Here is a 54231-nt window from a genome sequence, read left to right on the forward strand (position 1 = left end):
GCCCCCTCCACCGCCTGCGGCGGTCCCCCTCCCCCGTGAACGGGGGAGGATCAGACGAACTACGGTTGCCAGCCGCCCGGCGTCTCGGGGATGGTGTCGGCGCCCTCGACGGTGATCTCGCCGCGGGTCTTTCGCACCTCGGTCCAGGCGGCGCGCAGCAGCTCGGTCACGCCCTCGCCGGACACCCCGGACACGAGGTAGGGCCGCTTGCCGGAAGCGGCTTGGAGCTCGGCGATCTTCTCTTCCCGTTCTTCAGGCGACAGGGCGTCGATCTTGTTCAGGGCCAGCAGTTCGACCTTGTCGGCCAGGCCCTCGCCATAGGCGTCCAGCTCGCCGCGAATGATGCGATAGGCCTCGGCCACGTCTTCCTGCGTGCCGTCGACCAGGTGAATCAGGCTGGCCGAACGCTCGACATGGCCGAGGAAGCGGGTGCCCAGACCTGCCCCCTCATGCGCGCCCTCGATCAGGCCGGGAATGTCGGCGATGACGAAGCGCTCGGACGGGCTCAGGTCCACCATGCCCAGGTTGGGCACCAGGGTGGTGAAGGGATAGTCCGCCACCTTGGGCTTGGCCGCCGAGACGGCCGCCAGGAAGGTCGACTTGCCGGCGTTGGGTAGGCCGGCCAGGCCGATGTCGGCGATCAGTTTCAGCCGCAGCCAGATCCAGCGTTCCTGGAACTCCTGGCCGGGGTTGGCGTGATCGGGCGCCTGGTTGGTCGGGCCCTTGAACCGGGTGTTGCCCCAGCCGCCGTTGCCGCCGGACAGCAGTTTGACCCGCTGGCCCGCCTTGTCCATGTCGACCAGGACGGTTTCCTTTTCCTCGTCCAGGACCTGGGTGCCGACGGGGACGCGCAGGACCACGTCCTCGCCCTTGCCGCCGTGCATCTGGCGGCCCTGGCCGTGGTGGCCGGTCTGGGCCTTGAAATGCTGCTGGTAGCGGAAGTCGATCAGGGTGTTCAGCCCGTCAGCCGCCTCGATCCAGACGTCGCCGCCCTTGCCGCCGTCGCCGCCGTCAGGCCCGCCGTTGGGAATGAATTTTTCGCGTCGGAACGAGACGGCGCCGGCGCCGCCGGCGCCCGAACGAATATAGATCTTGGCCTGGTCGAGGAACTTCATTGCGGCCTTATGACCGAAGAGAGCGGCGAATTACAGGCCACCCCCTCGATCAGCGAATTTCAAAGGCGAAGCTGAAGGTGCGACGGCCGTTTGTGTTCGCTTCTGCTCGGGCCGTTCGCATGGCGCGCAGGGCTTCCATGCCGAAGCCATAGCCGGCGGGGGCTTCCGCTAGGATGACGCAATTCGTCGGGGCGCCGGCGGCGAAGTCGCAGCGCAGGGTGGCGCTGCCGCTCACATTGGCCTGAAGCGCCCTGCCGGGCGTTTCGAGGCCCGGGGATCGGGTCCAACGGATCGGCGCTTCTTCTGCCGGCTGAGGAGCGGGCGTCGCATGAACCCCGACCTCTTGCGCGGCCAGGGCTGCCATGAGGGCGATCAGAAGCATCTGGAATCCTGTCGAGACTAACCCGGCGGACGGTCCGGGATTCGCCCGTTCAGAGCAAGCGGCCTTTTATCCCCGCGCCCAGACGTCGAAGGGATCGCTCCACGGCAGGCCGAGCGCTTCCGCCACGGCTGGATAGGTGATCTCGCCCTTCAGCACGTTCAGGCCGCGCGCCAGATGCGGGTCCTGCTTCAGGGCCGCCAGCCCTTGATCCGCCAGGGCCAGGCCGAAGGGCAGGGTGGCGTTGTTCAGGGCTTCGGAACTGGTTCGGGGCGCGGCGCCGGGCATGTTGGCGACGCAGTAGTGGACCACGCCGTCCACGACATAGGTGGGGTCCTCGTGGGTGGTCGGCTTGGAGGTCTCGAAACAGCCGCCCTGGTCGATGGCCACGTCGATCAGAACGCTGCCGGGCTTCATGGATTTCAGCTGGTCGCGGCGGACCAGGGTGGGGGCCTCGGCGCCGGGGACCAGGACGGCTCCGATGACCACGTCGGCCTTGACCAGTTCCTCCTCGATGGCGCCGATGGAGGAATAGCGGGTGATGACCCGACCGCCGGTCAGTTCGTCGATCTCGCGCATCCGGGGGATGGATCGCTCCAGCACCACCACCTCGGCCCCCAGACCCATTGCCATGCGCGCGGCGTTCAGCCCCACGACCCCGCCGCCCAGCACCAGCACCCGCGCCGGCGCCACGCCTGGCACGCCGCAGAACAGCAGGCCCATGCCGCCATTGTGCTTCAACAGGGTCTCGGCGGCGGAAAAGACAGCGATGCGCCCGGCCACCTCCGACATGGGGGCCAGCAGCGGCAGGCCGCCGTTCCGGTCGGTCACGGTCTCATAGGCGATGGCGGCGCATTTCGAGGCCAGCAGCCCCTTCGTCTGCTCGGGGTCGGGGGCCAGATGCAGATAGGTGAACAGGATGTGGTCGGGCCGCAGCCGCGCCCATTCGACGGCTTGCGGCTCCTTGACCTTCACGATCATGTCGCTGTCGGCGAAGACGGTTTCGGCGTCGGCGACGATGGCCGCGCCCGCCTTCTGGTATTCCGCGTCGGTGAAGCCCGCGCCCAGGCCGGCGCCGGTCTCGATCCGCACCTCATGGCCGTGGGCGACGTATTCGCGGACGGCGGTGGGGGTCAGGCCGACCCGATGTTCGTTGGTCTTGATCTCGCGGGGCACGCCGACACGCATGGATTCCGTCCCTGAGTTCGCGCCCCAGTGAGCGGGGCCTGAGCGGACGCTAAACCTGACCTTGGGGAACGGCTAGGCCGCAACGTTGGAATTCGAACTTGTGCGCGGATGCGGCGGCGCCCACCTCCACAGCCAAGGTTGAGGAGGCATCATGTCGGACGATCATGCGGGAAGGCTGTGGTTCGGGTGGGCGCTGGCGGCGGGACTGGTCGCTGCGCCAGGGGTGCTGGCCGGGGGCTTTCCCCTGATCCCGATCTTCCTCGCCGTCGTCGGGCTGGCGTGCGCGGCGCATCGGCCCAGTCGCCTTTTCGTGACGGCGAAGATCGGTCAAGCTTTCAGTGGCAGCCGGGTCAGATCGCTGATCATCGTCTTCGGCGCAATTCTGATGATCCAGATTCTGCCGATGGAGCTGGCCCTGCTGATGGCCGGCGACGTTATGGCCTATGTCGAGGTGGTCGCGGCGGTCAGCCTGATTTCTGGCCGGGCGCGATGGCCCCTGCTCAAGGCGCGTCTGGAACAGGCGGGGGGCAGGGTCGCGGCGGTCATCCGGCGCCAGCCTGTCGCTCGAACCCCAGGCCCGGCTCGGCGTCGGCGCCCGGCGCGTCCAGCCTCCGGCGACGATGATTCAGCGGGTGCGCCTGGCTGGGCGTTCGCCTGAGAGGACTGGCGGCAGGCATGAAAAATCCCCGCCGCCTGTGAGGGCGACGGGGACTGATCGGTCGTCGAAGTCCTAGTTCCTGGCGTCGCGGGCGGCGCCTTCGACGGCAGAGCCGGCGGCCTGGGTGTCCTTGCCGACGCCGGCCACGGTGTTGCAGGCGGCGGTGGTCAGCAGGGCGGCGGCGGCGGCGAGTACGAACAGTTTGCGCATGGTCGGCTCCAGTGAAAAGGGCAGGGGCCGAAAGACGCCCCTCGCATCATCAACGCGACGGCGTGCGCCGGGTTCCTGTCAAGCTGACGGATAGGCGCCGGTTTTCGGCGCCTCTGGCGTAGCGAAGGTCAGGCGGGCGATGGACCCGCCTCCGGGCGCCTCGACCATTTCGGCCTGGCCGCGCAACTGCTTGGCGAAGGCGTTCATCAGGGTGCGGCCGACGCCGGCCGTGTCGATGTCGGCCGCGCCGGGGCCATCGTCCTGGACCTCGAGCACGCTGGTCTCGCCCAGGACTCGGAAACGCACCTTGAGGTCGCCGCCGCGCCCGGCGAAGGCGTGCTTCTGGGCGTTGGATACGGCCTCGACCAGCCACAGGGCCACGGGCGCCAGTCTGTCCGGGTCGATGATCAGGTAGTCTGCATCGACGGAGCTGGTGACCAGCGGCCCCCGCATGGCTTCGCCGGCAATCAGCTGCCCCACCAGTTCGGTCAGGAAGGTGCGCGAGTCCGCCTCGCGAATATCCTCGCTCTGGTAGAGGGTGCGATAGATCAGGGCCAGGGCCGTGATGCGCTGGCGGGTGTCGCCCAGGGCCGAACGGGCGGCCGGATCGGTCACCGCCCTCTGCTGCATCGATAGCAGCGACGAGATGATCTGCAGGTTGTTCTTCACCCGGTGGTGGATCTCGCGCATCAGCGCGTCCTTCTCGTCCAGCGAGTCGAGCAGGGCCTTGTCGCGGGTCGTGATGCTGTCGCCGAGCGAGCCGAGGGTGCGGGCCAGGGTGCGAATCTCGGCCGGGGCGTGCTCGGCCTGAACCGGGCGCACCGAGAAACGGCCGCGCGCATAGATGGCGGCCACCCGCTCCAGATAGACCAGCCAGCGAATGACGATCCGTTCGGACAGCAACATGACCGCGAGGAAGGCGACCAGCCAAGCGGACAGAGGCAGCAAGAAGGAGCCGATCGGATTCAGCCGCGCCCAGGACAGCAGACCCGAGGCCGGCGCCGACAGCAGGACGAACAGGTCGCGGCCGGCCAGGGACGCGCCGGCATAGACATGCCTGCGCCCATGCGTGTCCCGCGCCTCGAACAGGGCGGCCTCGCCCTTCTGGGCGCGCTGGGCCCAGGCGGCGATCGCGCCTTCGTCCTGAACGGCGAAGGTCGAGGGCTCGGTTGAAACCAGAATCCGGCCCTGCGCATCGATCAGCGAGGATTGGGAGCCGGACGGCAGGGCCGGATCCTGGATGTCGGGTTGCAGGGCGGTCAGCGGGATCACGGCCGCCATGGCGCCCTGGAAGGCTCCCATCGGTCGTTCCGAACGGACAGCGACGATCAGGGCGCCCGGAGCGCCGGGCGCCCTGGCCATGACCACGTCTTCGCCCTGTCTCAGCCTTTGATACCATTCCTGGCCGCGCACGTCGGCGGCGGCGCCGATCAGGGCTGGCCCGGTCGCGGCGTCGGAACGGGAGGCGCAGACCGGCTCCCCGGTCGCGCTGTAGCGCTGCAGCGCGGAAAGGGCGTCCAATCTGGACACCAGAGCCGTCAGGCGCGGCTCGCAATAGAAGCCGGCCCCCTCGGGCGCCAGGGCCTGAAGCAGCACCACCGTGCTGTCGATCCGGGCCTTGGCCTCGGCGGCGCTGCGTTCGGCCGCCAGTTGCAGGTCGATACGACGATCCTCGGCCTGACGCCGGAACTCCGCCTGCGTCTGGGCCGCGCTGAGCAGAAGGATGGGCAGCAGGGCCGCAGCCATGGCCCAGCCCATGCGGAAGCGAATGCCCTGTACGCTCGGACGGCCCAACTTGCGGCCCCATGCGCGGCCGAAACGCACCATCGGGTCAGCCCTGCCTGGCGCCGCTCAACCTGTCGGCGTCGGCCAGGATCGAGCGCATGGCGTCGCCCGCAGCCTTGCCGTCACGTCCGTAGCCGCCCCGTTCCAGCGTGGCCGCCAGCGCCTTGCGTGCGCGCGACACGCGGCTTTTCACCGTGCCCACGGCGCACTGGCAGATTTCGGCGGCCTCTTCGTAGGCGAAGCCGCCGGCGCCGACCAGGATCAGGGCTTCGCGCTGTTCCTCGGGCAGGGTCTTCAGCGCCTGACGCAGTTCGTCCAGGGCGACGGGCGCCTCGGGGTCATCGACGGCCACCAGGGTCCGCTCGGCGGCCTCCTGGTCCAACTGGGTCTGGCGCCATGAGCGGCGCTTTTCCGAATAGAACTGGTTGCGCAGGATCATGAAGGTCCAGGCCTTCATATTGGTGCCCATCTGATAGCTGGCCCGGGCGTCCCAGGCCTTCATCATGGCTTCCTGGGCCAGGTCGTCGGCGGCCGTGGGATCCCCCGTCAGGGTGCGGGCGAAGGCGCGCAGATGCGGAATCAGCGTCACCAGCTCCTTCTTGAAGCCGGCGTCGTCGGCGGAGGGCGGCTTGGGCGGAGCGCTGGAACTGCTCATTGGCCGTCCTTGGTCGACGACCGGTCATCGGCCCGCCGCAGGATGTCCAGGAATTCGTCCGGAACCGGCTCGTTCACCACCTGGTCGAACATGTGGCGCAGTTTGACGCCTATGGCCTGCTGGCGCAGACGCACTTCTTCCAGCCCGTTGTCCCCGGACGCAGCTGCGTCAGGACGCGGGGTGGTTTCCTTAGAATTGATCATGGAGTTTCCGGCCGCCACCCAAGCCTGTAGGGAGAGTTCATGGAAGCGGAAAACGCGGCTTCTCTCCAAGAGTTCCTAAGCCTGGGCGATTTAATGCTCAAGCTTGCGAACGAGGATGGAACCGTTGCGACCCGGACACGTTCTGGCAGACTGGCGCGTCACCAGATCGGGGACGCCGACTGTCGGGGAACTTGTATGAGTCTATTGGCGAGGCTTGCGCCGCATCTGCCCTATGTCCGTCGCTACGCGCGGGCGCTGACCGGCGATCAACTTACAGGCGACAACTACGTGCGGGTCGCGCTTGAGGCGCTGGCCGCCGGCGAGCGGCAGCTGCCGTCCGAGATGACGCCGAGGGTGGCCCTTTACCACGTCTTCCACGCCATCTGGTCGTCGACGGGCGCCCAGCTTGAGGACAGCAGCGGGATCGAGAGCGGCGAGGATGACGCGTCGCGTCGTCTGATGCGGATTTCTCCCCGGTCGCGTCAGGCCTTCCTGCTGACGGCGCTCGAAGGTTTTACGCCTTCGGAAGCAGCCCAGATCCTGGCGGTTGATCCCCGGTCGGTTGAACGCCTGATCGCCGAGGCCCAGTCCGACATCGACGCCGAGCTGGCCACCGACGTCCTGATCATCGAGGACGAAGCCATCATCTCCGCCGACATCGAAAGCCTGGTGAAGGAGCTGGGCCATCGCGTCACCGGCACCGCCACCACCCATGATGAAGCGGTGGACGCCGTGACGCGTCACCGGCCGGGCCTGGTGCTCGCCGACATTCAACTGGCCGACGGCTCGTCCGGCATTGATGCGGTCAAGGACATCCTGAAACGCTTTGACGTGCCGGTGATCTTCATCACGGCCTTCCCGGAGCGTCTTCTCACGGGCGAACGGCCTGAGCCGACCTTCCTGATCACCAAGCCCTTCCAGCCGGAAACGGTGAAGGCGGCGATCAGCCAGGCGCTCTTCTTCCATCCTTCGCGTCAGAAACAGGCCGCCTGACCTTCTGAGGCCTGACGCTGCATCGGCCCCGATGGTTCGCCATCGGGGCCTTTTGCCGGGCGCTACCGGTTCTGGGCCTCGGTCGTAGCAGGGGCCGATGCGGGCGCGGCCGGTGAATCGAAGGGGGCGACGTCCTCGCGCGTCCCGCCCGCATCCGGATTGACGCTCTGGAAACCGCCATTGCTGAGCAGCCACATGCCGAGCAGCAGGATGGCGGTCGCGCCGCCAGAGACGATCAGCAACCACAGAATGCGTACGCCGCCGCGACCCTGGCGGACATATTGCGCCTCGATCGGCACGTGGTGTTCGACCGCGTCGGCGGAATGGGAATGGGGGTCCTGATGGGTCATGGGCGTCTGCTGCGGCCGTGTCGGTCGGCCTCTCCTATGGTCTAGCAACGCGACGCCGCGCGTCCTCGTTCCGGTGGATCGGCGCGCGACCCGAGCGTGGGACAATTATCGCGTCGGGTGGAACTGGCCTCACACGCCGTCGTTATGGAAGTGCGGAGGCGACAGAGTCCCCTCGCCTGGCCGGTTCGCCCGCCAGCCGTCTTCGCTCCTCATTCTCGATGATGCCACCTCAAGCGGACTGGAAACGGTCCGCTTTTTCTTTGGAAGGCCCTCGACAGGACGGGAGCATCCGCCACTATGGGTCTTCAAAGAAAACGCATTGGAGCTGCGCCATGAGCCTTCGCAATCGTCAGTGGGTCCTTCGTCAACGTCCGAAAGGCCTGATCCAGGACGGCGATCTGGAGCTGGTGGAAACACCGGTGCCGGACCTGAAGGAGGCCGAGGTTCTGGTTCGCACCCTTTACCTGTCGCTGGACCCGACCAACCGCACCTGGATGAATGACTCCGAGGGTTATTTGCCGCCGGTGGGTCTGGGCGAGGTCATGCGCGGCCTGACCCTGGGCGTGGTCGAGCAGTCGAAGTCGGACCGGTTCAAGGCGGGCGACATCGTCACGCCGCTGTCGGGCGGCTGGGCGGACTACGCCGTGGTGCATGAGCAGGGCTTGCGTCCGGTTCACCGCGCGCCAGGCCTGCCGTTGACCGCCAACCTGTCGGTCCTCGGCATGACCGGGCTGACCGCCTATTTCGGCGTCACCGACGTGCTGAAGGCCAAGCCGGGAGAAACTCTGGTGATCTCGGCGGCGGCGGGGGCCGTGGGCTCCATCGCCGGCCAGGTGGCCAAGCAGCGCGGCGCCCACGTCATCGGCATCGCCGGCGGGGCCGAGAAGTGCCGCTGGCTGACCGACGAGCTCGGCTTCGACGCCGCCATCGACTACAAGAACGAGGATGTGGGCGAGGCGCTGGATCGTCTCGCGCCCAACGGCGTCGACCTGAACTTCGAGAACGTCGGCGGCGACATCATGATCGCCGTATGGAACCGGCTGAACGTTCATGCCCGCATGGCCGTCTGCGGCCTCATCTCCTCCTACAACGCCACGCGTATGCCGCCGTCGCCCAACTTCAGCCGCATCATCACCCATCGTCTCAACGTCCAGGGCTTCCTGGTGCTCGATTATGCGCCGCGCGCGCGTGAGATGGTCGAGGAGATGGGCCCCTGGCTCGCAGACGGGCGGGTCAAGTGGAAGGTCCATGTCGATGACGGCCTGGAAGGCGCGGTGACGTCGCTCAATCGCTTGTTCACCGGCGATCATGACGGCAAGCTGCTGGTCCGGGTGTCGGAAGAACCCGCCGCCTGAGGAGACCTGACGGGATGACCGAACCGCTGCACGTCCATTTCGAGGATATCGAGATCGGCCAGGTCATCCCCCTGGGGGCCTGTGCGGTGGACGAGGGGGCGATGGAGGTCTTCGTCGAACGGTTCGCTCCGGGCTGGGATGTGGCCTACGGCGCCCCGGACGCCCTGGTCTACGCCCTGTGGAGCCGGCTGTCGGCCGAGAAGGCCGGGAGCTGGGCCGGAACCAAGACCCTGGCGATCGACGGTCTTCGCTTCCTGCGCAACCCGCCTCCCGGCGAGCTGTTGCGCGGCCGCCTGACGGTCATGGGCAAGGATCCGGTCGGTGACGAGAAGGGCATAGTCATCGCCCAGCAGGACCTGCTGGATGAGGCGGGGCGGCTGGTCTTCTCCTGCCTGACCCGGGCCCTGGTCGCGCGGCGGTAGGGCGCGGCCTTCTCCCACAAGGGAAGAAGGGCAGAACGGAAAACGCCCCGCCAGTTTCCTGACGGGGCGTTTCATTTTCAATCTTCTAGCGGCCTCAAGTAGCGCGCAAGCGCGATAGGCCCCTAGAAAAAAGCCTGTCAGGCGTTGGCGGCGACGGGCGTTTCGGCGGCGGCGCGGGCGAAGGCCATGGCGATCAGACGGTCCCAGCCCAGCAGCGACACCAGATGGGCGTAGATCTGGCCCAGGGCGCCGTTGTCGCGCAGCTCGACCAGCTTGTCGGCCGGCAGGGCCTTCAGCTTGTCTTCCGAGACGGCGAAGTATTCAGCCAGCTTCTGCACCTGGCCGGCCGAGCCGTCCGGGTTGCGCGGGGTGAAGGAGGCTTCGCGCGTTTCGAACAGGTCCAGGTCGATCAGCAGTTTGACGAAGGATTCCGTGCGCAGGCGCTCCTGCTCGAAGTTGTTGCAGAACTCCATCGCGTTGTTGACATACTCGCTGGGCTGGCCGTTCTCGAACAGCGGGATCTCGCCCGCTTCGCTGACGAAGCCCGCGGCGCGGTCGATGCACAGGATCATGCGGTTCTGCGTGTCGTCATTGGCGAAGACGAAGGGATAGCGCCGGATATAGGCCGGGATATAGGCGTCCGCGCGGAAATCGCCGTTGTCGATGAACAGGTTGTCGTTCTGGCGCAGGCCCATGGCCACGACCGGCTGTTTCAGGTCGCCGACGAAGACGATCGGATAGGACAGGGCGGCTGGCGCGAACTCGGTCACGGTCAGCGGCACGATGTTCGTCTGGGCGACGAAGGCGTAGGGCTTGTCGGCCGGCGTCACGCCCAGCTTGCCGTGGGCCTCGATCGAAATCGGCTCCGGCTGGGTGTAGAAGAGGACGTTGCCGGACAAGCCGGACGCTTGGGACGTGGTGTCGGTCATGATGTGTCGGATCGGTTCTGAACAGAAAGGTCGGGCCTTCTAGCCCATGGGCGGCCGGGCGGCAAACGCGACCGTTCGACGAACGGCAAGCTTTTCCGCAGCAGCGGCGACGCCGCCACGGTTGCGGTCGGACCGCCGACCCCTTAGCTGTGAGGCATGGGCGTCACCTGCGATCACGATCATGCCGACAGCCGACCCGGCCACGCCGAGGTCGAGCGGGCGCTTGTCGCCGTCGAGACGCGCTGCGCCGCCGAGGGCGAGCGCATGACCGCGCCGCGGCGGCGGGTGCTGGAACTGCTGCTGGCGGCGGGCGAGCCGGTCAAGGCCTATGATCTGATCGCCCGCTATGGCCTCGACGGTCAGGCCGCCAAGCCCCCGACCGTCTATCGCGCCCTGGAATTTCTGGAACGTCGGGGCGTGGTGCACCGGATCGCCTCGATCAGCGCCTATGTGGCCTGCACCGCCGCAGCAACCGACGCCCCGGTGCACGCCGCCGCCTTCCTGATCTGCGATTGTTGCGGCGCGACCGAAGAAGTCGCCGTGGCCGGGGGCGACGCCTTCGCCGAGGCCGCCTCCTCTGCGGGATACGCCATCGAGCGCACCACGATAGAGGGGCACGGCCGTTGCCCCGCCTGCCGCGTGGCGGCCTGATCAGCATGGACGCCCTGGCCCTGTCGGCGCCGCGGCGCCTGACCATTCCCATCGACAACCGCTGGGGCGGCGGCGAGATGGCGGTCCTGGATTTCGGGGATCCCGCCCGGCCTGTCGATCTGATCTTCGCCCACGCCAACGGCTTCAACGCCTACGCCTACCGGTCGCTGCTCCAGCCCCTGTCGGGCGCGCTGCGCATCTGGGCGCCGGACCTGCGCGGCCATGGCCGCACGCGCCTTCCCGCCCGGCCCGAGGGTCGTCGCAGCTGGAAGGACCATCGCGACGACCTGATCGCCCTGCTGGACGCCGTCGATGGTCCGCCGGTGGCTCTGGCCGGCCACTCGATTGGCGGGACCAGCGGCCTGCTGGCGGCGGCGGAACGGCCGGACCGGGTATCGCGTCTGCTGCTGCTGGATCCGGTCATCTGGCGCCGCCCCATGGTGCTGGCCATGAACCTGCCGCTGGTCGGGCGGCTGTCGCACCGTATTCCCATCGTCGCCAGCACCTTGAAGCGGCGCGCCCTGTTCGACAGCCGCGAACAGGCGCTGGCCGCCTATCGCGGACGCGGCGCCTTCAAGGGCTGGTCGGACATGATGCTGGCTGACTACCTGGTCGATGGTCTGGCGGAGACGGATCGCGGCTTCGAGCTGACCTGCACCCCCGCCTGGGAGGCGTCGAACTATGCCGCCCAGGCGCACAATCCGTGGCCCGCCCTGCGACGGTTTCCGGAGGCCGTCCGTGTGCTGAAGGCCGAGAGCGGCAGCCTGTGCGCCGTGCCGACGGGAACTTCGCCGCATCAGGTGGAAACCGTGGCGGGCGGCGGGCATCTGTTTCCAATGACCCATCCCGACATCGTGCGCGACGCCCTGCTGGACGCCGCCGTCTGAGGCGACGGCCGGGGTGGTCGGGCGCAGGCGTTCGATGTTAGGCCTTGGCGTCATGAGTTCGCGCATCGCCAGTGATCTGAACCGTATCCTGCTGGGCTCGGCCATCGGCGCCGCGATCGGCCTGGTCCTGCTGGCGCTGGGCGTGGCCATCCTGTGGAACGCGGCGGACCAGAGGCTGGCGGAGGCGCCGCAGGGTGCCGATACCGCGCTCGCGTCGGCCGTTCCCGCCAGGCCCGATCCGCCGAGCGATGCGGCGGCTTCCCCGAGGCCCTATCCGACCGTGGCGCCTGCGCCTTCGGCGGAGCCTGTTCCCGTTCCGGTCGAGGAGCCCCGGCGCCCGGCGGCGAAGTCGATCTGGCGGTCGATCTTCGACGACGAACCTGAGGTGCAGCCGGAGGCTGTCCCGTCGCCGCCCGCTGTCACGCGCGCGGCGCCGCCCGCGCCGCGTCCTGCGCCGCGACCGGCCACGCCCCGACGCCCGCCCGAGGCGCAGCGGCAGGACGACAGCCTGTTCTTCTGACGACCTAGGTCAGTCGGGCGCAGGCGTGGATCAGCCGCTCCACGTCCTCTTCGGACTGATAGAGGCCGAAGCCGAAGCGGATCACGTCGTCGCGGACGTCGGTGACCACGTTCATGTGCTGCAGGTCCGCCTTCCAGCGCGCGGCTTCGTCGGAGCGCAGGGCCAGGAAGCGGGCGCGCGCGGCGTCGCCTTCGACCGGATTGAGGATTTCGGCCTGGGACAGGGGACCGGCCTCGCCGTTCTGAACCGCCGCCTGGAACCGGGCCTGCAGCTTGCGCGCATGGGCGGCCACGTCGGCGGTGGTCAGGCCTTCTTCATCCAGCATCCGGCGCACGGCGTTGAGGCGATACAGCGCGCTGACGTCGAAGGTGGCGCCCCAGAAGCGGCCGCCGTCGGTGCGGTACTGGACCCCGCCAGGCGGGCCCTCCAGATGGCCGAACTCGGCGAACCAGCCGGTGATGACCGGACGCGGACAGAAGCCGGGCGGGGAATGCAGGAAGCAGGCGCCTTCGCCCGCCATGGCGTATTTGTACCCGCCCGCCAGATAGAAGACCTTGTCCGCCACCGCCGACAGGTCGGTCGGCATGGCCATGAAGCCGTGATAGCCGTCGATCACCACCCACGGCCCGGCCGGATCGGCCAGGGCCGCCAGTTCGGCCACGGCGTCGAACACCTGGCCGGTGCGGAAGAAGACCTGGCTGACCAGGATCAGGTCATGCCCGCCCGCCCTGGCCGCCGCCACGAAGCGCTCGGCGAAGGTGGCGAAGGGGTGCAGGGGCACCCGCGTGACCACGGCCTCGCCCGCCTCTTCCCAGCGTTCCGACTGGCGGCGGAAGGAGTGGAACTCGCCGTCGGTGGACAGGATGCGGACCGGCTTCTTCTCGAAGCCCGAGACGATGCGCAGCAGGATGTCGTGGGTGTTGGGCGCAAAGATCAGGCTGTCGGGCGAGGGCAGGCCGAGCTCCTTCGCCACATGATTCTGCGCCTCGGGAATGACCTCGCCGAAGATCAGGTCCCACTTGCGGTCGGCGAAGCGGTTGGCCTCGGCCCAGGCCTGAACCTGGGCGTCGAAGCTGGCGTCGGGCCACAGGTGATGGCTGTGGGCGGCGAAGTGCAGCCGCTCGGGATCGAGACCGAGGGCGCGCGAGAAGAGGGGCTTGTAGCTCATGGGGGCGAAGCTAGCGGGCGGAGGGGGCGGCGTCACCTGTCGTTCCTCCGTCATCCCGGGGCCGCGTAGCGGAACCCGGGACCCAGGCGTGAGCGACTACACAGGTGGCGGATCGTTCAGGCGTCTGGGTCCCGGATCGACCTTGCAGGTCGTCCGGGATGACGGCGGTGGAGGAGAGAGCAAAGAAAAAGGCGGGCCGCTTTCGCGAACCCGCCTCATTATTTCTAGATCAAACTGCCGTGGCAGTGCTTGAACTTCCTGCCCGAGTGGCAGGGGCAGTCGGCGTTGCGGCTGGTGCGTTCCCAACCGATCGGCAGGGCCTCGACCGGCAGCTTGGAGCGGTCGTCGCCGGTCAGCATGCCTTCCGGGTTCTGGGCCGACGGATTGACCATTTCGTTCTCGCCGGTGCCCGGGTTCAGGTGGATTTCCTGGAACTCGGGCAGTTCCATCGCCGGCGGGGCCTCGAAGCGGAACTCGACCGTCATCAGCCAGCGGGTGACGTTGTGGCGCAGGTCGTGCAGCAGGGTCTCGAACAGGTTGAAGGCTTCGGTCTTGTATTCGTTCAGCGGGTCGCGCTGGCCATAGCCGCGCAGGCCGATGACGCCGCGCAGGTGGTCCAGGTGGACCAGGTGCTCACGCCACTGCATGTCGATCATCTGCAGCATGAACTGCTTTTCCAGACCGCGGGTCTGGTCCTGGCCGATCATTTCGAGACGTTCGGCGGCGCGGGCCTCGGCGGCGGCCATCAGCCGCTCCTCGAACTCCTCGTTGGAGACGCCTTCCTCGGCGGCCCACTCGCGCAGCGGCAGTTCCAGGCCCAAGGTCGAGCGGACCTTCTCGTCCAGACCCTCGATGTCCCACTGTTCGGCGTAGGCCTTGGGCGGCACATAACGTTCGACCAGGTCGTTGATCACGTCGCTGCGGAAGTCCGCGACCAGTTCCGACAGGTCGGTGGAGTCCATGAACTCCTGGCGCTGTTCGAACACGGCCTTGCGCTGGTCGTTCACGACGTCGTCGTATTTCAGCACGTTCTTGCGCATGTCGTAGTTGCGGGCCTCGACGCGCTTCTGGGCGGTTTCGACGGCGCGGTTCAGCCAGGGGTGGCTGATGGCCTCGCCCTCGGCCACGCCGAAGCTGCGCATGATCGAGTCCAGGCGGTCGCCGGCGAAGATGCGCAGCAGGTCGTCTTCGCACGACAGGTAGAATTTCGAGGTGCCGGGGTCGCCCTGACGGCCGGTGCGGCCGCGCAGCTGGTTGTCGATGCGGCGGCTCTCGTGGCGCTCGGTGCCGAGCACGAACAGGCCGCCGGCGGCCAGGGCGGTTTCGCGGTGGACGGCGATCTCGGCCTTGTACTCGGCTTCCTTGGCGGCCAGCGCCTCGGGCGTGACCTCGATCGCCATGTTGCGCTGTTCCTGGGTCCAGCGCTGGATACGCATCTCCAGGTTGCCGCCCAGCTGGATGTCGGTGCCGCGACCGGCCATGTTGGTGGCGATGGTGACGGCGCCGGGCAGACCGGCGTCGGCGACGATATAGGCTTCCTGCTCGTGCTGACGCGCGTTCAGGACGTTGTGCGGAATGCCGCGGCCGGTGGCGTAGGTGATGTCATAGGCGTCGTCGCCGACCTTCTGCGCTTCCTTCTCGCGGCCGGCGTATTCGGCCTTGAGGGTGCGGCCGGTCTCGACCTTGTATTCATAGGTGTCGAGGACGGCGGACAGTTCCTCGGACTTCTCGATCGAGACGGTGCCGACCAGGATCGGCTGACCCTTGACGTGGCATTCGGCGATCTGGGCGGCGATGGCCACGTTCTTCTCGGCGAAGGTGCGATAGACCTCGTCGTCATAGTCCTTGCGCAGGACGGGACGGTTGGTCGGCACTTCCAGGACGTCCATCTTGTAGATGTCGAGGAATTCCTGGGCCTCGGTGGCGGCCGTGCCGGTCATGCCGGACAGCTTTTCGTAGAGGCGGAAATAGTTCTGGATGGTGACCGAGGCCAGGGTCTGGTTCTCGGGCATGATCTTGACGTCTTCCTTGGCCTCGATGGCCTGGTGAAGACCTTCGGACAGGCGACGGCCGGTCATCATGCGACCCGTGTACTCATCGATCAGGACGATCTCGCCGCCCTTGATGATGTAGTCCTTGTCGCGCGTGTACAGGGTATTGGCGCGCAGGGCCTGGTTGACGTGGTGGACCAGGCTGACGTTGGCCGGGTCGTAGAGGTCGGTGGTGTCCTCGGCGAAGTGACCGCCGGCCTCCAGCATTTCCTCGATCCGCTCCGAGCCCAGCTCGGTCAGCAGGGCCTGGCGTTGCTTCTCGTCCAGATCATAGGTGGCCTTGTCCTTGACCAGTTCCTTCACGATCGTATCGACGATCTTGTAGAGGTCCGAACGGTCCTCGGTCGGACCGGAGATGATCAGAGGCGTGCGCGCCTCGTCGATCAGGATGGAGTCGACCTCATCGACGATGGCGAAATGGTGGGTCCGCTGCACCATCTCGCGCCGGTCATAGACCAGGTTGTCGCGCAGATAGTCGAAGCCGAATTCGTTGTTGGTGCCATAGGTGATGTCGGCGTTGTAGGCCGCCTGGCGCTGGCCCTGCGACAGGCCGTTGACGATGACGCCGACCTCGAGGCCGAGGAAGCGATAGACCTTGCCCATGGTCTCGGCGTCACGGCGCGCCAGATAGTCGTTGACGGTGATGACGTGGACGCCCTTGCCCGCCAGCGCGTTCAGGTAGACCGGGGCCACGGCCACCAGGGTCTTGCCCTCGCCGGTCCGCATTTCTGCGATGCCGCCTTCATGCAGGATCATGCCGCCGGCCAGCTGCACGTCGTACTGGCGCTGACCCAGAACCCGCTTGGACGCTTCGCGCACCACGGCGAAGGCCTCGCTCTGGATCTTGTCCAGGCTGTCGCCGGCCTCGATCCGATCCTTGAAGGTCTGCGTCATCATGCGCAGTTCGTCGTCCGAGAAGGCCTCGAACCGGGATTCCAGGGCGTTGATCTTTTGCGCCTGGGCCTGGAAGGCCTTGACCTTGCGGTCGTTGGAGGAGCCGAGGATTTTCTTGGCGAAGCCGAGCATGGGCGATCCGGTAAAGGCGGTCGAGCGGCTGAAGGCTCTGAAACAGGAAGCGTCGCGATCGCGGAGCCCCGGATCGACGCCGGTCCCGGCGACCCTCGAAATACGAGGCGTGCGCAGGGGCGGCGCAGACGATCGAAAACCCCTCGACTTGGGCGCAGCCGGGACTTAAGCACCGCCCTAACCCCTGTCAACGCGAGGGGCTTTCGACGGCTTGCCGCGACGGGCCTCCCGGTTTCTGTTTTTCGCCCTCAATCGTCTTCTGGCCGGAGCGCCCGATGCGTCTTTCGCGCCCCCCCTTCCGAACCTTGCGGCCCCTGCTGGCTTCGGCCTTGCTCGCCGCAGTGCTGATGGCCGCCTGCGGGCGCGGCGATGCGGAAGGTCCGCCGGAAAAGGGCGATTTGGTCGTGGCGCGGGTGCTGGACCGCTCGGTCTGGGCCTCCGACGTGCGCCGGGAAGCCGTGGCGCAGGGCCTGGTCGGGGAGGGCGAGCCCCTGGACGTCAAGTCCGAGCTGTTCCGCCGCGTGCTGGACGAGGTGGTCGACCAGAAGCTGCTGGCGGCCGAGGCGCGCCGTCGCGGACTGGACAAGAACGCCGCCGCCCAGCGCCGGCTGGAGGCGGTGCACGAACGCATCCTTGGCGACATGCTGGTGGAATCCGTCGTCAGCGGGGCCGTATCCGATCAGGCGGTCGAGCGCCTCTATCAGGAACAGCAGCGCCGGGCCCAGACGACCGAGGAGGTCCGGGTCCGCCTGATCCTGTCGCACACGAAGGAACAGGCCGACGCCGTTGTGGGCGTCCTGGGGCAGGGGGCCGCCTTCGAAGCTGTGGCCGCCCAGCGCTCGGTGGACGACGCCACCCGCTATTCCGGCGGCGATCTGGGCTATTCGACGCTCGACGTCCTGCCAGACGCCTACGCCGCCGCCGTGCGCGGCCAGGCCCCCGGAGTTGTGGTCGGTCCGGTTCAGGGGCAGGAAGGCTGGGCCGTGCTGCGCATCGAGGATCGCCGTCTGGAAGCTCCGCCGACCCTGGATCAGGCCCGCCCGCTGATCGTCCGCTACCTGACCTATGAAGGCGTCCGCCAGCTGCTGGAGCAGTTGCGCGGCAAGGCCCAGGTCGAAGTCTTCCTCAATCCCGCCAAACCGGCGACGCAACCGGCCACACGGCCAGCACCCGCCTCTCCCGCCGCCGCCTCTCCCGCCGGAACCGTCGCTTCATGAACCGTCCGCCCGCCTCCAAGTCCGGCTCGACCGGCCAGATGATCGAATCCGCCATCGAAAAGGCGCTGGACCCGCTGGCCTCGGCCCTGAAGCGCGCCACCCAGCCGGCGGCCGCCAAGGCGGCCTCGCCCGGCAAGCCCGGCCTGATGATCTCGCCCCTGGCGGTGCCCTTCCCGATCATTCCGCCCATCGGCGGGGTCGAGATCGCCACCGCCCGCGCCGGCTTCTACAAGCATGAGCGCGACGACCTGGTGGTCTTCCACTTCCCCGAAGGCGCCTCTTGCGCCGGCGTCTTCACCCGCCACAAGGTCGGCTCGGCCCCGGTCGACTGGTGCAAGCGTCAACTGGACGCCGATCGGGGCGGCGGCGAAGGGGTCAAGGCCCTGGTCGTCAACGCCGGCTGCGCCAACGCCTTCACCGGCAAGGCCGGGGCGGACGCCGCCCGCCGCACCGCCTCCGAGGTCGCCAAGCGCTTCGACTGCCGTCAACGCGACGTCATGCTGGCCTCGACCGGCGTGATCGGCGTGGTGCTGGACGAGAAGAAGATCATTGCGCGCCTGCCGGACGTCGAAGCGCGTATGAAGGCCGATGCCCATCCCACTGAACAATGGGCCCAGGCCGGTCTCGGCATCATGACCACGGACACCTTCCCCAAGGGCTCCTACGCCGAGTGCGAGATCGAGGGCGTCAAGGTCAGGATCGCCGGCATCGCCAAGGGCTCGGGCATGATCGCGCCCGACATGGCGACCATGCTGGCCTTCATCGTCACCGACGCCGCCATCGCCCCGCCGGTGCTGAAGGCCCTGCTGAATCTGCACGTCCGCACCACCTTCAACAGCGTGACCGTGGACGGCGACACCTCGACCAACGACACGGCCCTGCTGTTCGCCACCGGCGCCTCGGGCGCGCCGCGCATCGGCCGGGTCGGCGACCGCCGTCTGAAGGACTTCTCGGCGGCCCTGGACAAGGTCATGCTCGATCTGGCCCACCAGCTGGTCCGGGACGGCGAGGGCGCGACCAAGTTCGTCCGCATCACCGTGGACGGCGCAGCCAGCCCCGCCTCGGCCCGCAAGCTGGCCAAGTCGATCGCCGACAGCCCCCTGGTGAAGACCGCCATCGCCGGCGAGGACGCCAACTGGGGCCGCATCGTCATGGCCGTGGGCAAGACGGAAGAAGCCGTGGACCGCGACCGTCTGGCCATCCATTTCGGCCCCCACGTCGCCGCCGTCGACGGCGCCCCTTCGCCGACCTACGACGAGGCGCAGATGAGCGCCTATATGAAGAACGCCGAGATCGACATCACCGTCCACGTCGGCTCGGGGCGGGCGTCAGCCACCGTCTGGACCTGCGATCTGACCAAACGCTACATCGAGATCAACGGGGACTATCGTTCGTGAGCGAGGCTGCGGTTCCCACCGTCCTCGTCGTCGCCGTCGCCCTGATCGATCCGGACGGCCGGGTCCTGATCGCCAAGCGGCCCGAGGGCAAGCAACTGGCCGGCCTGTGGGAGTTTCCCGGCGGCAAGGTCGAACCGGGCGAGCGGCCCGAGCAGGCCCTGATCCGTGAACTGAACGAAGAGCTGGGCATCGACGTGAACGAGGCCTGCCTGGCCCCCTTCGTGTTTACCAGTCACGCTTACGAATCCTTTCATCTCTTGATGCCACTGTATCTGTGCCGGCGCTGGTCCGGCGTGGTCACGGCGCGTGAGCACGCGGGTCTGGCCTGGGTGAAGCCGAACAAGCTGTCGGACTATCCCATGCCCCCGGCCGACGAACCCCTGGTCGCCTGGTTGCGCGACCTGCTCTGATCAGCCGCCGCAGGAGGGGGCCAGGATGCGACGTTTCATCAGCCGCTTCGGCCGCGACGACAGCGGCGCCACCGCCATCGAGTACGGCCTGATCTGCGCCCTGATCTTTCTGGTCATCATCGGTTCGATGCGTCTGGCTGGCGAAAAGGCCGCCGGCGTGTTCAACGCCGCGTTGACGGCCCTGACCCAGGCGGTCAGCTAGGCTCCTCGCCCGTCCGCTCGCGCACGCTCAGGGCGTCCGCCAGACGGGTCCTGGCCGACCCGCGCCGGGCCGGCTTCTGTTGGCTGTCGTGCGGCGCCCAGCCGGCCAGATGCACCATCTCGAACGTCGCTGGAATGCGCCCATCCGCCTCGGCGTGGCGTTCGGCGTAGAGCTGGGCCGCGCGCGCCAGGACAGCGCGGCTCAGCGGCCGGATCGGTCCGGCCAGCACATTGGTCTCGCCCATGGCCCGCAGGTCGCGCATCAGGGCGAAGGGATCGGCATAGCGCACGGTCACCCGGTCGACGTCGCTGACAGGCAGGGCGAAGCCCGCGCGCTGCAGCAGGCCTGCGCCGTCGAAACCGTCGGCGAAGGGCGAGACCCGGGCCTGGGCTCCGCCGTTCACTTCCAGTTCCGCCTCGGTCAGCACGCCGCGAAGCTCCTTCAGCGTCGCCGCTCCGAACAGGCTGGCGATGAACAGACCGTCGGGCTTCAGCGCCCTGCGGATCTGGGCCAGGGCGCCGGGCAGGTCGTTGGCCCAGTGCAGCCCCAGCAGGTTGACGATCAGGTCGGCCGACTGATCCTCCAACTCCAGAGGCCAGGCCCCCGGCGCAGCCCGTTCAGCGGTGGAGCCTGCGGCGCGCACCTCGGCCACTTGCGCGTGAGCCGGGCTGTCGGCCAGGGCGCGGGCGAAGACGCCGGGATGGGGCGACAGGTCGACGGGCGTGTGAAACTCGCGCAGGATCACCTCCAGACTGTTCACCGCATTGTCGGCGGCGCGAACGTGCAGGAAGTCGGCGTCGGGGAAACGTCGGGCGGCGCGGTTCAGGCGCGCGGCGCGGCGGGCGGCGTCGAAGATGATCGGGGGACCGGAGGAGGGGGCGCTCATGGCCGTTCAGGATGGGGGTTGGCGGGCCGGATTGAAAGACGGGTCGGCGCGTATATCGCTGGGCGCGCGTGGAATGGCGCGCGGTCTGCTCGACCTGCTGCTGCCCCCCATGGCCCACGACAGCCGCGAGGCCACCGCCTCGGCCGGCCTGTCGCCCGACGCCTGGAGCCGGGTGGTGTTTCTGGAGGCGCCCGTCTGCGACGGCTGCGGCGCGGCGTTTGAATACGATGGCGGCGATTTCGCCTCGGATCGTTGCCTGGCCTGTCAGGTCCAGCCCTACGCCTTCGCCCGCGCCCGGGCCGCCTGCGTCTATGACGAGGCCTCGCGCGGCCTGATCCTCAAGTTCAAGCACGGCGACCAGCAGCAGTTCGCCCCCCTGTTCGCGCGCTGGATCGCCCGGTCGGGCGCCGACGTGGTGGCCGAGGCTGACGCTGTGGTTCCGGTCCCCCTGCATCGCGGCCGTCTGCTGGCCCGGCGCTTCAATCAGGCGGCCGAGATCGCGCGGCCTCTGGCCCGCAACGCGGGGCTCGACTACCTGCCCGACGCCCTGATCCGGGCGGCGCCCACCGCCAGCCAGGGCGGCAAGTCGGCGCGCGGGCGGCGGCTGAACGTCAAATCCGCCTTCGCCGTCACCGAGGCCGGGCGTCGTCGAATCAAGGGCCGGCGCATCCTTCTGGTCGACGATGTCCTGACCACGGGGGCCACGGCCGAGGCCTGCGCCCGGGTCCTTTTGTCCGCCGGAGCGCGCGCTGTGGACCTGGCCGTCATCGCGAGGGTGCGAACTGCGCGCGAACCGCCTAAGTAGGGCGCTAGTCTGAATTCAGGAGAGTCCTCAGTGGCCGAAGTCGTCATCTACACCAAGCCCGGTTGCCCCTATTGCACCGCCGCCATGGGCCTGCTGAAGCGCAAGGGCGTCGCGTTCACCGAGATCGTCGCCTCGAACAACCCGGAAAAGAAGGCCGAGATGGTCGAGCGGTCGGGCGGCAAGTCCACCTTCCCGCAGATCTTCGTCGGCGAGAAACATGTCGGCGGCTCGGATGACATCCACGCCCTGGATGCGCGCGGCGGCCTCGACCCGCTGCTGGCGGCCTGATGGACGAGCGGCTCAATGTGGCGCTGGTCCAGACGCGGACGCCGGCGACGGCGGACGCAGGGCTGGCCCATGTCGAGCCCTTGATCCGCGAGGCGGCGGCGGGCGGCGCGAAACTGATCCTGACGCCCGAGGGGACCAACTTCCTCGAACAGCGCCGAAGTCTGCGCGACGCCGCACTGTCGAGCGAGGAGGCGGACGCCGCCGTCCTCGGCCTGCGCGCCCTGGCGAATGAGCTGGGCGTCTGGCTGCTGATCGGCTCGGCCATTGTGCGCTCGGGCGTGGATGGCGATGCGCGCGCCGCCAACCGCTCCCTGCTGGTTGATCCGACCGGGGCGATCACGGCCCGATACGACAAGCTGCACGTCTTTGACGTGGACCTGCCGAATGGCGAGACCTACCGCGAAAGCGCCTCGGTGCGCCCCGGCGAAGCCGCCAGCGTGGCCGACGCCCCCTGGGGAGGGCTGGGCCTGACCATCTGTTACGATGTGCGTTTCCCGTATCTGCACCGTCAACTGGCCCAGGCCGGGGCGGCCATGATCGCCGTGCCCGCCGCCTTCACCCGTCCGACCGGCGAGGCGCATTGGGAGACCCTGCTGCGCGCCCGCGCGATCGAAACCGGCGCCTTCGTCCTGGCTCCCGCCCAGGGCGGAACGCATGAGGACGGCCGCCAGACCTGGGGCCGCTCCACCATCGTTGGCCCCTGGGGCGAGATTATCGCCAAGGCCGACCATGACGAGCCTTGCGTCGTGTCTGCGACACTCGACCTCAGCGCCGTTCAGCGCGCGCGACAGGCTGTGCCTTCGCTGAAGCACGACCGCGATTTCGACTGGCCGCAATGATCCGCTACGCCCTGTCCTGCGACCACGACCACGGCTTCGAGGCCTGGTTCGCCTCCTCCTCCGACTACGACGATCAGGCCGAGCGCGGTCTGGTCGAATGCCCCTTCTGCGGCTCGACCGGCGTGCGCAAACAGGTGATGGCCCCGGCTGTCTCTGGCACGAAAACGGCTGGGCCAGCGCCGGACACGATGAAGCAGATGCAGGCCATGATGATGCAGGCGGCGCGCGAGGTGCGCGAGCACGTCGAGCAGAATTTCGACTACGTCGGCGACGCCTTCGCTCGCGAGGCCCGCGATATCCACGAAGGGCGCTCCGAGAAGCGCGAAATCTACGGCGAGGCCACCCCCGCTGACGTCAAGAAGCTGAAGGACGACGGCGTCCCCTGCGCCGCCCTGCCCAGCCTGCCGCCGGACCCGAAGAAGGCCAACTAAACGGATGGGGCAGGGGGAGAGATACGAGGAGTTCGCGCCGCCGCCTGCGTTGCGTCCCTTCATCCGCACCCTGTGGACCTACGCCGCGCCGGAACCCTCGGGCGCGGTGCAGCGCATCGCCCCCGACGGCTGCGCCGAACTGGTGATCGACCTGGCCGCGCCCTATGAGGAGCAGGGCGAGGACGGCGTCTTCCGCCCCCAACCGCCGGTCATCTTCGCCGGCCAGATGACCCGGCCCATGGCCATCCGCCCCGTCGGCCCGATCGAGATCGTCGCCGCCCGGTTCGAGCCGGATGGCGCGCGCGACTTCCTCGGTCTTCCGCTTGTTGAGGCAACCGACCGGCGACTGGATTTGGTCGCGCGGCTCACGGGCTTTTCCGCGCCCGCCGGCGATCCGGCGGGGCAGGCGGCGGCTCTGTCCGACTGGCTGGAGGGTCAGCGTCTTGCCGGCGACTGGCGCATCGACCCCGCCGTCCGCGCCGAGGTCGCCGCCGCTGAACGCGAGGGCGAGGCGCCGTCCCTGTCGCCCGCCGACCGCCGCGCCCTGCAACGTCGCTTTCGCGACCGGGTCGGCGTGGCCCCGCGCACCCTGCGGTCGGTCTTTCGTTTCCGCCGCGTCTTCGACCACGCGACGGGCCAGGACGCCGACGCCGCCTCCTGGCTGGAGGCCGGGCTGGCTGCCGGCTATTTCGATCAGCCGCAGATGGCGCGCGACTTCCGTCGCTTCCTCGGCTGCACCGCCAGCGAATGGGCGCGTGAGCAGATGGAGCTGGCCCGTCAGTTGGCGTCGCAAACCTACAAGCGAGACGGGCTGGACTGATCTAGGCTGCTTTCCGAACCGAGGAGGGAGACCTTGATGTCGCTGCTGAGCACCCTGATGGCCGCCACTCTGCTGCAGGCGCCTGCGCCCGACCTGTCGTGGCTGGCCGGCTACTGGCTGGACTGTTCCGGCGGGCGTGAGGCGTCCGAGACCTGGAGCGACCCGCGCCTGGGGCTGGTCGTCGGTTCCGCCGTGACCGTGCGCAATGGCCGCAGCGGCTTCGAAAGCGCCCATATCGGCCCGGCTCCCGATGGCGGCCTGGCCTATTTCGCCCGGCCCGAAGGCGCACCGGCGACCCCTTTCCGCCTGATCGAGAGCGGGCCGCAACGCGTGGTTTTCGCCAACCCTGACAACGACTTTCCGCATCGTATCCTCTATCAGCGCGAGGGGGATGTGCTGACCGCCCGCATCGAGGGGGCGGATGATGATGAGACCCGGAGTGTGGAATGGACATTCAACAAGGCGCCGCTGAACGCGCGCTGCCCCAGCTAGAGTGGCGGCCCATGACGCCTGCCGACATCGACGGCGTCGTCGCGGTCGCCCGCCTGTCCTTCCCCGACCATTTCGAGGCGCGCGAATGCTTCGCCGAACGTCAGGCCCTGGCCCCCGAGGGCTGCTTCGTCCTGTCTGACGAAGCCGGAAGCGTCAGGGGCTATCTGATGGCCTATCCCTGGCGCCGGAACAGCGCCCCGCCGCTGGACAGCCTGATCGGCGCCATCCCCGAGGAGGCTGACGTCGTCTATCTGCATGATCTGGCCCTACACCCCGAGACGCGCGGCGGCGGCTATACCCGGCTGATTGTCGAGCGTCTGGCCGAACAGGCGAAGGCGGCGGGTTGGCGTGAGATCGCCCTGGTGGCCGTCAATGAGGCGACCGCCTTCTGGGAGCGTAACGGCTTTGGGGTGCAAACCCCGCCCGGCATGGCCGAGAAGCTGGCCAGCTATGGCGCCGACGCCCGCTACATGATCCGGGCGCTCTGACGGAACCGGGTCGCCGGTTCGGCGCTTTCAGACGCCATGACCGTCAAACGCCTTCTCCCCCTCGTGCTCCTCGTCGGGGCCGCCGCTGCTCTCGGCGCCTGCGCCACCCTGCAACGGGGGCCGGTCGGCAACGCCGCCGTGCCGCAGCCCGCCAAGCCGGTGGAGCTGAACCGATACCTCGGCCGCTGGTACGAACTGGCCCGCTACGAGGCCGGCTTCCAGAAGGACTGCGAGGCGGTGACCGCCGACTACAGCCTGCTGGAGAATGGGCCGGTCCGCGTCCTGAACCGCTGCCGACAGGGCGCCATCGACGGGCCGGTCAAGCAATCCGAAGGCAAGGCCAAGGTGGTCGAGGGCAGTGAGAACGCCAAGCTGAAGGTCTCCTTCTTCGGCCCCTTCTATGTCGGCGACTACTGGGTTCTGGACCATGCCGACGACTACAGCTGGTCGATCGTCGGCGAGCCGTCGGGCCGCTACCTCTGGATCCTCAGCCGCGAGGCCCGCCCCGGAACGGAAACGCGTCAGGCCCTGCGCAGCCGGGTTCAGGCCCTAGGCTACGAGCTGTCGCTGCTGCGCGAGACTCAGCAGCCGGGCTAGGCGAGGCGCGACGCGACGAAGGCGACCCGCTCGGCGACGGGCGCCTTCGGCAGCTCGATCAGGTCGTAGCCGAAGCGCGGATAGACCTCGGCCATGGCGTCGAAGGTGCGCTGCGCCTCGTCCAGATCCTGCCGTCGCTCGGCGTCCCGCGCGAAGATCTCGGGCCAGACCGGGGCGATGAAGACGCGACGGTCATAGCGGATTTCCCGCGCCGCCCGCTCGACGTGGGCCGGGACCGGCAGGCCGCACAGGCTCAGGTAGCCGACCACGTCGGGCGTTCCCCGGTCGAAGAAGATCGGTCCCTCAATGTCCGCGAACCGGGCGTGGGCCGCCAGCTCACGATCCAGCATCAGCTCGGCGAACAGGGCGCGATCACGCCAGGGCAGGGCCTGACCGTCGATGGCCTGCTGGCGGCGGATGATTGCCCGCCCGGCCTCCGGCGAGGTCGCGTGACCCGCCGCCGCCAGAGCCTCGATCAGGCTGGTCTTGCCGGAGCCGGGGCCGCCGGTGATGACGATGCGCGGATTGGCGATCACGGCATCCCTGATCCGGGCCGCGTCGCCATCATCATGTAGTTGATGCCCACGTCGTCGCCCTCGCTCCAGCGGTCGTTGAGCGGGTCATACGCAAGCCCGTAAGGGCCGGTGACGGTCAGGGGCTCGCCGTCCAGCATGGCGCGCAGTTCGTCGGGCTTGAGGAACTGGCGCCAGTCGTGGGTGCCGGCCGGGACCCAGCGCAGCAGGTATTCGGCCGCCACCTTGCCGAGCAGCAGGCCCTTCAGCGTACGGTTCAGGGTGGCGACGATCATCATCCCGCCGGGCTTGATCAGCTTGGAGCAGGCGCGGACGAAGCCTTCCGGATCGGCGACGTGCTCGATCACCTCCATGGTCAGGACCACGTCGAAGGGACCGGCGCCCGCTTCCACCATCTGCTCGACGGTGGCGGCGCGATAGGCGATGTCGAGGCCCATCTGTTCGGCGTGGGCGCGGGCCGTGCCGATGTTCTCGGACGAGGCGTCCAGGGCCGCGACCTCGAACCCCATGCGCCGCATCGGCTCGGCGATCAGGCCGCCGCCGCAGCCGATGTCGATCAGGCTGAGACCGTTAAAGGGCGCGCGGGTCCGCACGTCGCGCCCGAAATGCTCGGCGGCGCGGTCGCGGACGAATTTCAGCCGCGCCGGATTGAAGCGGTGCAGGGGCGCGAACGGCCCCTTCGGGTCCCACCACTCGGCCGCCTGGGCCGAGAAACGGGCCACATCGGCAGGATCGATGCTCGGCCCCTCGGCACGATCGGTTGCAAAGGGTGAAAAACCCTCTTCGCTTTGGGGTTTGCGCGGCTCAAGGCTGTCGTTAGAAGCGGACATGGCCGCAGGCATGAACCGCCTTGGCCGCCCATGCAAGCAGGGGACGAAACGCCACGATGACGCGGCCCGAAACGACACGACTGGTGATGAAGTTCGGGGGGACCTCCATGGGGGACCTCGAGCGTATTCGTCGTGCGGCGCGAATAATCGCCGCCGAGGCCGCCAAGGGCAAACAGATCGCCGTGGTGGTGTCCGCCATGGCCGGCAAGACCAATGAGCTGGTGGCCTGGACCGACGGCGCCGGACAGGCGGCGGCAGGCCTGCCCCTGTCGGACGACGAATACGACGTGGTGGTCGCCTCGGGCGAGCAGGTGACGTCGGGGCTTCTGGCCCTGACCCTGCGCAACATGGGCCTGAACGCGCGCAGCTGGATGGGATGGCAGATTCCGATCCTGACCGACGACGCCCACGGCCGCGCCCGCATCGAGGATGTGCCGGGCGACGTTCTGGGCGCCGCCGTCGACGGCGGTCAGATCGCTGTGGTGCCCGGCTTCCAGGGCGTGACCCGCGACGGCCGCATCACCACTTTGGGACGCGGCGGTTCCGACACCTCGGCGGTGGCGGTGGCGGCGGCGCTGGGCGCGCCTTGCGACATCTACACCGACGTGGACGGCGTCTATACGACCGACCCCCGCATCGAGAGCCGCGCGCGGCGCCTGGAAAAGGTCTCCTACGAGGAGATGCTGGAAATGGCTTCCCTGGGGGCCAAGGTGCTGCAAACCCGCTCGGTCGAACTGGCCATGGCGAAACAGGTCCCGGTTCGGGTCCTGTCCAGCTTCATCGAGCCGGATGAAAATGGAAATCTGCCGGAAAACGCCGGCACCCTGATTTGTGACGAGGATGAGATCGTGGAAAAGCGCATCGTTTCCGGCGTGACCATGAGCCGGGACGAAGCCCGGATCACGCTGCTGGGTCTGGCGGACCGCACCGACGCCCCCGCCGACGTCTTCACGCGTCTGGCCGAGGCCAACGTCAACGTGGACATGATCGTGCAGAGCCAGGCCCGCACCGAGGGGGCGGTCAACCTGACCTTCACCACGGGACGCCGCGACGCCCAGCGCGCCGCCGAGATGATGACCGCCGCCAAGGCCGAGATCGGCTTTGAAGAGCTGCGCATCGACGCGGACGTGGCCAAGATCTCGGTCATCGGCGTGGGCATGCGCAGCCACGCCGGCGTGGCCCAGACCATGTTCCGGGCCCTGGCCGACAAGGGCGTCAAGTTCCAGGCCATCTCGACCTCGGAGATCAAGATCAGCGTGCTGATCGAGGACGCCTATTCCGAACTGGCCGTGCGGGCGCTGCATGCGGCCTACGGGCTCGACGCGCTATAGGATGAACAGAAACGCCGCCCTATCTGATCAGCGGGCGGCAAGGCGGGAGCGACCATGGTGAAGGGCGGATTGACGACGAGGGGGCCTCGCAACCTCCTGCGCCAGATCCGCGAAGCCATGGCCGGCGGCGGCCCGGCGCAGGAGCGGCTGGACATGGTGGTGCGCACCATCGCCCAGTCCATGGTGGCCGAGGTCTGCTCCATCTATCTGCGCCGCGCCTCGGGCGAGCTGGAGCTGTTCGCGACGCAAGGGTTGAACCCCGAAGCTGTCCACAATACGCGACTGCGTCCCGGCGAGGGCCTGGTCGGCGAGGTGGCCCGGCTGGCCCAGCCGATCAGCCTGTCGGACGCCCCCTCCCACCCCAGCTTCTCCTATCGCCCGGAAACCGGCGAAGATCCCTTCCACGCCTTCCTCGGCGCGCCGCTTCTGCGCGGCGGCCGGGCCATCGGCGTCCTGGTCGTCCAGAATCGCGTCGCCCGTCGCTACGACGAGGAAGAGGTCGAGGACATCCAGACCATCGCCATGGTCCTGGCCGAGACGGTCGCCTCGGGCGAACTGCTGGCCCAGGACGAACTGCGCGACGTCGAGGTGGCCCCTCATCGCCCCGAACGGTTGAAGGGTCAGAAGTTCGCCGAAGGCCTGGCCTATGGCGTGGTCGTCCAGCACGAGGCGCCTCTGGCCCCCGAGCAACTTCTCTCTGACGATCCGGTCGCCGAGGAAAAACGGCTGGCGGAAGCGCTGTCGGCGCTCAAGGCCGGCATCGACGTCATGCTGGAAGGCGGGCAGGGCAAGCTGGGCGGCACCTCGTTCGAGGTGCTGGAAACCTATCGCATGTTCGCCGACGACCGGGGCTGGAACCGCTCGCTGGAAGAGGCTGTGCGTTCCGGCCTGACCGCCGAGGCCGCCGTTGACCGGGTCCGCAACGAACACCGCGCCCGCTTCGCCAAGGCCCGCGACCCCTATATCCGCGAACGCCTGCACGACTTCGAAGACCTGGCCAACCGTCTGCTGCGGGTGCTGGCGGGCGACAATCCCGGTCACCGCGACCTGCCCGACGACGCCATTCTGGTGGCCAGAAACCTCGGCCCCGCCGACCTGCTGGAATATCCACGCCACAAGCTGCGGGGCCTTCTGCTGGAAGAGGGCTCGGCCGCCAGCCACGCCGCCATCGTGGCGCGGGCGCTTCAGATCCCTTGCGTCGGCCGTCTGCAAGGCCTGCGCGACCGCCTGTCCGAGGGCGATCAGGTCATCGTCGACGGCGAGACGGGCGAGGCCTACCTGCGCCCCCGTCCCGACATGCTGGCGGCGGTCCAGACCCGCATGGCCGTGCGCGCGCAGCGCCGGGCCGAGTTCGACCTGCTGCGGGACATCCCCGCCGTCACCAAGGACGGCACGCGGATCACCGTCCTGACCAACGCCGGTCTGGCCGTGGATCTGGAAAATCTCGACGCCACGGGGGCCGAGGGCATCGGCCTGTTCCGCACCGAGTTCCAGTTCATGGTCTCGGACGAACTGCCGCGTCTGGACGCCCAGACGGCGCTCTACAAGCTGGTGCTGGATGCGGCGGGCGACCGGCCCGTAACCTTCCGCACCCTGGACATCGGCGGCGACAAGGTCCTGCCCTATCTCGACAATGAGCGGGAAGAGAATCCGGCCTTGGGCCGTCGCGCCATTCGTCTGGGGCTGGACCGTCCGGCCCTGCTGCGGATGCAGGTGCGCGCCCTTCTGGCCGCCGCCGCCGGGCGCGAGCTGCGCGTCATGTTCCCCATGATCGCCACGGTGGACGAGTTCCGCGCCGCGCGTGAACTGGTCGATGTCGAGTGCGACTGGGCGCGACGTCGCGGCCGACCCCTGCCGTCCCTGCTGCGTGTCGGGGCCATGGTCGAATGCCCCAGCCTGCTGTGGCATCTGGACGCCCTGCTGCCGCTGACCGACTTCGTCTCGATCGGCACCAACGACCTGTTGCAGTATATGTTCGCCGCCGACCGGACCAATCCCCTGGTCTCGGACCGCTATGATCCCCTGTCGCCCCCTGCCCTGCGCGCCCTGGCCGAAATCCAGCAGAAGTGCGCCGACAGCGCCACGCCGGTCTCGGTCTGCGGCGAACTGGCAGGGCGTCCGCTGGAAGCCTTCGCCCTGATCACCCTCGGCTACACCCGTCTGTCCGCCCCGGCGGGCGGGGTGGGGCCGGTCAAGCGGATGATCCTGTCGGCCGACCTGCCCGCCGCCCGTCGCGGGATGAACGTCCTGCTCGGCTCCTCGGCCGGATCGGTGCGCGGCGAGATCGAGTCCCTGGCGCGCAAGCTGAATATCGCCGTCTGAAGCGGAGCCGCTTTTCCCGCGTTGCCCGCTTGGATCGCGTCGTCTAAGCGAGGGGGAGGGCGTGTTTGCGCCCCCACTGACGGAACCCCGCATGGATCAGGATCGGCACGACGCGCCGTCCCTCGAGGACGCCGAGACGCTGGGCGAGGCCCTGCGTGCGGCTCGCCTCGCCTCGGGCCGTTCCATGGCTCAGCTGTCGACCATGACCCGGGTGCATCCCCGCTATCTGACGGCTCTGGAGCAGAACGAGTTTTCGGTCCTGCCGTCACGCATCTTCTCCATGGGCTATGTCCGCGCCTATGCCGGGGCGCTCGGCCTGGATGAACTGACGGCGGTCGAGCGGTTCAAGCGCGAGTTTCCTGAGGCCGCGGTGCCGCTGCAGGCACCGACCGGCGCCGCCCTGCAGCAGATGCGCCGCACCTCGCCCAGGATTCTGGCGGCGCTCGGCGTGCTGATTCTGGCCGTGGTCGGCTGGAACGTCTTCCAGCGCGTGGTTCGTATCGAGCCGCCGCATCCGTCCGACCTGGTCGCCGTGCCCAAGGACTGGGCGAAGGAGGCCGACGCCGAGGTCGAGCGTGCCCTCTACCTGGGCGCGCCGCGCGCCGCCCCGCCGGACCAGACCACGCCCGCCCTCTACATCACGCCAGGCCTCGAGGCCCAGCTGACGGGCGTCGACCCGGACGATCCCAACGCCGTCGTCCCGCCGGCCCCCCCGGTCCAGGCCGCCTTCAATCCTCGCGGTCCCGTATACGGCTCGTCGGCCATCGCCTCCCAGGTCATCCTGCAAGCCAGCAAGCCCGCCAGTCTGGTCATCCGTCAAGGCGACGGCCGCATCCTTTTCGCGCGCCAACTGGCCGCAGGCGAGGCCTGGCGGGCGCCGCCCAATGTCTCGGCCACGGTCGATGTCTCGGATCCGACGGCCTTCGACGTCTATCTGAATGGCGAGCACAGCGGCGTCCTGCCGGGCCCCCAGTCGCCCCTGGGGCAGTTGAACAGCCGCGCCCAGACCGCCGCCCGCCAGTCCGAGGCCCGCGCCGCCGCCGCTGCGGAAGCCTTGACCCGCGCCCGCGCGGCCCAGGCCGCCGCCGCCCTGGCCGCAGCGCCCGCTCCGGCAGGGGTCCCGCCGGCCGCCCCCGCGCGTCCGGCGGGCTGAATCGCGCGGATCACGGCTGATGTCGTGGTTTTGCCGTCGTTCCTCGCCTATGTTCCGCGCGACATGAGCAGTTCCGAACTCGGCCACATCCGTCCCTGGCGCCATATCGAGCGCCGCAAGAGCCGCCAGATCATGGTCGGCTCGGTCCCGGTCGGCGGCGACGCCCCGATCAGCGTCCAGTCTATGACCAATACGCCGACGACCGATGCAGCGGCGACGCTGGATCAGATCCGTCAGCTGGAGGAGGCTGGCGCCGACATCGTCCGCGTCTCCTGCCCCGACGAGGAGTCGACGGCGGCCTTCAGGACCATCGCCCGCGAGGCCCGCGTGCCGCTCGTGGCCGACATCCACTTCCACTACAAGCGTGGGATCGAGGCGGCCCAGGCGGGCGCCGCCTGCCTGCGCATCAATCCGGGCAACATCGGCTCGATCGACCGGGTCAGGGAGGTCGTCCAGGCCGCCCGCGACCACGGCTGCTCCATGCGCATCGGCGTCAACGCCGGCTCGCTGGAAAAGGAACTGCTGGAGAAGTACGGCGAGCCCTGTCCCGACGCCATGGTCGAGAGCGCGCTGAACCACGCCCGCATCCTTCAGGACCTCGACTTCCACGAGTTCAAGATCTCGGTGAAGGCGTCCGACCCCTTCCTGACGGTCGCCGCCTATCAGCAGCTGGCCGAGGCCATCGACTGCCCCCTGCACCTGGGCGTCACCGAGGCGGGACCCTTGCGCACCGGCACCATCAAGTCGGCCATCGGCATGGGGAACATGTTGTGGGCCGGCATCGGCGACACCATTCGCGTCTCCCTGGCCGCCGACCCGGTGGAAGAGATCAAGGTCGGCTTCGACATCCTGAAATCCTTGGGCCTGCGTCACCGGGGGGTGAACATCATCGCCTGTCCGTCGTGCGCGCGCCAGGGATTCAACGTCATCGAGACGGTGGCCATTCTCGAAGAGAAGCTGGCCCACGTCTCGACGGCCATGTCGCTGTCGATCATCGGCTGCGTCGTCAACGGCCCGGGCGAGGCCCTCTATACCGACGTCGGCTTCACCGGCGGCGGCAAGGGCGCCGGCATGGTCTATCTGAACGGCAAGATCGCCGGCAAACAGGCCAATGACGGCATGATCGACCACATCGTCGAACTGGTCGAGGCCAAGGCCGCCGAACTGGACGCCGCCCGCGCGGCCGCCGAATAAGCCGCCGAGTGAACATGAAGCTCTACATCACCACCCCCTCGCCCTTCGCGCGCAAGGTCCGCATCGTCGCTCGTGAGAAGGGCCTTTCCGGGCGGATCGAGGAGGTCGCGGTCGACCCTTACGCCAATGCGCCGGAACTGCTGGCCACCAATCCGGTGGTGCAGGTGCCGACCCTGATCGCCGATGACGGCCTGCCGCTGACCGACAGCCCGGTGATCGCCGAGTATCTGGACATGATCGGTTCCGGCCCGCGCCTGCTGCCCGCCGACGGCGCCGAGCGTCTGCGCGTCAAGCGTCTGGAGACCCTGGCCAACGCCACGCTGGAGATGGGCGTCAAGCTGGTGCTGGAGAAGCGCCGGCCTGAGCACGAGCGCTCGCCGTCGTGGATTTCCCGCTGGACCTTCAACATGGGCCGGTCGCTGGACGCGCTGGAAGCCGCCGCGCCGTCGGCTGATGATTTCAACATGGGCGTGCTGAGCGCCGGGATCGCCGTCAGCTGGGTCAGCTTCCGCCACCCTGACTATGACTGGCAGACGGGCAGGCTCAACCTCGTGGCCCTGCAGGCCGCATTGGAACAGCGCCCGAGTTTCCAGGCCACCGTTCCGGCCTGACGACGCCGAACCTAGAGGAAATGAAGGGGCGGGATCGGCGCAGGCCGGGCCCGCCCTTTTCCGATCAGCCGAACAGACCGGCCAGTTGCGCGCCCTGGAAGGCGGCGAGGAAGACCAGCAGGAAACCGACCGAATAGGTCAGGATCTTGCGCGGGATCTTCTTGACGATCAGGCCCGCGAACGGGGCGGCGATCAGGCCGCCGACCACCAGCCCGCCGACGGCGGCGGCGTGGTTCTCCAGCGCCCCGGCCTCTTCCCAATGGCCTGTCACCAGGGCCCAGACGAAGGTGGCCGACACCGCGACGGTCAGAAAGAACTCGGCGGTGTTGACGGTGCCGATGGCCTTGCGCGGATCATGGCCGGCGCCGACCATGGTCGAGGAGACCGTCGGCCCCCAGCCTCCCCCGCCGACCGCGTCCAGGAAGCCGCCGACCAGGCCCAGAGGCCCGGCGACCCAGGTGGGCAGGTGTCGCAGGGTGGTCTCATGGCCCGCCCGCCACAGGATCCACACCCCGATCACGGCCAGGTAGGCGATGATGAAGGGCTTGATAATCTGACCGTCGATGCCCGTCAGGACATAGGCGCCCAGAACCCCGCCGATCACCCCTGCGATCGCCAGCGGCAGAAACAGCCGCCAGTCGACGTTCTTGTGCCCGACGTGGCTGCCGGCCGAGGCGGCGGTGGTGAAGACCTCGGCGGCGTGGACGCTGGCCGAGGCCATGGCGGGCGGCACCCCCAACGCCAGCAGCACCGAGGACGAGATCACGCCATAGGCCATGCCCAGGGCGCCATCGACCGCCTGGGCCAGGACGCCCACCAGCAGGAACAGGAAAAAGGTGTCCATTCAGCCCTCTGGCCGCGTCGCGCGCGCTGGCTGCATCAGGAGCACCGCGCGCCCGGCTTGGCAATGGCCGACGCGTTGCGGGCCGAGGAAGACAACAGGATCAGCCGCGCGGCTCCAGTCGCGCCAGGGCGTCCAGCACGTCGCGGCCGGTATAGGGCTTGATGACCATGGCGGCGGCCAGTTCGGCGTTGGCGGCGGCGGCGCTGACGTCGCCCGACAGGAAGACCACCGGCACGCCCCAGCGCGTCTTCAGGCTGCGGGCCAGATCGACGCCCGTGGCCTCGCCGGACAGGTTGATGTCCAGCAGGGCCGCGTCGATGGGGTGAAGCGCGGTCGCGGCCTCGGCGGCCTCGGCGCTGTGGAAGGGGCCGACAACGCGATGTCCGGCGGCGTCCAGCGTCTCGGTCAGGGCCGCGGCGGCCTCGGCGTCGTCCTCGACCAGAAGGATGGTGAGGGGCTCGAGCGGCTGCGGCGCGTCAGGCGTTTCCGCCGGCGCCTGACGCACGAGGACGGCGCGCAGGGCCGGCCACAGGGCAGCGGCGGGACGGTCTGCGTCCAGGTCGAAAATCTTGGCGAGCGCCTTCAACTCGGTTTCCGCGTCTTGGGAAACCGCCGCGTCCGGGCGCTCCAGCAGCCCGTCGTAGAGGGCGCAGAGTCGCGCCACGTTTTCGTCGGCGCCCACGGCGGAACCTGCGTTGCCATCGAACATGCCCGTCTCCTGTCTTGCTTCAGCCCCGGTGGAGCTAGGGGGTTTGCAGATGCGAAGAAACCGCTCTGACGGCCTTGTGACGGTTGTTCACAATCGCTCCATCTGCGCGTGTTCGGGCCTTTTCATCGACAGGAAGCGGTCCGGCGAGTATGGCTCCGCCCTCGAATTTTTGTTCAGAGGACGCTCCCTTGCGACTGCCCCAGGCCCGGCTTGATCAGGTGCTCGACCGTTTCCACCAGGTGGAGGCGCGCATGGGCGCGGCTTCGGACGGCGCCGAGATCGTGCGTCTGTCCAAGGAATACGCCGAGATGAAGCCGGTGGCCGACGCGGTCCAGGCTCTCGCCCGCGCTCGCGCCGAGGTCGAAGACCTGCAATCCATGGCCGCCGACCCGGAAATGGCCGCCATGGTCGCTGACGAGCTGGACGTCCTGAACGCGCGCCTGCCGGAGCTGGAGCGCGAGGTCGCCCTGCTGCTGGCCCCGCGCGACGCCGACGAAAACGCCTCGGCCGTGCTGGAAGTGCGCGCCGGCACCGGCGGCGACGAGGCCGCCATCTTCGCCGGCGACCTGTTCCGCATGTATTCGCGCTACGCCTCCACGCGCGGCTGGCGGGTCGAGATCGACAGCACCACCGAAGGCGACGCCGGCGGCTACAAGGAAATCATCGCCACCGTCACCGGCGAAGGCGTGTTCGGGCGGCTGAAGTTCGAGAGCGGCGTCCATCGTGTCCAGCGCGTGCCCGCGACCGAGTCGCAGGGTCGCATCCACACCTCGGCGGCCACGGTGGCGGTCCTGCCCGAGGTCGAGGACGTGGAGATCGAAATCCACGACAAGGACATCCGCATCGACACCTACCGCGCCTCGGGCAGCGGGGGGCAGCACGTCAACACGACTGATTCCGCCGTGCGCATCACCCACCTGCCCACCGGCATCATGGTGACGTCGTCGGAGAAATCCCAGCACGTGAACCGCGACAAGGCCATGAAGAACCTGCGTGTCCGCCTGTACGACATGCAGCGTCAGGCCAAGGATCTGGCGCGGTCCGACACCCGCAAGTCGCAGGTCGGCTCGGGCGACCGGTCAGAGCGCATCCGCACCTACAACTATCCGCAAGGCCGGGTCAGCGATCACCGCATCAACCTGACCCTGCACAGCCTGCCGCAGATCATGGAGGGGGACATCGACCCCTTGCTCAACGCCCTGATCGCCGAGGATCAGGCGGCGCGCCTGGCGGATCTGGAAGCCGAGTTCAACTAGGCTTTCAGCGGCTCCTGATGCGCCGCTTCAGCACCTTGTCTCCCAAGGCTTCGGCGTATTTCAGGGTAAAGGCCAGGGCCGCCGGGTTGCCCCGGCGCGGGCCGACGGAATCCGCCATGACCGCGCCCCGCTCGCCGATCGGCAACGGCGCGCCGGTGGTCGTGTCCAGCGCCGTCTGATGTTCGATCTCGGCGTTCAGCCGGGCTCCCATCAGGATCACCTGCACCGAAATCCAGGTCCACAGCAGGAAGCCCATGGCCGCCGCCAGCGGGCCGTAGGAGTCGGTGCGAACGAAGTTGCTCAGGAACCAGCTGAACAGGAAGGACACCAGCAGGCTGAGGGCGGCCGCGAACAGGGCCCCCGGGGTCAGCCAGCGCCAGCGCGCCCGCGCCCGGCACGGCCCCATCCGATAGATCAGGGCCAGGGCGCCGACGTAGCCAAAGAAAAGCAGCGGCCAGCGCAGCGGCGCCAGATGGGCCCATTCTTCTTCCAGCCCGAAGACCGACAGAACCACCGGCACCCCGACCACCAGCCCTGCGCTGATCAGCACGGCCAGCAGGGCCGAGACCGTGAACCCCATGCACATCAGGTTGTAGGTGATGATGTTACGCCGCTCGACCTCGTGATAGGCGAGGTTCAGGCCGTAGAAGAGGGTCTTTACGCCACCGTTGGCCGCGAACAGCGACAGGGCCAGGGTCCAGGCCAGGGTGAAGGTCAACTGGCCGGTCGAGTTGCCGGCCAGCCGCGACATCTCGGCGCCCAGGAACTGGGCCACGTTCGACGGCAGCACGGAATAGAGGAAGCTCAATCTTCCCCAGGCGTCGGCCGGATCAGCGAACAGGCCGTAGATGGTGACGAAGGCGCCCAGGGTCGGGAACAGGGCCAGCAGCATGAAGAAGGTCACGCCGCCGGCGACGAACCCCACGCGGTCGCCGAAATAGCCCATGCCGGTGCGCCAGGCGATGTCGACCCAGCCCTTGCGCGGGATATGGACCGGATGCTCGGCCAGTCGGCCTCGCCCGGGTTCCTTCAGGTCGAAGTCTTCCGGCGAGGGATCGCGCTGCGGCAGGGGCTCGGGACGCCTGGGACGCAGTTCGACGCCGAACCTGTGACCCTGCGTATAGAGCAGGTGCGCAGCCGTAGCGCCGGCCGCCAGACCGCCCGCCGCGGCGCCGACAAAGCGCCATATCGCGCTGCCCGATCGCCTGTCGGAGTTTCGCCTTGAAAGATTCTGCATCCCCATCCGCTCCAGAACGGTCACGCTGTCTCTGCGTTCCGTCTTGAAATCGCCCGCAGCAAGCGCCAATCACCAGACATGTCCGAAAACGCCCCCGCCGCCCCGACCCTGCTCTCCGCCTGGAAGGGCGCGCAAGCCCAGTTGAAAGCCGCCGGCATCGACAGCCCGTCGATCGACGCCCGCCTGCTGCTGGAGGCCTCGACCGGCGTGGGCCGCGTCGACATCCTGAATGACCCCTATCGCGTTCTCGACGCCGACAGGTTCGCCGCCTTCGAGGCCATGGTCGCACGCCGGCTGAAGCGCGAACCCGTGTCGCGCATCCTGGGCAAGAAGGGCTTCTGGAAGATCATGCTGAACGTCACGCCCGACGTGCTCAGCCCCCGTCCGGACACCGAGACCCTGCTGGACGTCGTCGTTCGCGCTTTTCCGCCCCATCGCGCCTTCGACATGATCGACCTGGGCGCGGGCTCCGGCGCCATCCTTCTGGCCGCCCTGGTCGAGCGGGCCGGCGCACGCGGCGTCGGCACCGACATCTCGACCGAGGCCATCGCCGTGGCGCGCGAGAACGCGGCCAACCTGGATCTGGACGGTCGCTGCACCTTTGTTCGCACCGAATGGGCCGCGGGCTTCGCCGACGCCAGCTTCGACCTGGTGGTGTCCAACCCGCCCTATATTCCGACCGGGGACATCGCTGGCCTGGATCCCGAGGTGCGCGATCACGATCCGCACCTGGCGCTGGACGGCGGCCCTGACGGCCTGCAGCCCTATCGCGACCTGGCCCCCGAGATCGCCCGCATCCTGCGCCCGCAAGGGGTCTTCGCCGTCGAGATCGGCTGGGACCAGGGACCGGCGGTCAAGGCCCTGTTCGAAGCGGCGGGCTTCGCCGGGGTCAAGGTGGTCAAGGATCTGGGCGACCGCGATCGCGTGGTTACGAACGGACCGGACCCGCGCGTGGATCCCATCCCCGAGGCCTGACGCGGGTGGCGCGGGCGACGCAATAAAAGCCTTGGAAACGACGCCATCGCGCGCTAAGTCCTTATCTGTCTCCCACTCATACGCATCCTTTTCGGGCAGGTTTGCTCGCTCAAGCGCGTCTGGGCCAGTGACGGCCGGGCTGGTCAGCTTGGCGGACCACAGGGCGACGAACGGTTTTCCGAGCACATCGATACGGGGATTGGCCCCGACCGAACGGAACGACGAACTGGGTCCTGCCCGTCCTTAACCGACGGCGGCCCGCACCAGCACGGTAAGCTCCGATGAGAGATTTCAAGGGCATGAAGCGTCAGCGCGGACGCAACCGGAAGCCCGGCAGCGGCGGCGGCAACAACGCCAACGCCACCAATCCGAACCGGTCGTGGGACTCGCAGGGCCCTGAGAACATCAAGGTCCGCGGCAACGCCCAGACGGTCTATGAGCGCTACATGCAGCTGGCGCGCGACGCCTCGGCTGCCGGCGACCGGGTGCTGGCCGAGAACTACACCCAGCACGCCGAACACTATTTCCGCGTCCTGCGCGCCCTGCAGCCCCAGCGTCCGGTCAGCGAGATCGCCCAGCGCGAACTGGCCGGTCAGGGCTTCGACATCGACTTCGAAGACGAGTCGGGCGCCCAGGCCGCCGCCATCATCGCCGCCGCCCAGGCCGAGCAACAGAAGATCGACGACGACGCCCGCCGCCAGGCCGAGCGCGCCGAACGCGAAGCCAACCGCGACCGCGACTTCAACAACCGCGACCGCGACAATTATCGGGATCGCGACAACAACCGCGACCGGGATCGTGAACCCCGCGAGCCCCGCGCCGAGCGCGAACCGCGCGAACCGCGTGAGCAACAACAGGGCGAACCCCGCGCCGAGGGCGAGACCCGCGAGGGCGGGCGTCGCGAGACCCGCCGCGAGCGCTGGGAACGGCGACGCGAGGAACGCAACCGCCGCTTCGAGAACGGCGAGGCCACGCCTGAAGACGAGGCGCGCGCCCTGTCCGAGGCTGAATATGTTCCTGAGGCGGGGGCGGAGGACGCGCCGGTCAGTACGCCAGCCGTCGAGGTCGAGGACACCGATGCTCGTCCCGCCCGCGCCCCGCGCCGTCCACGCGCCGACCGCTCGCCGGTCGCCGACGTTCCGGCCGAAGGAGAAGTCAGCGACGGCATGGGCCTGCCGGGCTTCCTGACCCGCCCCTCGGCGTCGTCTTCGGACGAGGCTGTGGAAGAGGCTCCGGCGCCCAAGCGTCGCGCCCCGCGTCGCAAGGCCGAGCCCGCCGCCGACGAGGGATGATCGGTCGCGTGCAACTCTAGCGCGCATATTTACATAACCGCAATCTATAGTCGTCACTCTCGAGGCATCGGGAGGACGTGCGATGGAACTCGTTCTGGTGGTGGTTGCCCTGGCCCTGTCCGGCTGTGGGGCGGGGTTGCGGCTTGCGATAAGGGCAAGGCGCGAGGGGGCGATCCTGCGGCGGTTGAACGCCACGCTCGAGGCGCGCGCCGAGCAGCGCGCCCGGGAGTTGCAAGCGGCCCTGACCGCCGCCGAAGGTCAGGCCGCCCATGTCGAGGCGGCGCACCGGGCCAAGTCCGAATTCCTGGCCAGTATGAGCCATGAACTCCGCACCCCGCTGAACGCCGTCATCGGCTTTGCCGATCTGATGCGGATGAATGAAGCTCACGAGCCGCTCACTCATCGCCAGCATCAGGCGGTCGAGCAGATCCGCGTCGCCGGCGCTCGACTGCTGACCCTGGTCGACGAGGTGCTGAACCTTGCCGACATCGAGGGCGGGCGTCTGGCGCTGACGGTCGAGCGGGTCGATCCGCTGTTGATTGCGCGGCAGGTCTGCGAGGGCATTCGGCCCATGGCCGAGGCGGCTGGAATCGAACTGCGGGAACCCCCGTCCGTGGCGGGTCTGGCCGCCCGCGCCGACCGCGAGCGCCTGCGTCAGGTGCTGACCGCGCTGGTCGCCAACGCCGTCAAGTACAACCGTCCCGGCGGCGCGGTGCTGATCGAGGCGGGGCAGTCGACCGAGGGCGTCAGCCTTCGCGTTCAGGACACGGGGCCGGGTCTGCCCGCCGACCGTCTTGAAGGCCTGTTCCAACCCTTCAATCGTCTGGGTCGGGAGGCCTCCGACGTGCCGGGCGCGGGTCTGGGGCTGGCGGTGGCGCGGCGTCTGATCGAGGCCATGGGCGGACAACTGGACGCCGAAAGCGGGGAGGGGGAAGGCGCTGTCTTCACCGTCCGGTTGCCGAACGCTTCGGAAACGCCGCGCACCCTGACGGCCTCGCCGGTTCCCGCGACCAGCCTGCCTTCGGCGACCCTGCTCTATGTCGAGGACAATCCTTCGAACATCACCCTGATGCGTCATGTGATCACGGCCCTGGGGCGCATTCAGCTGCATGTGGCCGAGACCGGAGCGGAGGGGCTGACCCTGGCGCGCGACCTGAAGCCCGACGTGATCATCCTCGATGTCAACCTGCCCGGCATGGACGGGTTCGAGGTCAGGGCTCGGCTGGCCGAGGATCCGCTGACGCGCGGCGTGCCGGTGCTGGCCCTGTCGGCCCGCGCCGCCCTGGCTGATATTCGGCGCGGACGTGAGGCTGGCTTCGTCGAATACCTGACCAAGCCGCTGCAGATTCCGGCCCTGGTCGAGGCCCTGTCACGCGCGTTGACGCCGGGCCCGGATGTCGCGGTCCTCGGCCTCGACGCCGCTCGCCGTCGTTTGGACGAACGACGTGCGATCTAGTCGGGGTTGACGCGGGGCGTCGAGAGAGCTTCCTAAAGAAGTGGGGCTTTTCGACCCTGTGCTAGGGAGAGCCCATGTCACGTTCGTCGGCCGGCGTTTCGTCTTTCAGGGCGAGGGTTGCTCGGGGTCTGATCCCGGGCCTTCTGGCGACGCTGCTGCTGGCGGGCTGCGCCACGACGCCCCCGCCGCCGCCGCCTCCACCCCCCGCTGTGACGCCCGACGCCCCGACCGCGGGCGTGCTCAGCGACTGGCGCGGCGTCATCACCGCCGCCGATCGCGATCGCTATCAGCGTCTTGACGCCGCATGGACCCTGGCGCTGCAACAGGCCAGGCGACAGCCGGGGTCTGGCAGTCTGGCCAGCCTGGGCGAGCTGATCGACCCGGACGCCGCCCGCCCGTCGGTGACGCCGCCGGTCGGGACCTACCGCTGCCGCACAGTCAAGCTGGGCTCGCAGGGCGGGGACGAGGGCTTGGGCTATGTGGTCTACGGCTGGTTCGCCTGCCGTATCGAGCAGACCGCGGCGGGACTGAAATTCTCCAAGCTTACCGGCTCGCAAAGGCCCAGCGGCCTGTTGTTCCCCGAGAATGATCGCCACATGATCTTCCTCGGCTCGATGGCCCTGGCCTCTGAACCCGCCGCCCGCTCCTATGGCCAACGGCCGGATCGCGACATGGTGGCCGTGGTCGAGCGCATTGGCGAGCGCCGCTGGCGTCTGGCCATCCCCTGGCCGGCCAATGAATCCAACCTCGATCTGATTGAACTGGTCCCGGCGCCGCCAACGTCCGCGCGGCGCTGATCCGCCGTGCGGCCTTGACCGGCCGCATGGCCGGCGTCCACCCTGACGCCTGTTCAGATTTCAGGGGAGGCGCTCGTGCGCGGCATCGGGTTCACTATCGGGTCGGTCATCGCTGTCGGCGTTCTGATCGCCGCCGTCCTGGTCGGTTTCCCGACCTACAACGTCTATTCCAAGCAGATGGCGGGAAAGGCGGCCTATGAGGAGGCGGTGCAGAACCGTCGCATCCGCGTGCTGGAGGCCCAGGCTGCGCTGGACTCGGCCAAGCTGACCGCCGCCGCCGAGATCGAACGCGCCAAGGGCGCCAACGAGGCCAACCGCATCATGGCCCAGGCCCTGGGCGGCCCCGAGGCCTATCTGCGCTGGTCCTACATCAATATGTTGCAGGAAACCGCCGGCAAGGAAGGCCGCCAGACCATCTACATTCCCACCGAAGCCGGCATGCCCATCCTCGAGGCCGGCCAGCGTCCCCCAGCGCGCTAAACCGCTAGACCGGCTCTGCGTGCAGCCTGAGATAGGTGGGGTCGAACTCGGCGATCTGGGCCAGGCGCGGCCAGTCCAGAATATCCACGCGAGGGTTGGTCCAGCGGACCAGGCCCTCGCGGCGAAGCTCGGAGATCAGCCGGTTCACATGGACCGTCGACAGGCCCAGGGCGTCGCCCAGAACCGTCTGGGTCAAGGGCATGTCGAAGCTCTGGCCGTGGGTCAGGCCGACTGCGCTGAGCCGGGTGAACAGTTCGCAGACCAGATGCGAAAGATGCCCCAGTCCGCTGCGCCGCCCCATGGCCACCAGCCACTGACGGTGGATGGCCGCGTCGATGATGGTGTCGAGCCAGAGCAGCCGCGTCAGATGCCCGTGCTCCTCGGTCAGCTTGCGCAGACGGTTGTGCGGGGCATGCGAGATGACACAGGGGGTCAGCGTGACCACGCCGTGATCCATCTGCTTCATCAGCAGGCTGTGCAGATCGACGAAGTCGCCGGCGACGTTGATCTCGGTGATCTGCCGCCGTCCGTCGGACAGGGTGGAGTATCGGGCCGTGAAGCCGGCCAGCAACAGGATGCTGTGCTCGGTGACGGCGTGCTCCAGCACGATATCGACATTGGCCTCGACCCGGCGCGGGGGATCAAGCACCTCCGCCAGGGCGGTGATCTCGTCGGGCGAGACCGTGTCCCGCCGCGACAGTTTTTCGATAAGGGCGTTGGTCATGGTGTGGGCCCGGAGATTCAGCGAAGGAGGCAATGCCTGAAGCGTGCAAGCGTTGCCGTATCCATTGGCGGACTTTGACGCCTCACGAACTTACATATGTGAATGCGACGGATTTTGAACGGCTTAGGTTGTCGAGGCGCGGCTTCCGCGCACGGATGCCGCATGCATGACCACCTATCTTTGCCTGATCACTGTACGCGAAGGCCAGGTGCCGCAGATCAGGCATGTCGATTGTCCGCGTGATGACGAGATTTCGGCCTGTCTGACGCCGGTTCTGGCCGAATGGCCGCAGGTGCATCGCGTCGAGGTGCTGGACGGCGACCGACTGGTCTTTCTCCTGGAAACGTCCGGCATGACCAAGGCCTAGGTCGCGGACGGGCTGGCGCAGGTGGTCAGTCTGACGACCTCGGCCTGATTGTCGTCCGTAACGATGACGCGGAACTGTCGGGTCTTCCAGAAGGCGCGCCCCTGATAGCGCAGAATTTCGCCCATGGTGTCCAGGGCGACGGCGTGGGCGGCGTCCAGACTGGCCAGCTCCTGGCCCTGGTCGTCAGGGATCAGATGGCCGTTTTCGGTGTGAAAGAAGTAGCGCGGCAAGCGGGGGCTCCTGTGTGGCCTGCCATCTAAGAGCCCCGCGCCGGGTTTTGTTCACTCGTGTCGCAAAAGGTCAGACCCGCGTCAGCCGCAGGTCCTGATAGTCGTAGGAGAAGTCGATGTCGGGCGAGACGCCCTTCAGCGTCGCCGTCGCCGGCTTGGTCGTCAGAATGCTGAAGGTGATGAAGGCGTCCTCTTCGCGCTTGTCAGGGAATCGCGTGCGGAAGGTCTCGCCGTCATAGGGCTCCAGCCAGCCCTGCAGCGCCGGGGTGTGGGTGAAGCGCAGCCACAGGCCGGACTTGCGGTTGCGGCCGCGCCCCTCGGTCTTCTGCTCGATGACGATGTCGCCGTACCAGGGGTCGCGCCAGGTCCCGACATAGGCGTCCAGCGGCATGGACGGCGGGGCGCCCGCCGCCTGTTTGGCGTCGATCTCGACGGCTGCCTTCAGAGACTTCTCGGTCCCCTCGGCCTCGCGCTTCTTCGAATCAGCGATCCAGTCGACGTCGACCTGGTTCATGACGATGTCCGACAGGCCCGAGCGCAGGGCGCGCAGCAGGAAGCTCTCCTCGGCGTTGGTGAAGACGCTAAAGCCGATCTTGCGGCCGGGGATCAGCACCGTGGCCGAGATGCCGCCGGGCGAGCCGCCGCCGTGGGTGGCCAGACGCTCGCCGCGATAGTCCTGCACCTGCAAGCCCATGGCGTAGGTCGAGGCCACGGCCCGGTTGGGCAGTTCCGCCGTCGGCCCGGCCGAGGAGGAGACGATGATGTTGGGCTTGTACATCTCGCGCGCGGCGGCTTCGGAGAACAGGCGCGTTCCATCGGCCAGCTTGCCGTCGTTCAGGCGCACGGCGATCCACTTGGCCCAGTCGTGGGCGCTGGCGCAGATGCCGCCCGCCGCCGCCGCCGAATCCCAGTTCCACACCTCGACGATGGACTCCGCGATCTGGGCCATCGGTCCCTGATAGCGCAGCGGCGGGCCGACGCGACCGTGGGGCAGGGCGCTCTTCTTCGGGTCGGCCAGACGGGCCAGAGGCACGCTCTCGCTCATGCCGACCTTGTCGAAGATGCGGGTCTGGACGAAGTCCTCCCACGACAGGCCGGACACCTTCTCGATCACCGCGCCCGCCACCACGAACATCAGGTTGCAGTAGTGGTAGTCTTCGCGGAACCCGTCCGCGATGGGCACGAAGGCGGCCTGGGCCAGGACCTCGGCGCGGGTCCGGTCGCTGTTGGGCCAGAACAGCAGGTCCCCGGCGCCCAGGCCGAACCCGGCGCGGTGGCTCAGGGTGTCGCGCACCGTGATGCGCTCGCCCACCATCGGGTCCGACAGGGTGAAGCCCGGCAGATAGGTCCTGATCGGCTCGTCCCACTTCACCTTGCCCTCGTCGACCAGGATGGCCAGGCAGGCGGCGGTGACGTTCTTGGAGTTGGAGGCGATGGCGAACAGGGTGTGTTCGTCGGCGGGCTCGGCCTTGCCCTGACGGCGCACGCCATAGCCCTTGGCCAGGACCGTCTTGCCCTCACGCACCAGGGCCAGGGACACGGCGGGCTGCTCGGGCCAGGCGGCCATGCAGCGCTGCACCCAGGCGTCGGCGGCGGCGGCGATCTCCTCGTCGGTGCGCGTGTCGGCGCGGGTCTGGGCCCATCCGGCGGTCGGCAGGGCCGCGCCCGTGGCGGCGACGGCGGAGGAAATCAGCGCCGCACGACGCGACAGGCGGATGGACATGGGCAAACTCCGGAACACAGAACCGCGACGCTAGCGTCCTGCGTCCCTGGGGCCAAGGGGCGATCCCTCCACAACCACTCAGCCCGGCGGACGCCGGGATCCAAAGCTTTGGCTTCAAGCTCCGTGACGAGAGGCCATGGCGCCGAAGCCGCTCTCACTGGACCCCGGCGTCGGGGAGCAGAAATTTGGGGTTACGCCGCCTGCCGCCACCTTTGCAGATGCTCCAGCACGTCGGCGACAATCTGGGTGCGGGTGAAGCCGGTCAGGTCGCGGGCGCGCGTGCCGTCGCCCGTCTGGGCCGTCATGCGCCATTCCAGCGCGCGGCGGCCCTCAGGCGCCTCCAGCGCGGTCAGGGCCGGCAGGGGCCGCGAGCGGGCGCCGATGCGATATAGGAAGTCGCGGCCGTTGGCGTGTTCCACCACCAGCCAGACGCCGGTCTCGTCCATCTCGACCCGGCTGTTCTCCAGCCCGCCCTCGACCAGGGCGTCGCGCACCTCGACCAGGGCGGGGGCACCCTGACGCTCGATCTGGCGGGCGATGTCCTTGCGGCTGGCGGGGGCGAAGATGCGTTTCAGGCGTTCGCCGATGGGCGGGGCCTCGGTCTCGACCGCCTCGCCCTTCAGGTCGGCGTCCATCTGTCGCGCCAGTCCGAAGGCCAGCAGGATCATGATGACGGCGAACGGCAGGGCCGCCACAAGGGTCGCGGCCTGAAGCGCGCCCAGACCCCCCGCCAGCAGCAGCAGGGCCGCCGTCAGTCCCAGAAGCCCGCACCAGTAGACCCTCTGCCAGCGCGGCGTCTCCTCGGCCCCGCCCGAGGCCAGGGTGTCGATCACCAGAGAGCCGGAATCCGCCGAGGTGACGAAGAAGACCGCGACCAGGGCCACCGCCAGGGTCGCGGTGACGGCCGTGCCCGGCAGATACTCCAGGAAGTGGAACAGGGCCGTCGACAGGTCGGCCTGCACCGCGTCCGAAATCGCGCCGCCCGCCACGCCCAGGTCCAGGGCCATGGCCGAGTTGCCGAAGACCGTCATCCACAGGAAGGTGAAGGCGGTCGGCACCAGCAAGACGCCGATGATGAACTCGCGCACCGTCCGCCCGCGCGAGATGCGGGCGATGAACATGCCGACAAACGGCGACCAGGCGATCCACCAGGCCCAGTAGAACAGGGTCCAGTCGGCCATCCAGGCCCGCGGCTCATAGGCGTAGAGGGTGAAGGTGCGGACGAAGAAGTGGTCCAGATAGAGGCCGAAATTCTGCACATAGGCCTGCAGCAGGAAGAGGGTGGGTCCTACCGCCAGCACGAACAGCATCAGGCAGACGGCCAGGACCAGGTTCAGCTCGGACAGACGTCGCACCCCCTTGTCCACGCCGGTGAGCACCGAGATCGTCGCCGCGCCCATGACCACGACGATCAGGCCGATCTGCACCGTCACCGTGTTCGGCAGGCCCGTCACATAGTTCAGTCCCGAGGTGATCTGCGCCACGCCCAGCCCCAGGGAGGTGGCGATGCCGAACAGGGTGCCGCAGATGGCGAAGATGTCGACCGCGTCGCCGATCGGCCCGTTGATGCGCCTGCCCAGCAGGGGGTAGAGCCCCGACCGCATGGTCAGCGGCAGGCCCTTGCGGTGGGCGAAATAGGCCAGGCTCAGCCCCACCACGGCATAGATGGCCCAGGCGTGGACGCCCCAGTGGGTATAGGTGATGACCATGGCCTCGCGCGCGGCGTCGACCGTGCCGGGCGCCGCCTCAGGCGGGGCGATATAGTGCTGCACCGGCTCGGCCACGGCGAAATACATCAGGCCGATGCCCATGCCCGCCGCGAACAGCATGGCCAGCCAGGAGACATAGGGGAAGTCCGGCTCGGCGTCGTCCGGCCCCAGCTTCAGGCGCCCGGTCGGTCCGACCGCCAGAACGGTGACGAACAGCAGGAAGCCCGCCACCACGGCCACATAGAACCAGCCGAAGGTCTCGATCACCCAGGCCTGGGCCGCGCCGAAAATCAGGTCGGAGGTCGAGGGCGCGATCAGGGCGAGCGACAGCAGGGCGCCCGCGATGGCGCTGGCCCCCCAGAAGACACGGGGGTTCATCTTGGTCGTCAGCATGGGCCCCAAGCGCACGGCGACGCTTAAGGTTCCACCAGGCGGCCACAGACCGGTCACCCGCATGAAGAAGATGTAACTGGGGTCTGTCACGGCGCGCTGATAGTCGCCGCAGCTGAAGGGCGTTGAGGGACGTCCGCGCCGGGGACCAGACCATGTCGAAACACAAGTTCGCACCGCTTCTCGGCGTTGTTCTGGCCCTGCCGACCGGGGCCGCTCTCGCCCAGGCGGCGTCCTCCGCGCCTCCGGCGACGGCTCAACAGGTCCAGACCTCGCCAGTCCAGACGGCGCCTGTCCAGCCGACGCCGCAGGCTGTCGAGGACAAGGATCAGCCGGCGACCGTGGGCGACGTCGTCGTCACCGCCCGCGCCAACGACGTGCGGACCTCCATCGATTCCATCAGCTACAGCCTGGCCGACGATCTTCAGGCGACGACCGGCAGTCTGGCCGAGGCCCTGCGCAATGTTCCCTCGGTCGATGTCGATCCCCAGGGCAATGTCTCCCTGCGCGGCGACGGCAATGTCACCATCCTGGTCGACGGGCGTCCTTCGGCCATCCTGTCCGGGCCCAACCGGGCCGACGCCATCCTGCAACTGCCCGCCGACCGTTATGCGCGGATCGAGGTCATGACCAATCCTTCCGCCGCCTACAGCCCCGAAGGCTCCGGCGGCGTGATCAACCTGATCACCAAGCCGATTCCGGCCGCTGCGCGCGGCGCCGCGGCCGCGTCCCCGGATGCGACCGTCACCACCGGTTCCTTGCGGGTCAACGTCGGCGACAATGGTCGGTGGAACGCGGGGGTCAGCGGCTCGCGCCAGCGTGGCAAGCTGACCCTGACCGGCGACCTGAGCTATCGCTATGACGATCAGAATTTCGCCTTCGACAGGCTGCGGGAACAGCTCAACCCGCTCACCGGCGCGGTCACCTCCACGACCACCACGGTCCAGCAGAATGACATGATCCAGAAGGGCGCTTTCGGGCGGCTTTCGGCCGAATATCGCCTGACCGACAAGACCATGCTGACCGGCGAACTGCGCGGCAACCGTTTCGAAGCCGACGCCGAGGCCGGGGGATTGTTCGAAACCCGCAACGCGGCCGGCGTCCTGACCAGCGCCTATACCCGTGACGGCGTCGGCGGGTTCAGCATGGACGGCTGGGGCGCCACCGCCCGCGTGCTGCACCAGTTCGATACGTCGGGTCATGAATGGTCCAACGAACTGCGCTACGACCGCAATGACAACGAGAACGCCTCGCTGAACGTCAACGTCTTCTCGATCCCCGTCTCGCCGAGCGTGTACGAAGACCAGACGCAGCAGAACGCCCAGGAAACGATCGGCTTCACCAGCGCCTACACCCGCCCCATGGAGGACGGGTCCAAGCTGCGCGCCGGCTATGAGATGAACATCAACCGCCCGGATCAGGAGGTCGCCCTGTACCGGGGCCCGTCCGAAAGCGACCTGGTTCTGGCGCCTGGCCTCAGCAACCGGTTCGAGGCCGAGCAGACGGTCCACGCCCTCTACGCCACCTATGAACGCCCTTTCGGCGAGAAGCTGTCGGCCCAGTTCGGCCTGCGTCTGGAACAGGCCGAGATCGAGGTCGAGGACGTGACCAACGCCGTGCGCGCCTCGCAGGACTATTTCCGCGCCTATCCGACCGGCCACCTTCAGTACAAGCTGACGGATACGCAGACGCTGCGGGCCAGCTATTCGCGCCGCATCCAGCGGCCGCAACCGACCCAGCTCAACCCCTTCATCTCCTATAGCGATCCCCTGAACCTTCGCTCGGGCAACCCGAATCTGGAGCCTCAGGAGACGGACAGCTTCGAGGCCATGTGGCAGATGCGGCGCGGCCAGAGCTTCTATCAGGCCACCGCCTACTACCGCGACACCACCAAGGCCTTCACCGAGGTCGCCACCGATATCGCCGGCGGAGTCCTGCTGACCCGCCCCGAGAACCTCGGCGCGCGGCGCGACCTTGGCGTCGAGCTGACCGCCAGCGGCCGCCTGCACCCGACGCTGCGCTACAACGCCAGCATCAACGCCTTCCGTCAGGAGATCGCCGCGTCGGGCATCGTGGGCGGGCGCGACCGCGAGGGCGACATGCTTACCGGACGCGTCAGCCTCAACTGGCAGGCGACGCCGAAGGACTTCGTCCAGATCTCCGGCTTCTGGCAGGGCGACCAACTGCTGGCCCAGGGGACGCGCGAGAGCGGCGGCATGTTGAACCTCGGCTATCGTCGCAAACTGAATGATACGCTGTCGCTGCAGTTCACGGCCCGGGACATTCTCAACTCGTTCGGCGGCGCGACCACCTATGACGCGCCCCTGTTCCGGGAAAGGGTCGAGCAGGACATCAACCTGCGCGCCTTCTACCTGGGCCTGACCTGGTCCTTCGGCGGCGGTCCGCGCAAGCCGGAGCCCCAGTTCGACTTCTCGACCGGCCCGACCGGGGGCTGACCTTCAGGCCTCCGACCCCCAGGCTAGGCCCGGACGGCGGGCCTCATCAATCGCGGGTCTCATCAATCACGGGTCTGGGGCTTGCGTGTCCCATCGGCCACACCCACCTCGTTTGACACAAGGCAGGGCGTCGCTTCGCAGAAGGGCGTCTTGATGGAATTCCGCCTTCCGAGGGGACTGCACCGTGAATCTCGACCTCTATTCCGACCGCGCCAAACAGGCCGTCCAATCCGCCCAGTCGCTGGCGCTCGCCCGGCGGCACCAGCAGTTCGCGCCCGAGCACCTGCTGAAGGTGCTGCTGGAGGAACGCGACGGTCTGGCCCGCAAGCTGATCGATCAGGCCGGCGGCGATCCCTCCGCCGTCGAACTGGTCACCGAGGGTCTGCTGAAGAAGCGGGCTCAGGTCGAGGGCGGCTCGGGCCAGCTCTATCTGGACGGCGACACCGCCCGCGTCTTCAGCGCCGCCGAGGAGGCCTCGAAAAAGGGCGGGGACGCCTTCGTCACCACCGAACGCCTGCTGGCCGCCATCGCCAAGGAGGGCGGGGCCGCCGCCGAGGCGCTGAAATCCGCCGGCGTCACGCCCAAGAAGCTGGATGAAGCCGTCGCCGAAATGCGCAAGGGCAAGACCGCCGACAGCGCCGGGGCCGAGGACTCTTACGACGCCCTGAAACGCTACGCCCGCGACCTGACCGAGGCCGCGCGCGACGGCAAGGTCGACCCCGTCATCGGCCGCGACGAGGAGATCCGCCGCACCATCCAGGTCCTGGCCCGTCGCACCAAGAACAACCCCGTCCTGATCGGCGAACCCGGCGTCGGCAAGACCGCCATCGTCGAAGGCCTCGCATTGAGGATCGTCAACGGCGACGTGCCTGAAAGCCTGAAGGACAAGAAGGTCCTGTCGCTCGACATGGGCAGCCTGATCGCGGGCGCCAAATACCGCGGCGAGTTCGAGGAGCGGCTGAAAGCCGTGCTGAACGAGGTGGCCCAGGCCGAGGGCGGCATCGTCCTCTTCATCGACGAAATGCACACCCTGGTCGGCGCCGGCAAGGGCGACGGGGCTATGGACGCCTCCAACCTGCTGAAGCCGGCTCTGGCGCGCGGCGAGCTGCACTGCGTCGGCGCCACCACGCTGGACGAGTACCGCAAACACGTCGAGAAGGACGCGGCCCTGGCCCGTCGCTTCCAGCCGGTCTTCGTCGCCGAACCCACCGTCGAGGACACGGTGTCGATCCTGCGCGGCCTGAAAGAGAAGTACGAGGTCCACCACGGGGTGCGCATCTCGGACAGCGCCATCGTCGCCGCCGCCACCCTGTCGAACCGCTACATCACCGACCGCTTCCTGCCCGACAAGGCCATCGACCTGATCGACGAGGCCGCCAGCCGCGTCCGCATGGCCGTGGATTCCAAGCCCGAGGCTTTGGACGAAATCGACCGCCGCCTGGTCCAGCTGAAGATCGAGCGCGAGGCTCTGAAGAAGGAGACCGACAACGCCTCGGTCCTGCGTCTGGAGAAGCTGGAAGACGAGATCGACGACCTGCAAGGCCAGTCCGACGACATGACCGCCCGCTGGAAGTCGGAAAAGGCCAAGGTCGGCCAGGGGGCGCAACTGCGCGAGACCCTGGACCGCCTGCGCGCTGAACTGGCCGCCGCCCAACGCGCCGGGGACCTCGGCCGCGCCTCAGAGATCGCCTACGGCCAGATCCCGCAGCTGGAACGCCAGCTGGCCGACGCCGAAGCCGCCGAAAAACCCGCCGAAGGCCCCCTGACCCCCGAGGTCGTCGACGCGGAGCAGATCGCCGCCGTCGTCAGCCGCTGGACCGGCGTCCCCGTCGACAAGATGCTGGAAGGCGAGCGCGAGAAGCTGCTCAAGATGGAGGACGAACTGGGCCGCCGCGTGGTCGGTCAGGACGAGGCGCTGGAAGCCGTGTCCGACGCCGTGCGCCGCGCCCGCGCCGGGCTGAACGACCCCAATAAGCCGCTGGGCAGCTTCCTCTTCCTCGGCCCGACGGGCGTGGGCAAGACCGAGCTGACCAAGGCCCTGGCCGGCTATCTGTTCGACGACGACAACGCCATCACCCGCATCGACATGTCCGAATACATGGAGAAGCACTCGGTCAGCCGCCTGATCGGCGCCCCTCCCGGCTATGTCGGCTATGACGAGGGCGGCGCCCTGACCGAGGCCGTGCGCCGTCGCCCCTATCAGGTCATCCTGTTCGACGAGGTCGAAAAGGCCCACCCCGACGTCTTCAACGTGCTGTTGCAGGTGCTGGACGACGGTCGCCTGACCGATGGGCAAGGCCGCACCATCGACTTCAAGAACACCCTGATCATCATGACCTCCAACCTGGGCAGCCAGTACTTGGCCGACCAGCCCGAGGGCGAGGATGTCGAGGCCGTCCGCCCCCTGGTCATGGAACAGGTCCGCGCCCACTTCCGGCCCGAGTTCCTGAACCGCATCGACGAGATCATCCTGTTCCACCGCCTTGGCCGCGAACAGATGGGCGGCATCGTCCGCATCCAGCTGGCCCGCCTCGAAAAGCTGATGGCCGACCGTCGCCTGACCCTGGCCCTGGACGACAGCGCCCTCAACTGGCTCGCCGACAAGGGCTACGACCCCGTCTACGGCGCCCGCCCCCTGAAACGCGTCATCCAGAAAGAACTGGTCGACCCCATGGCCAAGAAACTCCTGGCCGGCGAGATCGAGGACGGCAGCGTGGTGGCCGTGTCAGCGGGGACGGATGGGCTGGAGATCGGGAAGGCGCGGGTGCATTAGGGCGTTAATGCCATCCCGGGGCGCACTAGCGCTCCGGGATCGGGGCCTACGGCGTTTGATCTCTCCAAAACAACGTTCTATCGGTTGCGCCGCACTCACTATACAGCCTAGGTTAGGCAAAAATTGGGGGGCCAATGGCTAGGAAAGTTGCACGGCGCGTTTACGAATATGCGCTTCACAGTCACAAGGCTCCGGCAGGGTACCGTGACCTATTCGAGGCGCTTAAAGCCGTCGATGAAACCAAGCTATTGGTGGAGGTTGGTGCCAAGAGAATTTTTGTTTCGTATCCGAAGAATTTGGAGGGTGGACTCTTCTTTCGCGTCCTGTGGGTGAAAGACGATCGCGATTTTTTGCGCTTCAATGAAGCTAACCTAGAAGAACACGAGGATCGGCTGGGCAGGAATGATCGCTTCGCAGTCGCCTCCCACGGTGCCGTTCTCCCAGAGGCGCGAAAGTTGTTGTTCGAGTACGTTCGAGGTGGTCCAAAGGCAGATGAGTTCATTGCTGCTGTACAGGCAGTCCTCCGCGACAATGTCGAAGGCTATAAGCAACTTAACCTGACCGCTGCGCCGGAATATGCTGGATCATTCGCGGCAGAGGTTTCGGAGCTCGAACGTATCAAGTCGGTAAGGCTCGATCTGGTTCGCCCGAACATTGACTGGTCGGACGAAGCGGACCGGCTTCACGAGTTTGCGGCTGATTCAAATGCGAAACGAATATCTGTAGAGGCTGTCGCTCCCCGCAGTGAAAGCTTACGCCGTGACGATGGCATCGTAGCTGTCGTCACAAGTCAGGTCGACGGCGAGATGTCACACGTCGAGCGGGCGGTGGTGGAGGGGCAAAGACCCGGAGAAGCTGGGACCACCACAATCCGTTCGGATGATCATGTCAAATTTGAACGAGGATCGGTGGATACTGATACAAGCGGGAGCGCCAATATACTGTCCGCTCTTGCCATGCTTGGGGCTATGATTCGCAGACGTCCCAGGAGAGGTTAATGGTAGCTGGAACTGATCTCTATTTTTCTCGGTATGTGCGGCCGCATGCAAGAGCAATATTGAAGTCTCCGCATCTATGGCTTGCGATGCTTTGTGGCCTGATTATTGTAACTCATGGCCGAGCATACAGAGGATTTATTGCGCCTGATATAATGGAAGTATTTGTAAACTATAATTTTATGGTTTTCGGCTTCACTATAGCTGCTCTTACCATTGTGTTTGCTGTTCCGACCCAGAAATTTGTCTCTTTTTTGGCTGAGGCAGGGTCGGCGATTCCGGATAAAGTGACTGGTCCTTGGGAAAAGGCGCTGTTCATTATGTCGTGGAATGGATTTGTCCATTTTTGTGCCCTTATTGCTTCTCTTTCCGTGCTTATTTTTTCCTTCCTAGAAGGGTCGGATTCAAAAAAACTTGCTTATGATAT

56 protein-coding genes (1 of these 56 only partly in view) are annotated in these 54231 nt (G+C 67.9%); 35 read left to right on the top strand and 21 right to left on the bottom strand.

Annotated features, from left to right (window positions below; all coding sequences use genetic code 11):
* Positions 1–59: 59 nt before the first annotated feature.
* The 3 genes from obgE to ald all read right to left on the bottom strand — a co-directional run bounded on the left by obgE (position 60) and on the right by ald (position 2682).
* Positions 60–1115, bottom strand: a complete 1056-nt coding sequence (gene obgE / locus ACOZBP_RS15175; protein ID WP_422677158.1) for a GTPase ObgE — start codon at positions 1113–1115, stop codon at positions 60–62.
* Between the two features lie 49 nt (positions 1116–1164).
* The gene (locus tag ACOZBP_RS15180; RefSeq protein WP_422677159.1) at positions 1165–1497 is read right to left on the bottom strand and encodes a hypothetical protein; all 333 of its coding nucleotides are present in this window, start codon (positions 1495–1497) and stop codon (positions 1165–1167) included.
* Positions 1498–1563: 66 nt separating this feature from the next.
* Entirely contained in the window at positions 1564–2682 is a 1119-nt protein-coding gene (gene ald, locus ACOZBP_RS15185; RefSeq protein ID WP_422677160.1) for an alanine dehydrogenase, read from the bottom strand.
* A 151-nt stretch (positions 2683–2833) separates the two neighbouring features.
* Between ald and ACOZBP_RS15190 the strand changes: the two genes are divergently transcribed.
* Positions 2834–3340, top strand: a complete 507-nt coding sequence (locus tag ACOZBP_RS15190; RefSeq protein WP_422677161.1) for a hypothetical protein — start codon at positions 2834–2836, stop codon at positions 3338–3340.
* Positions 3341–3412: 72 nt separating this feature from the next.
* Here ACOZBP_RS15190 and ACOZBP_RS15195 read toward each other — a convergent pair whose 3' ends face one another.
* The 4 genes from ACOZBP_RS15195 to ACOZBP_RS15210 form a co-directional block, all read right to left on the bottom strand.
* Positions 3413–3550: an entericidin A/B family lipoprotein gene (locus tag ACOZBP_RS15195; protein ID WP_422677162.1), complete on the bottom strand. Its 138-nt coding sequence runs from the start codon at positions 3548–3550 to the stop codon at positions 3413–3415.
* A 78-nt stretch (positions 3551–3628) separates the two neighbouring features.
* The gene (locus ACOZBP_RS15200; protein ID WP_422677163.1) at positions 3629–5377 is read right to left on the bottom strand and encodes a sensor histidine kinase; all 1749 of its coding nucleotides are present in this window, start codon (positions 5375–5377) and stop codon (positions 3629–3631) included.
* A 4-nt stretch (positions 5378–5381) separates the two neighbouring features.
* Positions 5382–5990 (bottom strand): sigma-70 family RNA polymerase sigma factor, encoded by a 609-nt coding sequence (locus ACOZBP_RS15205; protein ID WP_422677164.1) that lies wholly within the window; start codon positions 5988–5990, stop codon positions 5382–5384.
* Positions 5987–6193, bottom strand: coding sequence for a NepR family anti-sigma factor (locus ACOZBP_RS15210; protein WP_422677165.1), 207 nt, complete (start codon positions 6191–6193; stop codon positions 5987–5989). Before ACOZBP_RS15210 ends, ACOZBP_RS15205 begins: the two co-directional genes overlap by 4 nt.
* Positions 6194–6388: 195 nt before the next feature.
* On the opposite strand from ACOZBP_RS15210, the gene ACOZBP_RS15215 reads away from it, so the two are divergent.
* Positions 6389–7186 carry a response regulator gene (locus ACOZBP_RS15215; protein WP_422677166.1) on the top strand — a complete coding sequence of 266 codons (798 nt, stop codon included), beginning with the start codon at positions 6389–6391 and terminating at the stop codon, positions 7184–7186.
* Between the two features lie 62 nt (positions 7187–7248).
* Here the strand turns inward: ACOZBP_RS15215 and ACOZBP_RS15220 are convergent, their stop codons facing one another.
* The gene (locus tag ACOZBP_RS15220; RefSeq protein ID WP_422677167.1) at positions 7249–7536 is read right to left on the bottom strand and encodes a hypothetical protein; all 288 of its coding nucleotides are present in this window, start codon (positions 7534–7536) and stop codon (positions 7249–7251) included.
* A gap of 332 nt (positions 7537–7868) precedes the next feature.
* Between ACOZBP_RS15220 and ACOZBP_RS15225 the strand changes: the two genes are divergently transcribed.
* Together ACOZBP_RS15225 and ACOZBP_RS15230 are read left to right on the top strand one after the other, a co-directional pair.
* Positions 7869–8891 carry an NADP-dependent oxidoreductase gene (locus tag ACOZBP_RS15225; protein WP_422677168.1) on the top strand — a complete coding sequence of 341 codons (1023 nt, stop codon included), beginning with the start codon at positions 7869–7871 and terminating at the stop codon, positions 8889–8891.
* Between the two features lie 14 nt (positions 8892–8905).
* Positions 8906–9313, top strand: coding sequence for a MaoC family dehydratase (locus ACOZBP_RS15230; protein WP_422677169.1), 408 nt, complete (start codon positions 8906–8908; stop codon positions 9311–9313).
* Between the two features lie 137 nt (positions 9314–9450).
* Here ACOZBP_RS15230 and ACOZBP_RS15235 read toward each other — a convergent pair whose 3' ends face one another.
* Positions 9451–10242: a SapC family protein gene (locus ACOZBP_RS15235; RefSeq protein WP_422677170.1), complete on the bottom strand. Its 792-nt coding sequence runs from the start codon at positions 10240–10242 to the stop codon at positions 9451–9453.
* Between the two features lie 156 nt (positions 10243–10398).
* On the opposite strand from ACOZBP_RS15235, the gene ACOZBP_RS15240 reads away from it, so the two are divergent.
* From ACOZBP_RS15240 to ACOZBP_RS15250, 3 genes are read left to right on the top strand one after another with little or no spacing between them, the layout of a single operon-like run.
* The gene (locus ACOZBP_RS15240; protein WP_422677171.1) at positions 10399–10893 is read left to right on the top strand and encodes a transcriptional repressor; all 495 of its coding nucleotides are present in this window, start codon (positions 10399–10401) and stop codon (positions 10891–10893) included.
* Positions 10894–10898: 5 nt separating this feature from the next.
* Entirely contained in the window at positions 10899–11780 is an 882-nt protein-coding gene (locus tag ACOZBP_RS15245; protein ID WP_422677232.1) for an alpha/beta hydrolase, read from the top strand.
* 52 nt (positions 11781–11832) lie between these two features.
* Positions 11833–12300: a hypothetical protein gene (locus ACOZBP_RS15250; RefSeq protein WP_422677172.1), complete on the top strand. Its 468-nt coding sequence runs from the start codon at positions 11833–11835 to the stop codon at positions 12298–12300.
* 4 nt (positions 12301–12304) lie between these two features.
* On the opposite strand, the gene ACOZBP_RS15255 is transcribed toward ACOZBP_RS15250, so the two are convergent.
* Entirely contained in the window at positions 12305–13468 is a 1164-nt protein-coding gene (locus tag ACOZBP_RS15255; protein WP_422677173.1) for an aminotransferase class V-fold PLP-dependent enzyme, read from the bottom strand.
* Positions 13469–13692: 224 nt separating this feature from the next.
* Positions 13693–16545, bottom strand: a complete 2853-nt coding sequence (gene secA, locus ACOZBP_RS15260; RefSeq protein ID WP_422677174.1) for a preprotein translocase subunit SecA — start codon at positions 16543–16545, stop codon at positions 13693–13695.
* A gap of 275 nt (positions 16546–16820) precedes the next feature.
* Between secA and ACOZBP_RS15265 the strand changes: the two genes are divergently transcribed.
* Genes ACOZBP_RS15265 through ACOZBP_RS15280 form a run of 4 tightly spaced genes read left to right on the top strand, consistent with a single transcriptional unit; the run spans position 16821 to position 19771 of the window.
* Positions 16821–17762, top strand: coding sequence for a peptidylprolyl isomerase (locus ACOZBP_RS15265; protein WP_422677175.1), 942 nt, complete (start codon positions 16821–16823; stop codon positions 17760–17762).
* A complete protein-coding gene (argJ, locus tag ACOZBP_RS15270; RefSeq protein ID WP_422677176.1) occupies positions 17759–19159 on the top strand; it encodes a bifunctional glutamate N-acetyltransferase/amino-acid acetyltransferase ArgJ in 1401 nt (466 codons plus the stop codon). The genes ACOZBP_RS15265 and argJ overlap by 4 nt, the downstream gene beginning before the upstream one ends.
* Positions 19156–19569 (top strand): (deoxy)nucleoside triphosphate pyrophosphohydrolase, encoded by a 414-nt coding sequence (locus ACOZBP_RS15275; protein WP_422677177.1) that lies wholly within the window; start codon positions 19156–19158, stop codon positions 19567–19569. Before argJ ends, ACOZBP_RS15275 begins: the two co-directional genes overlap by 4 nt.
* Before the next feature lie 25 nt (positions 19570–19594).
* The gene (locus tag ACOZBP_RS15280; RefSeq protein ID WP_422677178.1) at positions 19595–19771 is read left to right on the top strand and encodes a Flp family type IVb pilin; all 177 of its coding nucleotides are present in this window, start codon (positions 19595–19597) and stop codon (positions 19769–19771) included.
* Here ACOZBP_RS15280 and ACOZBP_RS15285 read toward each other — a convergent pair.
* The gene (locus tag ACOZBP_RS15285) at positions 19764–20657 is read right to left on the bottom strand and encodes a methyltransferase domain-containing protein (RefSeq protein WP_422677179.1); all 894 of its coding nucleotides are present in this window, start codon (positions 20655–20657) and stop codon (positions 19764–19766) included. The genes ACOZBP_RS15280 and ACOZBP_RS15285 overlap by 8 nt on opposite strands.
* On the opposite strand from ACOZBP_RS15285, the gene ACOZBP_RS15290 reads away from it, so the two are divergent.
* The 8 genes from ACOZBP_RS15290 to ACOZBP_RS15325 are packed head-to-tail and all read left to right on the top strand — an operon-like array spanning position 20656 to position 25417.
* Positions 20656–21462: a ComF family protein gene (locus tag ACOZBP_RS15290; protein WP_422677180.1), complete on the top strand. Its 807-nt coding sequence runs from the start codon at positions 20656–20658 to the stop codon at positions 21460–21462. The genes ACOZBP_RS15285 and ACOZBP_RS15290 overlap by 2 nt on opposite strands.
* A 30-nt stretch (positions 21463–21492) precedes the next feature.
* Entirely contained in the window at positions 21493–21750 is a 258-nt protein-coding gene (gene grxC, locus ACOZBP_RS15295) for a glutaredoxin 3 (RefSeq protein WP_422677181.1), read from the top strand.
* Positions 21750–22589, top strand: a complete 840-nt coding sequence (locus ACOZBP_RS15300) for a carbon-nitrogen hydrolase family protein (protein ID WP_422677182.1) — start codon at positions 21750–21752, stop codon at positions 22587–22589. The genes grxC and ACOZBP_RS15300 overlap by 1 nt, the downstream gene beginning before the upstream one ends.
* Positions 22586–23020, top strand: a complete 435-nt coding sequence (locus tag ACOZBP_RS15305; RefSeq protein WP_422677183.1) for a DUF1178 family protein — start codon at positions 22586–22588, stop codon at positions 23018–23020. Before ACOZBP_RS15300 ends, ACOZBP_RS15305 begins: the two co-directional genes overlap by 4 nt.
* 4 nt (positions 23021–23024) lie before the next feature.
* A complete protein-coding gene (locus ACOZBP_RS15310; protein ID WP_422677184.1) occupies positions 23025–23840 on the top strand; it encodes an AraC family transcriptional regulator in 816 nt (271 codons plus the stop codon).
* Positions 23841–23876: 36 nt separating this feature from the next.
* Positions 23877–24332 (top strand): DUF6265 family protein, encoded by a 456-nt coding sequence (locus ACOZBP_RS15315; RefSeq protein ID WP_422677185.1) that lies wholly within the window; start codon positions 23877–23879, stop codon positions 24330–24332.
* On the top strand, positions 24287–24820 hold the full coding sequence (locus ACOZBP_RS15320) for a GNAT family N-acetyltransferase (protein WP_422677186.1): 534 nt from the start codon (positions 24287–24289) through the stop codon (positions 24818–24820). The genes ACOZBP_RS15315 and ACOZBP_RS15320 overlap by 46 nt, the downstream gene beginning before the upstream one ends.
* Before the next feature lie 36 nt (positions 24821–24856).
* On the top strand, positions 24857–25417 hold the full coding sequence (locus ACOZBP_RS15325; protein ID WP_422677187.1) for a lipocalin family protein: 561 nt from the start codon (positions 24857–24859) through the stop codon (positions 25415–25417).
* Here the strand turns inward: ACOZBP_RS15325 and ACOZBP_RS15330 are convergent.
* A complete protein-coding gene (locus ACOZBP_RS15330) occupies positions 25414–25953 on the bottom strand; it encodes an AAA family ATPase (protein WP_422677188.1) in 540 nt (179 codons plus the stop codon). The genes ACOZBP_RS15325 and ACOZBP_RS15330 overlap by 4 nt on opposite strands.
* Positions 25950–26780, bottom strand: coding sequence for a bifunctional 2-polyprenyl-6-hydroxyphenol methylase/3-demethylubiquinol 3-O-methyltransferase UbiG (gene ubiG / locus ACOZBP_RS15335; protein ID WP_422677189.1), 831 nt, complete (start codon positions 26778–26780; stop codon positions 25950–25952). Before ubiG ends, ACOZBP_RS15330 begins: the two co-directional genes overlap by 4 nt.
* Before the next feature lie 56 nt (positions 26781–26836).
* Between ubiG and ACOZBP_RS15340 the strand changes: the two genes are divergently transcribed.
* The 5 genes from ACOZBP_RS15340 to ACOZBP_RS15360 all read left to right on the top strand — a co-directional run bounded on the left by ACOZBP_RS15340 (position 26837) and on the right by ACOZBP_RS15360 (position 33391).
* Positions 26837–28111, top strand: coding sequence for an aspartate kinase (locus ACOZBP_RS15340; RefSeq protein WP_422677190.1), 1275 nt, complete (start codon positions 26837–26839; stop codon positions 28109–28111).
* Between the two features lie 54 nt (positions 28112–28165).
* Positions 28166–30433, top strand: coding sequence for a phosphoenolpyruvate--protein phosphotransferase (gene ptsP / locus ACOZBP_RS15345; RefSeq protein WP_422677191.1), 2268 nt, complete (start codon positions 28166–28168; stop codon positions 30431–30433).
* Between the two features lie 91 nt (positions 30434–30524).
* Positions 30525–31586 (top strand): helix-turn-helix domain-containing protein, encoded by a 1062-nt coding sequence (locus tag ACOZBP_RS15350; protein ID WP_422677192.1) that lies wholly within the window; start codon positions 30525–30527, stop codon positions 31584–31586.
* Between the two features lie 63 nt (positions 31587–31649).
* A complete protein-coding gene (ispG, locus tag ACOZBP_RS15355; protein WP_422677233.1) occupies positions 31650–32780 on the top strand; it encodes a flavodoxin-dependent (E)-4-hydroxy-3-methylbut-2-enyl-diphosphate synthase in 1131 nt (376 codons plus the stop codon).
* Between the two features lie 14 nt (positions 32781–32794).
* Complete coding sequence (locus tag ACOZBP_RS15360) at positions 32795–33391, top strand: glutathione S-transferase N-terminal domain-containing protein (RefSeq protein ID WP_422677193.1); 597 nt, start codon at positions 32795–32797, stop codon at positions 33389–33391.
* 64 nt (positions 33392–33455) lie between these two features.
* Here ACOZBP_RS15360 and ACOZBP_RS15365 read toward each other — a convergent pair whose 3' ends face one another.
* On the bottom strand, positions 33456–34235 hold the full coding sequence (locus tag ACOZBP_RS15365) for a sulfite exporter TauE/SafE family protein (RefSeq protein ID WP_422677194.1): 780 nt from the start codon (positions 34233–34235) through the stop codon (positions 33456–33458).
* A 100-nt stretch (positions 34236–34335) separates the two neighbouring features.
* Positions 34336–34944: a response regulator gene (locus ACOZBP_RS15370; protein WP_422677195.1), complete on the bottom strand. Its 609-nt coding sequence runs from the start codon at positions 34942–34944 to the stop codon at positions 34336–34338.
* A 188-nt stretch (positions 34945–35132) separates the two neighbouring features.
* Here ACOZBP_RS15370 and prfA point away from each other — a divergent pair, with 188 nt between their 5' ends.
* Positions 35133–36200, top strand: coding sequence for a peptide chain release factor 1 (prfA, locus tag ACOZBP_RS15375; RefSeq protein ID WP_422677196.1), 1068 nt, complete (start codon positions 35133–35135; stop codon positions 36198–36200).
* Between the two features lie 4 nt (positions 36201–36204).
* On the opposite strand, the gene ACOZBP_RS15380 is transcribed toward prfA, so the two are convergent.
* Positions 36205–37461 carry a YihY/virulence factor BrkB family protein gene (locus ACOZBP_RS15380; protein ID WP_422677197.1) on the bottom strand — a complete coding sequence of 419 codons (1257 nt, stop codon included), beginning with the start codon at positions 37459–37461 and terminating at the stop codon, positions 36205–36207.
* Positions 37462–37515: 54 nt separating this feature from the next.
* On the opposite strand from ACOZBP_RS15380, the gene prmC reads away from it, so the two are divergent.
* The 5 genes from prmC to ACOZBP_RS15405 all read left to right on the top strand — a co-directional run bounded on the left by prmC (position 37516) and on the right by ACOZBP_RS15405 (position 42437).
* On the top strand, positions 37516–38412 hold the full coding sequence (gene prmC, locus ACOZBP_RS15385) for a peptide chain release factor N(5)-glutamine methyltransferase (protein ID WP_422677198.1): 897 nt from the start codon (positions 37516–37518) through the stop codon (positions 38410–38412).
* Positions 38413–38693: 281 nt separating this feature from the next.
* Entirely contained in the window at positions 38694–39704 is a 1011-nt protein-coding gene (locus ACOZBP_RS15390; RefSeq protein WP_422677199.1) for a DUF4167 domain-containing protein, read from the top strand.
* A gap of 82 nt (positions 39705–39786) precedes the next feature.
* Positions 39787–41160: a hybrid sensor histidine kinase/response regulator gene (locus ACOZBP_RS15395; protein WP_422677200.1), complete on the top strand. Its 1374-nt coding sequence runs from the start codon at positions 39787–39789 to the stop codon at positions 41158–41160.
* Positions 41161–41234: 74 nt separating this feature from the next.
* Complete coding sequence (locus ACOZBP_RS15400; RefSeq protein WP_422677201.1) at positions 41235–41957, top strand: DUF4893 domain-containing protein; 723 nt, start codon at positions 41235–41237, stop codon at positions 41955–41957.
* A 75-nt stretch (positions 41958–42032) separates the two neighbouring features.
* A complete protein-coding gene (locus ACOZBP_RS15405; protein WP_422677202.1) occupies positions 42033–42437 on the top strand; it encodes a hypothetical protein in 405 nt (134 codons plus the stop codon).
* A gap of 4 nt (positions 42438–42441) precedes the next feature.
* Here ACOZBP_RS15405 and ACOZBP_RS15410 read toward each other — a convergent pair whose 3' ends face one another.
* A complete protein-coding gene (locus ACOZBP_RS15410) occupies positions 42442–43161 on the bottom strand; it encodes a Crp/Fnr family transcriptional regulator (protein ID WP_422677203.1) in 720 nt (239 codons plus the stop codon).
* Positions 43162–43327: 166 nt separating this feature from the next.
* Here ACOZBP_RS15410 and ACOZBP_RS15415 point away from each other — a divergent pair, with 166 nt between their 5' ends.
* Positions 43328–43528 (top strand): hypothetical protein, encoded by a 201-nt coding sequence (locus ACOZBP_RS15415; RefSeq protein WP_422677204.1) that lies wholly within the window; start codon positions 43328–43330, stop codon positions 43526–43528.
* Here the strand turns inward: ACOZBP_RS15415 and ACOZBP_RS15420 are convergent.
* The 3 genes from ACOZBP_RS15420 to ACOZBP_RS15430 all read right to left on the bottom strand — a co-directional run bounded on the left by ACOZBP_RS15420 (position 43525) and on the right by ACOZBP_RS15430 (position 47673).
* Positions 43525–43758: a DUF6894 family protein gene (locus ACOZBP_RS15420; protein WP_422677205.1), complete on the bottom strand. Its 234-nt coding sequence runs from the start codon at positions 43756–43758 to the stop codon at positions 43525–43527. The two genes, ACOZBP_RS15415 and ACOZBP_RS15420, sit on opposite strands and share 4 nt — an antisense overlap.
* Positions 43759–43828: 70 nt before the next feature.
* A complete protein-coding gene (locus tag ACOZBP_RS15425; protein ID WP_422677206.1) occupies positions 43829–45481 on the bottom strand; it encodes a serine hydrolase in 1653 nt (550 codons plus the stop codon).
* Positions 45482–45672: 191 nt separating this feature from the next.
* A complete protein-coding gene (locus ACOZBP_RS15430) occupies positions 45673–47673 on the bottom strand; it encodes a BCCT family transporter (protein WP_422677207.1) in 2001 nt (666 codons plus the stop codon).
* 62 nt (positions 47674–47735) lie between these two features.
* Here ACOZBP_RS15430 and ACOZBP_RS15435 point away from each other — a divergent pair, with 62 nt between their 5' ends.
* From ACOZBP_RS15435 to ACOZBP_RS15450, 4 genes are all read left to right on the top strand, one after another.
* Positions 47736–50036 carry a TonB-dependent receptor domain-containing protein gene (locus tag ACOZBP_RS15435; protein ID WP_422677208.1) on the top strand — a complete coding sequence of 767 codons (2301 nt, stop codon included), beginning with the start codon at positions 47736–47738 and terminating at the stop codon, positions 50034–50036.
* Positions 50037–50220: 184 nt separating this feature from the next.
* The gene (clpB, locus tag ACOZBP_RS15440; RefSeq protein ID WP_422677209.1) at positions 50221–52809 is read left to right on the top strand and encodes an ATP-dependent chaperone ClpB; all 2589 of its coding nucleotides are present in this window, start codon (positions 50221–50223) and stop codon (positions 52807–52809) included.
* Positions 52810–52943: 134 nt separating this feature from the next.
* Positions 52944–53807, top strand: coding sequence for a hypothetical protein (locus ACOZBP_RS15445; RefSeq protein ID WP_422677210.1), 864 nt, complete (start codon positions 52944–52946; stop codon positions 53805–53807).
* Positions 53807–54231: the 5' portion of a hypothetical protein gene (locus ACOZBP_RS15450; RefSeq protein ID WP_422677211.1), read on the top strand. Its footprint extends 139 nt past the window's final position; 425 of the gene's 564 nt are visible here — the first part of the coding sequence; it begins with the start codon at positions 53807–53809; the stop codon falls past the right edge of the window. The genes ACOZBP_RS15445 and ACOZBP_RS15450 overlap by 1 nt, the downstream gene beginning before the upstream one ends.

The organism is Brevundimonas sp. NPDC058933 (genome assembly GCF_049315965.1).
Classification (GTDB): Bacteria; Pseudomonadota; Alphaproteobacteria; order Caulobacterales; family Caulobacteraceae; genus Brevundimonas.

Coding starts and splice junctions, on each gene's coding strand:
- ACOZBP_RS15285 (WP_422677179.1), bottom strand. CDS start 20,657: ATGAGCGCCCCCTCCTCCGGTCCCCCGATCATCTTCGACGCCGCCCGC.
- ispG (WP_422677233.1), top strand. CDS start 31,650: ATGAGCAGTTCCGAACTCGGCCACATCCGTCCCTGGCGCCATATCGAG.
- ACOZBP_RS15245 (WP_422677232.1), top strand. CDS start 10,899: ATGGACGCCCTGGCCCTGTCGGCGCCGCGGCGCCTGACCATTCCCATC.
- ACOZBP_RS15325 (WP_422677187.1), top strand. CDS start 24,857: ATGACCGTCAAACGCCTTCTCCCCCTCGTGCTCCTCGTCGGGGCCGCC.
- ACOZBP_RS15195 (WP_422677162.1), bottom strand. CDS start 3,550: ATGCGCAAACTGTTCGTACTCGCCGCCGCCGCCGCCCTGCTGACCACC.
- ACOZBP_RS15395 (WP_422677200.1), top strand. CDS start 39,787: ATGGAACTCGTTCTGGTGGTGGTTGCCCTGGCCCTGTCCGGCTGTGGG.
- ACOZBP_RS15190 (WP_422677161.1), top strand. CDS start 2,834: ATGTCGGACGATCATGCGGGAAGGCTGTGGTTCGGGTGGGCGCTGGCG.
- ACOZBP_RS15415 (WP_422677204.1), top strand. CDS start 43,328: ATGACCACCTATCTTTGCCTGATCACTGTACGCGAAGGCCAGGTGCCG.
- ACOZBP_RS15210 (WP_422677165.1), bottom strand. CDS start 6,193: ATGATCAATTCTAAGGAAACCACCCCGCGTCCTGACGCAGCTGCGTCC.
- ACOZBP_RS15370 (WP_422677195.1), bottom strand. CDS start 34,944: ATGTTCGATGGCAACGCAGGTTCCGCCGTGGGCGCCGACGAAAACGTG.
- ACOZBP_RS15445 (WP_422677210.1), top strand. CDS start 52,944: ATGGCTAGGAAAGTTGCACGGCGCGTTTACGAATATGCGCTTCACAGT.
- ACOZBP_RS15290 (WP_422677180.1), top strand. CDS start 20,656: ATGGCCGTTCAGGATGGGGGTTGGCGGGCCGGATTGAAAGACGGGTCG.
- ACOZBP_RS15240 (WP_422677171.1), top strand. CDS start 10,399: ATGGGCGTCACCTGCGATCACGATCATGCCGACAGCCGACCCGGCCAC.
- ACOZBP_RS15360 (WP_422677193.1), top strand. CDS start 32,795: ATGAAGCTCTACATCACCACCCCCTCGCCCTTCGCGCGCAAGGTCCGC.
- argJ (WP_422677176.1), top strand. CDS start 17,759: ATGAACCGTCCGCCCGCCTCCAAGTCCGGCTCGACCGGCCAGATGATC.
- ACOZBP_RS15315 (WP_422677185.1), top strand. CDS start 23,877: ATGTCGCTGCTGAGCACCCTGATGGCCGCCACTCTGCTGCAGGCGCCT.
- ACOZBP_RS15365 (WP_422677194.1), bottom strand. CDS start 34,235: ATGGACACCTTTTTCCTGTTCCTGCTGGTGGGCGTCCTGGCCCAGGCG.
- ACOZBP_RS15280 (WP_422677178.1), top strand. CDS start 19,595: ATGCGACGTTTCATCAGCCGCTTCGGCCGCGACGACAGCGGCGCCACC.
- obgE (WP_422677158.1), bottom strand. CDS start 1,115: ATGAAGTTCCTCGACCAGGCCAAGATCTATATTCGTTCGGGCGCCGGC.
- secA (WP_422677174.1), bottom strand. CDS start 16,545: ATGCTCGGCTTCGCCAAGAAAATCCTCGGCTCCTCCAACGACCGCAAG.
- ubiG (WP_422677189.1), bottom strand. CDS start 26,780: ATGTCCGCTTCTAACGACAGCCTTGAGCCGCGCAAACCCCAAAGCGAA.
- ACOZBP_RS15435 (WP_422677208.1), top strand. CDS start 47,736: ATGTCGAAACACAAGTTCGCACCGCTTCTCGGCGTTGTTCTGGCCCTG.
- ACOZBP_RS15225 (WP_422677168.1), top strand. CDS start 7,869: ATGAGCCTTCGCAATCGTCAGTGGGTCCTTCGTCAACGTCCGAAAGGC.
- ACOZBP_RS15400 (WP_422677201.1), top strand. CDS start 41,235: ATGTCACGTTCGTCGGCCGGCGTTTCGTCTTTCAGGGCGAGGGTTGCT.
- ACOZBP_RS15235 (WP_422677170.1), bottom strand. CDS start 10,242: ATGACCGACACCACGTCCCAAGCGTCCGGCTTGTCCGGCAACGTCCTC.
- ald (WP_422677160.1), bottom strand. CDS start 2,682: ATGCGTGTCGGCGTGCCCCGCGAGATCAAGACCAACGAACATCGGGTC.
- ACOZBP_RS15340 (WP_422677190.1), top strand. CDS start 26,837: ATGACGCGGCCCGAAACGACACGACTGGTGATGAAGTTCGGGGGGACC.
- ACOZBP_RS15300 (WP_422677182.1), top strand. CDS start 21,750: ATGGACGAGCGGCTCAATGTGGCGCTGGTCCAGACGCGGACGCCGGCG.
- ACOZBP_RS15250 (WP_422677172.1), top strand. CDS start 11,833: ATGAGTTCGCGCATCGCCAGTGATCTGAACCGTATCCTGCTGGGCTCG.
- ACOZBP_RS15255 (WP_422677173.1), bottom strand. CDS start 13,468: ATGAGCTACAAGCCCCTCTTCTCGCGCGCCCTCGGTCTCGATCCCGAG.
- prmC (WP_422677198.1), top strand. CDS start 37,516: ATGTCCGAAAACGCCCCCGCCGCCCCGACCCTGCTCTCCGCCTGGAAG.
- ACOZBP_RS15310 (WP_422677184.1), top strand. CDS start 23,025: ATGGGGCAGGGGGAGAGATACGAGGAGTTCGCGCCGCCGCCTGCGTTG.
- ACOZBP_RS15425 (WP_422677206.1), bottom strand. CDS start 45,481: ATGTCCATCCGCCTGTCGCGTCGTGCGGCGCTGATTTCCTCCGCCGTC.
- ACOZBP_RS15390 (WP_422677199.1), top strand. CDS start 38,694: ATGAGAGATTTCAAGGGCATGAAGCGTCAGCGCGGACGCAACCGGAAG.
- ACOZBP_RS15200 (WP_422677163.1), bottom strand. CDS start 5,377: ATGGTGCGTTTCGGCCGCGCATGGGGCCGCAAGTTGGGCCGTCCGAGC.
- ACOZBP_RS15320 (WP_422677186.1), top strand. CDS start 24,287: ATGGACATTCAACAAGGCGCCGCTGAACGCGCGCTGCCCCAGCTAGAG.
- ACOZBP_RS15220 (WP_422677167.1), bottom strand. CDS start 7,536: ATGACCCATCAGGACCCCCATTCCCATTCCGCCGACGCGGTCGAACAC.
- ACOZBP_RS15180 (WP_422677159.1), bottom strand. CDS start 1,497: ATGCTTCTGATCGCCCTCATGGCAGCCCTGGCCGCGCAAGAGGTCGGG.
- ptsP (WP_422677191.1), top strand. CDS start 28,166: ATGGTGAAGGGCGGATTGACGACGAGGGGGCCTCGCAACCTCCTGCGC.
- ACOZBP_RS15205 (WP_422677164.1), bottom strand. CDS start 5,990: ATGAGCAGTTCCAGCGCTCCGCCCAAGCCGCCCTCCGCCGACGACGCC.
- ACOZBP_RS15305 (WP_422677183.1), top strand. CDS start 22,586: ATGATCCGCTACGCCCTGTCCTGCGACCACGACCACGGCTTCGAGGCC.
- ACOZBP_RS15215 (WP_422677166.1), top strand. CDS start 6,389: ATGAGTCTATTGGCGAGGCTTGCGCCGCATCTGCCCTATGTCCGTCGC.
- ACOZBP_RS15410 (WP_422677203.1), bottom strand. CDS start 43,161: ATGACCAACGCCCTTATCGAAAAACTGTCGCGGCGGGACACGGTCTCG.
- ACOZBP_RS15350 (WP_422677192.1), top strand. CDS start 30,525: ATGGATCAGGATCGGCACGACGCGCCGTCCCTCGAGGACGCCGAGACG.
- ACOZBP_RS15265 (WP_422677175.1), top strand. CDS start 16,821: ATGCGTCTTTCGCGCCCCCCCTTCCGAACCTTGCGGCCCCTGCTGGCT.
- ACOZBP_RS15230 (WP_422677169.1), top strand. CDS start 8,906: ATGACCGAACCGCTGCACGTCCATTTCGAGGATATCGAGATCGGCCAG.